Below are 57671 nucleotides of genomic sequence, written 5' to 3' on the forward strand. Positions count from 1 at the left end.
GCCCTCCAGCGCCGATGGTACTTGGACCGAAGGGTCCTGGGAGAGTAGGACGCCGCCAAGCACTGAAGACCACTGTTGATTAGTCAACAGTGGTTTTTTGTTTAAGCTAAACAGAAAAAGAACACATCCCATAACATATAAAACGCTTACATTTCAGTGACATTTTTGTTACCGAAGCTTTCTTTGTTCCAAGTATAATAAGAAAGTGCAAATATTAAGCAGCTCTATAATACAATAGGACTATTAATAAATGCTAAATTTTAATTGGTTTGCGTCTTTAGATGCATGGTCAAAGGTAAGGAGGATTTACGAGATGAAGCGAATCCGGTCCTTGTGGATATTGGTCATGATTTGCCTTATAGGAATGATGCTGGCCGCTTGCGGAACGAAAGAGCCGGCTTTTGATGTTTTTGAGGGTGCCGTAATTGCAAAGAGCTTCCCCGTACCGAAGGAAGCCAATGCACCGGATAGTACAACTACAAATAGTGCCATGGATTATGTGCGCTACTCGCTGGCCGGCCTTAAAGAAAAGGAAGGCGTTCCGCAGGCATATCTTGAGGCGATTAAGGCTTGGGGATGGGAAGAGCAAACTGATGAAGGCGCCGATTCATCCCGTGTTTTTCAAAAGGATGGGATAACCGTTCATTTAACGGTTCATGACGATTATTTTATTGTGATGATTCCTAAGGAGCAGAAGACAGCTATCAAGGGACTAAAAACTAAATAGGTAATTTCAGCAGCAAATAACCTGTCTCCTGTAATAACGGAAAACAGGTTATTTTGCGCTTGCCTGAAGCAAGTAATAGGTGAGTGCACAGAAGCTGGTGCAATATTGAGTTATGTATGCTACTTGTTGTTATTGGGCGTAATAGGAGATATCCGTTGAACTAAACTTCAACATTCCTTCCTGCTCTGCACTATTGAACCGGAACAATGCGTATAACCGGGGCAGTAATAACCAAAGATGGCAGATAACCATAGACACAGTAAAAGCCGGAGGCGACCATACCACAAAAAGCGCGGCGATACAAAGACCGATCCAGAAATTATGCATCTGGACTTTGCGGAAGGTCCTGTAGCTGATGTATTGATCTGGCATGTAGCCTAACCAGGGCAGGCGCAGCGAGGATCTCCACCGCTTGGCGATAGGATGGCCGGAAATCAGCAGGACTGAACGGGATACTACATACTGGATCCAAAGAATCACCGGTGCGGCGAGCAGCATATATAAAGGGCTCCAGGGAGTTAAGAATAAGGTTTGCAGAACAATAAAAATCACCAATAGCATTATATAAGTGCGGGTAAGCCACTGGCTTAGATTTACTTTTTTGATTAGACGGTATTGGTAAAAGGTAGCTGCAGTTTTTGGATTGGATTCCATAAGAAAAGATTTTACCTCCTCATCAGTTCTCATGTTTCTAATATCGGCCGTTACCACCAATTTATTAAACACCGAGTGGCATTCACCGTTGCCTATAGTGTGGAATATATATATTTTAGGCTATGATGAATGTGAAAAATCTATGAAAGGGTTTAAAATAATAGAAGGTGTAGCATACTGTTCTTAAAAGAGTCAAGGTGGGATGATTATGGAACAGCAAACCGCACAGCCCTGCATTATTTGCGGACATATGAAAGAGGAAGGCATCGTGATTGTCTCGCATTTTATATGTGAGGATTGTGAGAGTGAAATCGTTCATACGGATGCCGAAGATGCTAAATACCGTTTCTTTATCGGTCAGATGAGGCAGATCGGCCTGCAGAAGAATGCTTAAGCACGCGGAAGCAGCAGCTAACGCAGACCAACGGCCTGGTGAGGCCGCAGATAGGTTCCGTTGTCAGGATCATTTAATCTAACGGCTTCTCTGTTATTGACGCAGGGAGGCTGTTTTGTTGCGGCCGGGAATAGGCGGTTACGCATATTTGCGTTAAAATAGAGGTAACCCCCGGGAAGGAATGAGTTATGGACAAATTACTGCCTGGCAGGGCACCTGTATATGAAATGCTTGAGCAATATAGACTGAAGGGTAATATCTCTTACCATGTGCCCGGCCATAAAAACGGACAAGCGTATAGCGGTGCGGAGTGGGCCGGTTTTCTGGGCGAGATTATGCGTTACGATGTAACGGAGATTACCGGGAGCGATGATCTGCATCATCCCGAAGGGGTTATCAAGGAGGCGCAGGAACTGGCTGCCGCTTGTTTTGGGGCTGATGAGAGTTATTTTTTGGTTGGCGGCAGCACTGTAGGCAATCTTGCGCTGATTCTTACGGTATGCCCGGAGCCGGGGATGACGATTATAGTGCAGCGCAACAGCCACAAATCAATCATTCATGGACTGATGCTGGCAGGAGCCCGTGCCGTCTTCCTGGAGCCGCAGCTTGATCCGCAGAGCGGCCTGGCGGTTGCTCCGGCAGCCAAGGCGGTACAGGCGGCCCTGGGCGCCTATCCGGAGGCGGCGGCCGTGTTGATCACCATGCCGAATTACTACGGCATGGGCAGCGACCTGGCGCCACTCGCGCAGGCCTGCCACGACAGCGGCGTGCCGCTGCTGGTGGATGAGGCGCACGGTGCGCATTACGGAATGCACCTCGCGTTTCCGGCGGGTGCACTCAGCTGCGGCGCGGACGGTGTAGTCCAGTCCACGCACAAGATGCTGCCTGCCCTGACCATGGGCGCTATGCTGCATGTGCAGGGGCCCTTGCTCGACCGCGCGTTGCTCCGCCAGCGGCTCGCCATGGTCCAGAGCTCCAGCCCATCGTATCCGCTGATGGCTTCGCTCGATCTGGCGCGCCGCCTCGTACACGTGCGGCGCGAGGAGGCCTTCACGGCGGGACTCGCCGCCGTGGACGTGCTACAGCGCGGCCTGGCGGAGCTGCCGCGCTTCGGGCTGCTGCAGCCGGCTGTGCCGCTGCAGCCTTCCGGCGGCGCAGGTGCAGCCGCCGCAGACACCGCGCCGCCGGACACAGCGGCGGCGTACGGCACCCAGGACCCCTTCAAGGCCGTCATTTATGACGCCGCCGGGGTCCTGGGGGGCTTCGAGCTGCAGCGCAGGCTCGAAGAGAGGGGGATCGTGCCGGAGATGAGCGACGCCCGGCACGTAGTTCTTGCCTTCTCGCTCGGCTCGCAGGCAGAGGAGGCAGCGCGGCTCGTGAACGCGCTGCAGGAGATTGCCGCGGAGGCTCCTCCCGTGGAAGTTCCTCCTGCAATCCGGACAGCGGATACAGCGGGCGCTCCATCCGCTGCGCAGCAGGGCCTGGCGGACGACGGACCGCAGGCCCTAAGTGAATTAGGCGGCGATAGCGGTATCGTAATTTCCACGTGGAACAATTTTAACAGCCTATCCTTCTCTGAGCCCGTCCGGTTCTCCATGAAGCCGGTGCGGTCATCGGAAACGCAAAGCGTCGCTCTTGAATATAGTGTAGGGAGGGCGGCTGCGGAGATGGTCATTCCCTATCCGCCGGGCATCCCGCTTCTCTATCCGGGCGAGATCATTACCGGAGCCATACTGCAAAGATTGACAGGACTCCGCGAGGGCGGAGCCAAATTTCAGGCCTGTACCGATCCGGCCTTACAGCATATCCTTGTATACCATACCGAGAAGGGCGGAGAAGTATAAGTGACAAGCACAGGTTTCTTCATTACATTGGAAGGGGGCGATGGTGCCGGCAAAACAACCGTAATCACCAGAATCCGCGGCTACCTTCAGGATCAGAATATTCCCTGTATAATTACCCGCGAGCCGGGAGGCATTGAGATTGCCGAGAGAATCCGCTCCATTATATTGGATCCGGCCCATACGGCGATGGATGCCCGGACAGAGGCGCTGCTGTATGCAGCGGCGCGCAGCCAGCATCTGGCCGAAGTTGTCGAGCCTGCGCTGCAGCGGGGCGAGATTGTGCTGTGCGACCGTTTTGTCGACAGCAGCCTGGTGTATCAGGGCAACGCGCGCGGTCTTGGAGTAGAAGCGGTACGGAGTATTAATCATTTCGCGACAGGCGGGCTGGCACCCGATCTTACCCTCTATCTGGATGTCGATCCTGAGGTGGGATTAGCGCGGATCGCCGCCAATCAGGAGCGGGAGGTCAACCGGCTTGATATGGAGAATTTGGCGTTTCACCAGAAGGTCCGCGATGGCTATCTTGCCATTGCCGCCGGAGAGCCGCAGCGGGTGAGCGTAATTGATGCGAATCGTCCGGTGGAGGAAGTGGAACAGGATGTGCTCCGGATGCTCAGAAAGCATATTTTAAAGGATTTTGAAGACAACTTGTCAAATAAATAAAGGGAAGCAAGTTTTGCCGCAGTAAATTCAAAAAGTAATTCTAACAAAACTGGGTTTACGCTTTCGAAGCAAGTTTTGCCGCAGTAAATTCAAAAAGTAATCCTAACAAAACTTTGAGGAGGATGCGAAATGAATTTAATTATCGCCATTATTCAGGATAAAGACAGCAACCGTCTGTCCAGTGAGCTGGTCAAAGCCAATTTCCGCGCCACCAAGCTGGCCAGTACGGGCGGGTTCCTGCGTGCAGGGAATACAACATTTCTGATCGGTGTGGATGACAGCCAGGTCGAAGCTGTGCTTGGCGTAATCCGCAACAGTTGCAAGGTGCGTGAACAGCTGGTCACTCCGGTGACGCCGATGAGCGGAACTACTGATTCCTATTTGCCGCTGCCGGTAGAAGTCCAAGTCGGCGGAGCTACAGTATTCGTACTGCCGGTAGACCGGTTTGAGCACTATTAAGCAAAGAATAACGCATTAGCGATATAAGGGCGGTAGATACCTTTGAAGATCAATCCGGGCTACAGGCCTCTAAAAAGCGAGCTAGGGAACTCCGAAGGCCCGGGAAGACCGGTGCAGCCCAAAAACTTCTCCGATGTCTTCCAGCAGCAGGGCGAACAGAAAACAATAGATGAGCTGAACCGCCAGATCAAGGATATCCAGATGCAGGGCGACCGGCTGGCCAAGTCAATGACCGTGCGGGAGCTTGCTATTTACCGGAACATGATTAAGCGTTTCCTGGAAGAAACGGCACGGCGCGGTGTAACCCTGAAGGAGACGAAGGGGTGGGACCGCCGGGGCCGGGGTAAACGTTACAAGCTGCTGCAGGAGATTGATGCGGCTCTGCTGGGGCTGGCCGACGATCTGCTGGAGAGCGAGCAGGGACGAATTGATCTGCTTGGCCGCGTAGGTGAAATCCGCGGGCTGCTGATCAACTTTTCTTTTTAAAATTGGAGGAATTTATGCCTTTTCATGATATATTGGGCCAGGAAGCGGCCAAACGGCTGCTGCAAACGGCATTGCGCAAGGATGCGGTAAGCCATGCCTATCTGTTCACAGGCCCTGCTGGCAGCGGACAACTGAAGACGGCGCTGATGTTCGCCCAGGCAATCTTTTGTACGGGTTCCGGAGACGACGCCTGCGGAGAATGCCTGGAATGCCGCAAGGTTCAGCACGGCAATCATCCCGATTTGACCGTGCTGAAGCCCGATGGGGCAAGCATCAAGATCGATCAGATCCGTGAGCTGCAGCGGCTGTTCTCTTACCGTTCAGAAGGGATTCACCCGAAGGTTTACATCATTGAGCATGCGGATACAATGACAGTGCAGGCGGCCAACAGTCTGCTGAAATTTCTGGAGGAGCCTCCTGCTCCGGCAGTCGGCATTTTGATCTCGGACAATGACACGGCCCTGCTCCCGACCATCCGGTCGAGAACCCAGCGTATCCCTTTCGGGCCGTTGAAGCCGGAGCTGATGCTGCAGGCATTGTCCGAGGAGGGCGTAGCAGCCCCGCTGGCCAAAACTGCGGTATCATTAAGTTCCGGATTAGATGGCTGCAGGGAACTTTTGGCACAGAATTGGTTTGCAGAAATGAGAAATCTAGTGTTACAATTAGCAAAGGAGTCTCTGGGCAAAAACAGCTCCACCCTGGCAACCGCAGGGCAAAAGCTGTTTAAATCCGGATTGGGCGATCATATATCCGTCCTGTTCGACATGTTCCATCTCTGGTTTAGAGATATGCTCAACTTCCTGTACCGAAGACACGAAAGCATCGTTTTCATAGATCAGTTAGATTTTATATCCAGACATGCGCGCGAGCGCAGCGACGAGCAATGGGTGGCCTACATGGAATATGCGGCGGAGAGCAAGAGAAAGCTCCGTTCCAATGCCAATGCCCAGCTTTGTCTGGAGCAGTTCTTAATCCGATTGGAAAGTTAGGGCTTATTCATTATATATCCTCCGGATCAACGCTCTTGCCTGGAAGTAAGGTTTACGGATGAGGAAGGACAAGCACGGATCATCAGGGAGCGGACTTTGCTTAGGTTCCTTTACCGGCAAACAAGGGGGTTTATTTTTGTACAGCGTAGTAGGCGTCCGCTTCAAAAAAGCGGGTAAAATATACTATTTTGATCCGCTCGATTTTCCGATTGAACAGGATCAATGCGTTATTGTCGAGACGGCACGAGGGGTAGAATACGGTAAGGTTGTCATTGGCAAAAAGGAGGTTCAGGAAGCAGATGTGGTCCTTCCCCTCAAGAAGGTGATGCGTATCGCCGGCGATGCCGACGCGCGCGTGGTCGAAGAGAACAAAGGGGCAGCCAAGGAAGCTTTTACAACCTGTTTAAATAAAATCCGCGACCATGGACTCAAGATGAAGCTCGTGGATGTCGAATTTACGTTTGACCGCAACAAAATTATTTTTTATTTCACCGCCGAAGGACGTGTCGATTTCCGCGAACTGGTGAAGGATCTGGCGAGTATATTCCGCACCCGGATTGAACTCCGGCAGATCGGTGTGCGCGATGAAGCCAAGATGCTGGGCGGACTTGGACCATGCGGACGGGTGCTGTGCTGCTCCTCCTGGCTTGGCGATTTCGATCCGGTTTCGATCAAGATGGCCAAGGACCAGAATTTGTCGCTCAACCCGACGAAGATTTCGGGATTATGCGGAAGGCTCATGTGTTGCCTGAAGTTTGAGCATGATAATTATGAAAGCATCAAAGAAGAAATGCCGGCGGTGGGCAAGTTCGTCGTTACCTCTTTAGGCGAAGGCAAAGTGGTAGGCCTGAACACCGGGAGCCGGACGGTTCATGTGCAATTGTTTGAAGTGGGCAAAGTTAAGGAGCTTCCAATGGATGATGTTGTCGTCAAGTAAACCATAAGGTTACTTTCGGGGTGGAAACTTGGAAAAGATAAATATATTTGCACACATGCAGGAGATGGAAGCGCAAATGGAGAACATGCGCCTAAGTCTTGATCAATGGAAACAGACGGTTAAGGAATTGATGGAAGACAATCAACGGCTGATGCTGGAGAATGAACAGCTGCGCAAGATCCTGAAACGGGAAGCGCCGCTGGATCCTGCGGCAGAGCAGGCGGGCGAAGCAGAGGTACTGCTTGCCGCAGGTGAGGGGCCCGGAGAGGTCGTCGGGGAAGGGTATGATAACTTGGCCCGGCTGTATCATGAAGGTTTTCATATCTGCAATGTCTATTTTGGTCATTTGCGCACAGAAGGCGATTGTTTGTTCTGTCTTTCCTTTCTTAATAAATAAGGTATTCAGCCGTAGGTTTAGCGCCTACGGTTTTTTTTGAATTTGTAAAGGAGATAACATCAATGAGAAGTTCCGACCAACCGGCAGTACAGCTGCTTCCTGCAGAGCGGGTGGACGACCTGCTTACCCATGACTTGCATATTATCCAAAGTGATGAAGTATTCAGCTTTTCCATGGATGCCGTATTATTAGCCCGTTTCGCCGGGATTCCTCCCAGAGGAAAGGTACTCGACCTATGCACAGGAAACGGCGTAATCCCGCTGCTGCTCACTACACGCACCCAGGCTTTGATAGAGGGAATTGAATTACAGCCGCGTCTGGCTGACATGGCCCGCCGCAGTGTGGCGATGAACCGGCTGGAGGAGAGAGTGACCATCCATGAGGGCGATTTGCGTGAGCTGCATTTGACCGCCGGCTATGGGGTATACGATGCTATTACGGTCAATCCGCCCTACATGCCCCTGAACGGCAGCGACCTGAAAATGAATGAACATCAGGCAATGGCCCGTCACGAGTTGGGCTGCACCCTGGAGGAAGTTATTCAAGCTGCGGTCCGGCTGGTTCGCACGGGCGGCAAAGTGAGTATGGTGCATAAGCCGCAGCGGCTCGCCGATATTATCAGCCTGATGCGCAAGTACAGGCTGGAGCCCAAGCTGATCCGCTTCGTCCATCCACGGGCCCACCTGGAGGCTAACATGGTGCTCATCGAGGCAGCACGCGACGGCAAACCGGAGGTGCGTTTGCTGCCACCGCTCATTGTATATAATGAAGATAACCAATATTGTCCTGAAATTATGACTATATACTATGGAAATCAAGAGGGAAAATCATGACCATTACAAATCAAAGCAGCTTTCAGGGAAAGCCGGACGGCAAAGGGAAGCTTTATCTGGTGGCGACTCCGATCGGTAATCTGGAGGATATGACCTACCGCGCAGTGCGCACACTGAAGGAATGCGATATTATTGCGGCAGAGGATACGAGACAGACCCGCAAACTGCTAAGCCATTTTGAGATTACGCCTTCACAGCTGTACAGCTACCACGAGCATAACAAGGCCGCCAGCGGCCCTGAACTTATCCGCTTTATAGTAGAAGGAAAAAATTTGGCCCTCGTCAGCGATGCCGGCCTTCCGGCAATTTCCGACCCTGGGGCAGAGCTGGTTCAACTGGCGATCGAACAGGGGATTGCCGTAATACCGGTTCCCGGAGCCAATGCCGCACTTTCGGCACTGATTGCCTCCGGCCTGCCGACAACGAGCTTTACCTTTGCCGGGTTTCTGCCGCGTGAGCGGAAGGACATCCGTAATGTTCTCGCCGGACTCCGGCAGGTGCAGGGGAGTCTCTTATTGTATGAATCGCCGCACCGGGTGGAGAAGACACTAGTCCATCTGCAGGAAGCGTTCGGCAACCGTAGAGTGGTGCTGGCCCGGGAGCTGACCAAGCGGTATGAGGAATTTGTGCGCGGCACGATTGAGGAATGCGGCGTCTGGCTTAAGGAACATCCTCCTCTGGGTGAGTATGTTATCGTTGTAGAAGGCGAAAGCAGAGCGGAGGCCGAGCTGGCCGGAGCGGCATGGTGGCAGGAAATGAGTATTGCCGATCATGTAAATCATTATGAAGCGGAAGGCATAAGCCGAAAAGAGGCGATGAAAAAGGCAGCCGCTGACCGGAATGTGCCAAAACGCGACATATATAATTCGTTGCTCTAGCAAAACTATTGTAATTTTACTGGAATCAAGGTAAAAAAATACCTCCCGGGATCAGCGGGAGGCCAAGGAGATATGAAAAGGTTAGAATTAACAATTTGATTAGTTCTTATTATAACCTATTTATTCTAGTTTGTCACAGGGGTAGGGATAGCAGAAATACATTCGTGGCAAACAATTTTACCTTTGAAGTAAGTCACATTCTCAGCATTGCCGCAGAAAATACAGGCGGGCTCGTATTTCTTGAGCATGATCCGTTCGCCGTCCACATAAATTTCAAGGGCGTCTTTCTCACCGATGCCCAATGTACGGCGCAATTCGATCGGGATGACAACCCGTCCCAGTTCGTCAACTTTTCTTACAATTCCTGTTGATTTCATCATAGCAATCGAAGCTCCTCTCAATTATACAAAGCGTCATGATTCGACATAGTTCACTGTTTTATGATAATTATAATACCAACCATTCCCAAAACAGTCAACCTTTTTTGAACCTAATTTTAAGGTGTTTTTAAAAAAAACTTTTAACCTGCCTAGATTTACCGGAAAGTGCATAGAGAGTACACTAGAAAAGGGTGTCGATTATAAAATATGAAATTCATCAATATTCGACAAATAACGACACTATTCTTTATTCAAACCTCCATTTCACTAAATTGGTTTAAATGATTAACAAAGGAGTTGATTGGAGTGAAGCAGCTGCTGACGGAAGAAAAGGTTTTCAAAGACCCTGTTCATAACTATATTCATGTACAGGATAGCATCATCTGGCGATTAATTAACACTAAGGAATTTCAGCGTTTACGAAGAATTCGGCAGCTTGGAACTTCATATTTTACCTTCCATGGTGCAGAGCATAGCCGGTTCTCACACTCCCTCGGTGTTTATGAAATTACACGCCGCATTATTTCACAGTTCGAACGGGGCAGTTATAGGGATTGGCTGCCGGAGGAAAGTCTGCTCACGCTCTGTGCGGCGCTGCTGCACGATTTGGGGCACGGCCCGTTCTCCCACTCCATTGAAGAGGCTTTTGAGATGGACCATGAAGATTGGACCTGCCGGATTATTATGGAGGATACCGAAATTAATACGATTCTGCGTGAAGTAGCTGCAGATTTCCCCGACAAGGTGGCGTCGGTCATTGCCAAGACCTATGAGCATGAAATTGTCGTCAATCTGGTATCCGGACCGCTCGATGCCGATCGGATGGACTATTTACTGCGCGATGCTTACTACACCGGAGTCAATTACGGCACCATTGATATTGACCGCATTCTGCGGATGCTCCGGCCCTACAACGGCAGAGTTGTGGTAAAAGAATCCGGCATGCATGCGATTGAGGATTATTTGATGTCGCGGTATCAGATGTATTGGCAGGTGTATTTTCACCCCGTCACCCGCAGTTCGGAAATTATTTTACGGCAAATCTTCCGCAGAGCTAAAGAGCTGTATCAAAGCGGCTATACTTTCGGCTTCATGCTCGAGCCTCTGCGGGAATTGTTTCAGGGCGACATCACCGTCAAACACTATCTTCAGCTTGATGAGGCGCTGGTGCAGACGGCCTTTATGCAGTGGACACAGGAGCCGGATGAGGTTCTGCGTGACTTGTGCGGGCGGTTTATTCATCGTAAGCTGTATAAATATGTAGAAATGGAGAATCTCGATTCGGAGATGATCGCGGCTATCCGCAGCAGCTTCAGGGAAGCAGGCCTGAATGCCGATTATGACCTGGAAGTAGATTTTCCGACAGATCTCCCTTATGATGTGTTCCGTCCCGGAGATGCCTTTGACAGCAAGCAGATTTTGCTGCTTGACCGGCAGGATAAGCTGAGAGAAATTTCAGAAGTGTCGGATATTGTCCGTTCCATCAGCGGAATCCACCGGGGACGGTACCATCTATATTTTCCGCAGGACAAGCTGCAGAAGGTTATTGCCCGTCTGCCGGCACATCTCTCGGCCATCTTTGCCAAGTGATACAAAAAAAACTGGAGTTTTGTATAGAAATTATGATCAAGGAGTGAATTTTGCATGATACAGCTGTTCGATACCCATACCCATCTGGATGCCCCACAATTCGACGAGGACCGGGAGCAGGTGATTGCCCGTGCGCGGGAAGCCGGCGTCAGCAAAATGATCAATATCGGATTTAACCGGGATACCATTCCGACAACCATGAAGCTCGCTGAAACCTATGATTATATTTATGCAGCGGTCGGATGGCATCCCCAGGATGCGATCGATATGAGGGAAGGGGATCTGGAGTGGATTGCTTCGCTGTGCAGTCACCCCAAAGTCGTCGCAATTGGCGAAATCGGGCTGGATTACTACTGGGATACTTCTCCCAAAGACGTGCAGCATGAAGTCTTCCGTAAGCAGATCGGACTGGCCCGTGAGCTCAAAATGCCGATCTGTATTCATAACCGTGATGCCCATGAGGATGTGGTGCGGATTTTACGCGAGGAGAAGGCCAATGAGGTTGGAGGGGTCATGCACTCATTTTCCGGAAGCTGGGAAACCGCCAAAATGTGCCTGGATTTAGGCTTCCATTTGTCGTTCGGCGGACCGGTAACTTTTAAGAACGCACGGGTACCCAAAGAGGTGCTGGCCAACACGCCGCTTGACCGTTTGCTGATCGAAACGGATTCCCCGTATTTGACACCCCATCCATTCCGTGGGAAGCGAAATGAGAGTGCCCATGTGCGCTTAGTTGCCGAGGCTGCGGCGGAAATAAAAGGGATTGATTTACAGGAATTAGCTCAAATTACGTATGCGAACGCTATGGAACGATTTGGGATTGTCTGAAATCGGAAGGAAAAGAGGCGAAAAAAAGAGTATAGCCGACCTATTAAACTTTTTTAACTTAAAAATGGCCGATTATTACAAATTTTTAATCTTTTTTTTGCGAAAACGTGGTTGAACCTTGCTTTACAAGATGCATCAAATCAGGATATCATCTTTTCAGTGCAGTGAGCTGTTGTTATTTGTGACAGCCGCCGATTCATGAATCGTCTCGCTGAGTCTCCGCTATTTCGGAGAACGGGGGAACCAATAAATGCCCTGCCGCATGTCCGTACATAGAGTACACCCAGAAATGCCGCAGACTTTATTTGATTTCTTCACGTGGTCTTTGGGGTGAATTTAGAGGCATCCGCCGTGAGCGGGTGACCCGAGATAGGGCGTCTCTCTTATGCCCGAACCCGACAGCTAACCCCGTAAGCGTAAGTAAGAGAGGAAACCTCGTGCATACCATCCCGCGTATTCAGACTTCCGGAGAAGCCACGAAAGAGTCCTCTAGTGAACTCTTTGCTGGCTTTTTTATTGTTGAATAATGCGGCGATGACCGGAATACTGTTATACAACAGCTATCTGGTCCACTATGCCGAGCAGGCGATCCATGAAACAGGAAAACGCTTTAAGAAGTGTGGGCGTATCCTGTTGCAATCTCAAACTTAGTTTTCGTCATTCAGATGCGGATTTCAGTCATCATGAGTATACAGCTTGAACGACGGGGACTATGTAAGGAGGATGGAGAGAATGGGCGTAATCCAACCAGAGGTAACCCATGATTCGCAATCATCCAGCAGGTCTATCGCATTACGGTGGAAGCAAGTGAATCCTCGCGTACTTTCGCTTGCAGGCGCGGCATTACTTGTGATCGCGCTGTTCATTCTGCTGTACGCACACGGTCAGAGCATTAAGGCCATAACTTTGGTAATAGACGGCCAGGAACAGGCGCTGGAGACGCGGGAAACGCTGCTCAGCGAAGTGCTGGCAAAGGAACAAATTTCAGTGCAGCCGCATGATGATTTATCTATAGGCCTTAGCGATGAAATACAGGACGGCGACCGTGTCGTAATTACCCGTGCGCAGAAAATCAGTCTTACTGCGGATGGAGCAACAAAGACGCTATATACCACCGAGGATTCGCTCGGTGACGCCATTGCCAAACTGGGCTATACTCTTGATGGCGATGACAAGATATTCCCTTCGCTTGAAACCGCAGTTTCTTCCGGCATGGAAGCCAAGATTGTCCGCATCACCAAGCAGAAGGTGCAGCGGACAGTAGACTTGCCTTTCCGGGTCATCAAAACCGCAGACCCTTCCCTGTACGTGGGCGACGTCAGAGTGGCGCAAGCAGGCAAGCCGGGTGTCATGATTCAGCACATCGAGAAGATCTATCAAGACGGTGAGCTGGTATCCATGAGTATGATCGGCAAAGAGGTACAGACCATTACCAAGGACAAAGTCATTGCCGTTGGTACAAAGGCTGTTCCCAAACCTGTCGTAGCGACCACTAAAACATCTACCGCATCCAAAACTACCACAAAAGCAAAAACTACAAAAACGGCTGCAGCCAGCAGCAATGTCGCACATAAGGCCGGCATCGATTTTGAATACAAGAAAGTGCTCAAAAATGTAAGTATGACCGCTTATTCATCGGAGGAGCCGGGGATCGGCACACGTACCGCTTCAGGCACACGGGTAACAGAAGGCCGAACCATTGCCGTTGATCCGAACGTCATTCCGATTGGCTGGTGGGTGTACATTGAAGGATTGGGATTCCGCCGCGCTGAGGATACCGGCGGTGCCATCAAAGGCAATAAGGTCGATGTGTATTATGATTCACTGAGCCATGCCCGTAATTTCGGACGCAAATCGCGAACCGTTTACGTGATCGGGCCTGTCAAGCCGGAGCTTGACTAAGCAGGCCAATGTCTTTTGCAATCTGATGGTTTATAAGCTATAGTGAGGGTAGCCAAGAGGGAACGGATGCTGCTCATCAGTTATACATTCTTTAGCCAAAAAGAAGAGGAGCGAATCCTCTTCTTTTTGTGTTTAGGCGCTGCGGAAGGAGTAAGACAGAAATGATCAAGGAAATGATTGTGGTGGAGGGTAAAAGCGACACAGCCGCCGTCAAACGCGCGGTGGATGCCGATACGATAGAGACAGGCGGCTCTGCGGTGGACCGCAGGGTGATCGCCAAGATTGCGCTCGCGATGGAACGCAGAGGGGTGATTATTCTCACCGACCCTGACCATGCGGGAGAGCGTATCCGCAAAATCGTCTCCTCCAAGGTCCCGGGCTGCAAGCATGCCTTCATTCCGGAGAAAGACGCGACGCGGAAGGGCGATATCGGGGTAGAGAATGCTTCGCCCGAAGCGATCCGGCATGCGCTGGCCAGGGTGCATACGGCCTTTGAAGGAGCGCCGGTACAGATCGGCCTGGACGAGCTGATGGCGGCAGGGATGCTGGTGCACCCGCGGGCCGCCGAGCGGCGGATGCTGCTCGGGAACCTGCTGGGCATCGGCTATTGCAACGGAAAACAATTGTACAAGCGGCTGGCGATGTTCGGCATATCGCCGGAAGAGTTTACAGCCGCTGTGACGCAAATTGACCAGGGGGGCATTTCGATATGAGCGGCAATGACTATATTTCTTCACCGTCGAGGACCAAAGACATCATTTCGCGGTACGGCTTTTCATTCAAGAAGAGCCTGGGCCAAAATTTTCTCATCGATCAGAACATTCTGGATAAAATCGTCTCCGCAGCCCAGCTTGACCGCAGTTCAGGAGCACTGGAGATCGGGCCGGGGATCGGAGCGCTGACCCAGCGGCTGGCCGAAGAGGCGGGAGCGGTGACTGCGGTGGAAATTGACCGGAGACTGATACCAATTCTTAAGGATCTGCTGTCCGGTTATCCACATGTGAATATCCGCAACGACGATGTGTTGAAGGTGGATCTGCAGCAGTTATTCACAGAGGATTTTGCTTCGGTGGAGAAGGTCAGCGTAGTCGCCAATCTGCCGTACTATGTGACGACGCCGATTCTGATGAAGCTGCTCGAAGAGAAGCTGCCGCTGAATAATATCGTGGTCATGATCCAGCGTGAAGTCGCCGAGCGTATGGCAGCCGCTCCGGGGGGGAAAGAGTACGGCAGCCTGAGCATTGCCGTGCAGTACTATAGCGAGCCTGAGCTGGTCTGCATTGTGCCGAAGACGGTATTTATCCCGCAGCCGAATGTGGAGTCTGCGGTAATCCGATTGAAGGTGCGGGAGCGGCCTCCCGTGGAAGTAGCTGATGAGAAGCACTTCTTTGAAGTGGTTCAAGCGGCCTTCACCCAGCGGCGCAAAACGATCGCCAATAATCTGAAGTCGCGCTTCTTCCCGGGCGAAGGGCGGGAGCGGCTGGAAGCTCTGCTGACCGAGGCCGGCATTGACGGCGGTCGCCGCGGCGAGACGCTGAGCATTGAGGAGTATGCCAGACTAAGCGCTGTGCTGCTCGCGGCCGGAATCAGGTAAAATCCGTCTCCCGTATGAACCAACCGTGACCTTTGCCCATACGATGGGGATAGAGGTGGTGTTGGAATGAATTTAGGTGATTTGGTCATTCGCAAATCCTATGGCGGAGATGTCACTTTCCGGATTGAAAATATGCTGCGGCACGGAGCGGTCATCAAGGGCACGGAATTCCGATTGCTTGCGGATGCCCCCCTGGAGGACCTGATTCAGGTGCCGCCGACCCGTGTGACCGAGCGCGGGGAGCAGGCGCGGATCAAGGCCAATGAATCGCTGTCGCGTCTGCGGAAAGACCGTCAGGAGATCAGCCAGCGCAGCGGAGAGAGCGTCTTGGGCACATGGCCGCAGTCCGCCAAGGAAGCGGCTTACTTTGAAGTTCCGGGCAAGGTGCTGCATCTCGACGGCGATTCGCTTTATTTGAACAAGAGTCTAAGCCTGTATGAGCAGCTGCGGATTCCGGCGGAAGGGCATCACGTGCATGAATCAAAAATGGCCGAAACGCTGTACCGGCTACTGCCGCGGGTACGTCCTGACATTGTGGTGATTACAGGCCATGACGGGGTGTTAAAGCAGCCGCATACCTATGATCTGTATAATATTTCAAGCTACAAAAATTCACAAAATTTTGTAGCAGCTATACAGGTTGCGCGTGAATATGAGCGTAATTTTGATACGTTGACCATTGTGGCGGGGGCTTGCCAGTCCCATTTTGAAGCTTTGCTGAGCGCAGGAGCCAACTTCGCCAGCTCGCCGGGACGGATTCTGATCCATGCGCTCGATCCTGTGTATATCGCGGCCAAGGCGGCCTTTACCTCCATCCGTGACACCGTCAATTTAGGCGATGTGCTGAATCATACGATCAGCGGCAGCCAGGGCATGGGCGGAATTGAGACACGCGGCAGCTTCCGCATCGGGATGCCCCGGCTGCAGAACTTGTCCACATTAAAGGTGACGCCATCTGTATTGTAGTTATTCGGGAAAAAGGAAACAGAAGGAAACGCCGTCTTAGAGACGGCGTTTTTTATAATGCAGACCTTTGATGCGGATAACAAGCGGTTCATAGCAAGCCCACCAAACCTTCAAAAAAAATTCGTTGACAATACATATTTACATCAACTATAATTAATTATTTAATTTGACAATGGATACTAAAAGTTGTATAATGGACAAGGAAAGAGGTGGTCGTCAGGCAATGGCTAATAATGCGCTATTGGAAATCAAACGCAGTCTCGAAGCTCACGTCGGTCAAAAGATCACTTTACGTGCTAACGGTGGCCGTCGCAAAACTGTGGAACGCACCGGTGTCCTGGAAGAAACGTACCCTTCTGTATTTATTGTCAAACTGGATCAGGAGCAGCAATCGTTTAAGCGTGTCTCCTACAGCTATGCCGACATACTTACCGAATCAGTGGAGATCACGGTTTGTGAAGAGGATGGGCAGATGCGGATCATGTATATTAAAGCTTAAGTTTCAGACAGCCCTCTGCTCAGGGGGCTGTTATTTTTTTATGCAGCCATGCGTACTGTCATCAATTATGAATGGGCTTTGGCCTCCGGCAGCATACTAACGGGGCAACACCTCATTCATCATTTGTCCATAGGGAGGTAATCCGTAATGAGCCGCAGAAGACGAAGCGTGATGTCCGATGAACTAAAGACAGAACTCGCTAAGGAGCTGGGATTCTACGATACCGTGGAGCGCGAAGGGTGGGGCGGTATCCGGGCCAAGGATGCCGGTAATATGGTGAAACGGGCCATTCAGCTGGCCGAGCAGGCCGCCGCTGCACGTAATAACATTTAGGGCGCGGCACTGGTAAGCGAAGAACGGAGGCTGTCCTTTAGGGCGGTGTCCGTTTTTCCGTTCATCCGTATAGACTTCAACTGCGGTTTCTCATATAATATGTTAAGTTGTTTGTACGGGAAAAGTGAAGGTGGGTGAACGCCTTGAAAATGTATGAAAAAGCACCGGCCAAAATTAATCTGATGCTGGACGTGCTTCATAAACGGCCTGACGGATTTCATGAGGTGGAGATGATTATGACGATGGTCGATCTTGCCGACCGTCTGGAACTGTCTGAGCTGAAGCGTGATTCCATTATCATCTCAAGCCAGGCCGGCTATATTCCTCTGGATGAGAAGAACCTGGCTTTCCAGGCGGCAAGGCTGATTAAAGAACGTTATAACGTAAAAAACGGTGTACATATTCATCTCGACAAAAGAATTCCGGTCGCCGCCGGACTCGCCGGCGGCAGCAGCGATGCCGCGGCGACGCTCCGCGGCCTCAACCGGCTCTGGCGCCTCGGCATTCCGGCGCAGGAGCTGCAGGAGCTGGGGGCCGAGCTCGGTTCAGACGTTCCGTTCTGTGTAACAGGCGGTACCGCACTGGCCACAGGCCGGGGAGAGCGGCTGACGCCCATTCAAAGTCCGCCGCAGTATTGGGTGATTCTGGCCAAGCCGCCGATCAATGTCTCGACGGCGGAGGTGTACGGGCGTGTGCGCGCCGCGAGCATAACCAATCATCCTTCCGCGCTCCGGATGCGGCAAGCGATTGAAGCGGGGGACTTTGCGGAGATTTGCGGGAATCTCGGCAACGTGCTTGAGGATGTGACCCTGAAGCTACACCCAGAGGTACAGCAGATCAAAGAAGCAATGGTTAAGCTTGGCGCTGACGGTGTATTGATGTCAGGCAGCGGACCGACTGTATTCGGTCTGGTGCAGAAGGAATCCAAAGTGGCGCGGATCTTCAACGGCCTGCGCGGATTCTGCAAGGAAGTCTATGCCGTCCGCTCTCTGGGCTAACGCAAACAGGCCAAAGTTTAGGGGCAGACGCTTGTATAAATCCGTACAAAAGTGATATTATTTGATAATAATATTCGGTTTTGGCGAGGAGCGTCCCGTGAGAAAATTAAAGAGAAGCCAACGATTGGTGGATATGACCCAATTTTTACTTGATAAACCGCATGACTTACTGCCGCTGTCTACCTTTGCCGACCGGTACGGAGCGGCGAAATCGTCGATCAGCGAGGATCTGGCGATCATTAAAGAGGTATTTGAAGGTGAAGGTATGGGCGAGCTGCAGACGCTGGCCGGCGCCGCCGGAGGGGTAAGGTATATTCCGCGCATACCGAAGGAGCTGGCACTGGATTTCGTGCGCAGCCTGTGCAGCCAGCTGGAGAGCAGTGACCGGATTCTGCCGGGCGGCTACCTCTACATGTCTGATTTGCTGGGGCTGCCTTCCCTGATGGGCCAGGCCGGCAAGATTATTGCTTCGGCTTTCTACGGTGTCGATATCGATGTCGTAATGACCGTAGAAACGAAGGGGATTCCGCTGGCGTATGCTACGGCCGAACAGCTCGGGCTCCCGGTCGTTCTGGTGCGGCGGGACCATCAGGTAACGGAAGGCTCGGCGGTAAGCATCAACTATGTATCTGGTTCCCATAAAAGCATACATACGATGACCCTGTCGCGCAGAGCGCTGCGCGAGAAGTCCCGGGTGCTCATTGTTGATGATTTCATGAAGGCCGGTGGAACCGTGCAAGGGATGGTGGACTTGCTTGGCGAGTTCAATGCTGAGGTTGCTGGTGTCGCGGTGCTGGTGGAGTCGGGAGCGGTCGAGAATGAAGAGCGGCTCCTGCATGATTATGTCTCTCTCGTTAAGTTGACCGAAGTCGATTCCAAAGGCCGGCGGATCTCCGCCCATCCCGGAAATTTCTTTTCTTCTTAAGCCGGAGTAGACAAATAATCCGTTATAGCATTTTGTCGAATTCGTGAGGAAATATAAGGATACTACCCGAAACTTGTCGAAATCGATGGTTATGGAAAAATAATCTTCTTTATCAGGCATTTTTTGGAATCAAAAAGAAGGAATTCGCCTTGCTGTGTGGAATTATACACCAAGTCTCTGATGGAAAAAGGTGGTGAACACACACATGCAAATTACGGATGTCAGACTCCGCCGCGTCAACTCTGAGGGGAGAATGAAGGCAATCGCATCCATTACAATCGACAACGAGTTTGTTGTTCATGACATTCGCGTCATCGACGGTAATAACGGAATGTTCGTTGCGATGCCAAGCAAACGTACTCCGGACGGCGAATTCCGCGATATCGCTCACCCGATCTCTTCGGGTACCCGCGAGAAGATTCAGTCGGCGGTACTGGCTGAATATGAACGCGCCGCTACCGAAGAAGAAGAGGTTATTGAAGAAGGAGCCTAAGCTATTTGCAGCGGCTCACTCGGAAGAAGCGGTCCGTACGGGATTGCTGAAGGCCAAGCTGTACTTTATTGGGGTTCGAAGAAAAGGGAACCATGCTTGAATGGTTCTCTTTTCTTTTTGCCCGGAATGAGATATATTCAGTAGTGAGCTCAAGAAGTAGGAGGTTGGCATTCTTGAAGAGAATGGCTGTTGTTCTTGCCGCAGGTCAAGGCAAGCGCATGAAATCTAAATTATATAAGGTACTGCATCCTGTCTGCGGGAAACCGATGGTAGGGCATGTACTGGATACAATTAAAGCGACGGGTTGCGAGCGGACAGTTGTTATTGTCGGACACGGGGCCGAGAAGGTCATGGCATATATCGGGCAGGATGCCGAGTATGCGCTGCAGGAAACGCAGTTGGGTACGGGTCATGCCGTGCAGCAGGCCAAGGCACTGATCGGCGGCGAGCAAGGAACCACTGTTGTGGCATACGGGGATACCCCGCTTATTGCTTCTGCGACACTGCAAGGGCTAATGGAGCTGCATGAAGAGCGAGGCGCAGCTGTCACGGTGCTCACGGCGGTTATGGAGGATCCTTCCGGACTGGGACGCATTATCCGTAACGCCGAAGGAGAATTGGTCAAGATTGTCGAGCAGAAGGACTGCACGCCGGATGAGGCAGCAATCCGGGAGATCAATACCGGGATTTATTGCTTTGACAACGCCAAGTTATTTGCTGCTCTGGAGGAAGTCACTCCGAATAATATGCAGGGTGAATATTATCTCACCGATGTGATCGGTATTCTGAGGGGACAGGGCGATCTTGTGCTGGCCTACCAGACTGACGATGCTTCGGAAGCGATTGGCGTAAATGATCGGCTGGCCTTGTCGGAGGCGGAAGCTTATATGCGTGCCCGGATTAACAAAGGTCATATGTTGAACGGTGTAACCATCATTGATCCTGCCTCGACTTATATCGGAGCCGATGTTGTAATTGGAGCCGATACTGTACTTCATCCGGGAACGATCCTGAAGGGTAAGACGGTGATCGGAGAAGACTGCGTAATCGGACCTGCCAGTGAAATCGAAGACGGCGTGGTGATGGACGGAGCCTGCGTCAAGCAATCCATACTGAGCCAAGCACAAGTCGGCGCACGGACAACCGTTGGGCCTTTTGCCTATTTGCGCCCGGGTACTGTTCTCGGTGAAGAGGTCAAGGTTGGCGACTTCGTGGAAATCAAGAATGCGGTAATCGGCGACGGTTCGAAGGTACCGCATCTTAGCTATGTCGGCGATGCCAAGATCGGCAAGAATGTAAATTTCGGCTGTGGTGCAATTACCGCCAATTATGACGGTTATAATAAAGATATAACGACCATTGAAGATAATGCCTTTATCGGCAGCAACGCCAATCTGATTGCTCCGGTCACAGTAGGCAAGGGTGCTTACGTGGTAGCGGGATCGACGATCACCCGCTCGGTTGCGGAGAATGATCTGGCGGTTGCCCGGGTAAGACAGGAGAACAAGCCGGGATATGCGGAGAAGATCCGTGCCCGTGCCAAAGCCAAGAAAGACCAGTCGAGTCCATCGTAAAAGTCCAGGAACTTTAGCGCCGGAGGTCGACAGATCCCTTCTCCGGCGCTTTATTGGAAGCTAAATTCCGTCACGGAGGGTTTAAATTTTATGACTTATTGCGATTCAAAATTGAAGATTTTTACTTGCAACTCCAATCCAAAGCTGGCCAGCCAGATTGCCGATTATATCGGTATTCCGATGGGCGAATCCCATACCACCAGCTTCAGTGACGGCGAGATTCAGGTTAAGCTTTCGGAAAGTGTACGGGGATGTCATGTGTATATCGTTCAATCGACCTGCGGGCCGGTCAACGATAACCTGATGGAGCTGCTGGTTATGGTCGATGCGCTCAAGCGGGCTTCGGCCAAGAGCATCAATGTCGTCATTCCTTACTACGGGTATGCGCGCCAGGACCGTAAGGCCCGTTCCCGTGATCCGATTACGGCCAAGCTGGTCGCCAATCTGATTGAAAAAGCAGGTGCCCACCGTGTCATTACCATGGACCTCCATGCGATGCAGATTCAAGGCTTTTTCGATATTCCGGTCGATCATTTGCTCGGAGTACCGATTCTCGCCCAATATTTCCGTTCCAAGCAAATTGAGAATCCCGTGGTGGTCTCTCCCGACCATGGCGGTGTAGTGCGGGCCAGAAAGCTGGCGGATTTCCTCAACGCCCCGCTGGCGATTATCGATAAGCGGCGTCCGGAGCCCAATGTCAGCGAGGTTATGAATATCATCGGTAACATTGAAGGCAAGACGGCCATCCTGATTGATGATATCATCGATACGGCAGGCACGATCGTGCTGGGTGCGAATGCGCTGATGGAAGGCGGCGTGAAGGAAGTATACGCCTGCTGTACCCATCCGGTATTGTCCGGACCGGCCCATGAGCGCCTCGAGAATTCACCGCTGAAGGAAGTTATCGTGACGGATACCATTCCGATCCGCAGCGACAATCCAACCTCCAAATTGAAGGTGTTGTCCGTAGCTCCGCTGATGGGCGAAGCGATTATCCGCGTTCATGAAGAGCTGTCGATCAGCAAGCTGTTTGAAATCGAATAATTCGCGATGATTACGATGAACTCATAGCGCCATTCTCCACTTGGCTGGAGACCATAAAAAGGGTTACACCTCCGGTTGACGGAAGATGTAACCCTTGTCGGCGTGTTACTCCCGGATGTAAGGCTTGCTTCAGTAGCCCGGCCGGGAAATAAAGGTGAACCTGTTGCGGTTATACAAGGTGCCCTGCAGCTCAACAAAGCTCTCGTCTGCGGCGGTCACTACACCGATGGCGATGTGCCTGTTGCCGAGGTACACCTCGACAGGCACAGCATATTCGATATGATACTGGAAGTGGCGTTTTTGCGTTAAGTTCTCGCCCGGTTGCAGCATGGTTTTATCACCTGTCCTGAAGGTTGGATGGTCAAAGCGTTGTTTATAAAATAAACCTCACAAAACTTATTGTATCAAAAACCGGTTTCTTCTGCTGAAGAGGCCTGCAGAAAGGATCAGGCATCGACATGAAATGGATTGTAGGACTGGGGAATCCCGGAACACAGTATGCCAAGACCCGGCATAACGTCGGGTTTATGGCTCTGGATGAGCTGGCCGCAAGACACGGGATTGCCTTCAGCCAGAATAAATGCAAGTCGGTCATCGGCGAAGGGAACATCGGCGGCGTAAAGACAGTGCTGATCAAACCGATGACCTTCATGAACCTTTCCGGTGAAGCGGTTCGCGCCTATATGGAATATTATAAAGTAAGCCTGGAGGATCTGATTGTCGTATATGATGATTTGGATACCGAGATCGGCAAGATCCGCCTGCGGTATCAGGGAAGCGCCGGCGGACATAACGGAATTAAGTCCATTATCCAGCACACAGGCACCCAAACGTTTAACCGGGTGCGGATGGGCATCTCCCGCCCGGAGCCGGGATTTGCCGTTGTCGATTATGTGCTGTCCGCTTTTCCCAAGAAGGAAGGCGAGCAACTAAAGAGCATGATCGGCAATACATGCGATGCGCTGGAGTTTAGCCTGGATCATACGTTTGAGCAGACCATGGCCAAGTTTAACGGATAATATGAAGCAGAACTGCAGCACCTGTCTAAAAGGCTAAAGAGAAGGGCCGCAGGGCATACTGAAGGTTATATACTACCTTCAGGAGGCATATAGATGGCAATACACTATGTATGCCGGCATTGCCGGACCTATCTCGGAAGCATTGATAGAAGCAAGTTTACGGAGATGCAGCTGGGGCTGCAATACCTGACCCCCGCGGAGCGCAGAGATATCATAGCCTATGATGCAGACGGTGAGATTACGGTCAGGGTAACCTGCGATTACTGCAAGGAAGCCTTGGACAACAACCCGGAGCTCAGCCTGCTGGCCAGCCCGCTTCAGTAAAGGCAGAAGCGGCCGGCTTCTATTGCCATCCGCAAGCCTTGGCTTTTTTGCCGAGGCTTGTTTTCCATATCTAATCATAACAGGCACAGGCGAAGGAAGACCGCACCCTTGGAACCTGTTTAGTAAGAGAGGTGTTCTTTGTTGTTACAAGGTCTTATAGAGGCATTTTCTAAAGATACCGATTTTCAGTCCATTGTCCGTGGCATCGGCGCAGGCATGAAGGAGCAGCTGATATCCGGCTTATCCGGCTCAGCCAGACAAATTATGCTGGCTGCGCTGCATGAGGAAACAGAGCGTCCGCTGCTCGTAGTCACCCACAATATGTTCTCCGCCCAGAAAATCGCCGAGGATTTGCAGGAAGCGCTTTCCGCAGATCGGGTGCTGCTCTACCCGGCCAATGAACTGGTCGCCGCGGAGGCGGCCGTCTCCAGTCCGGAGACACTGGCGCAGCGGATTGAATTGTTGACCAAATGCGCCCAGGGCTTCCGGGGCGTTGTTGTCGTGCCTTATTCGGGCGTGCGGCGGCTGCTCCCTTCGCCCCAGGTGATGGCCGAAGCCCAGCTGACGGTGGCCCAGGATGGCACCCTCATTCTGGATGAATTTTTGAAAGACATGATTAAGATGGGCTACGAGCGCGTAGAACGGGTGGAGAACCGCGGTGAGCTTAGCGTACGCGGCGGTATCATTGACTTTTACCCGATGACTTCAGCCCTGGCTTACCGGGTGGAGCTGTTTGACGAAGAGGTCGATTCGATCCGGACCTTCGATCCGGCTGATCAGCGCTCTATCGACAAGGTACGCAGTGTGAAGATCAGTCCGGCCAAGGAGATTATTGCCGACAATTCGCGTCTGGACAACGCTTCAACGGAAGCGGCCGCCATGCTGGAGCGTCAGCTGGAGAAAATGACCGACCGTCAGGCGAAGCTGCGCCTGCGTGAGGAAATGGGCCGGGAGCTGGAAATGCTGCGGCAGAATACTTATTTTCCGGAAATCTATAAATATATCAGCCTGCTGTACCCCGAGCGGACGCATCTGTATGATTACATGGCGCAGGATACGCTGCTGATTCTGGACGAACCCGCCCGGCTGCTGGAGACGGCGAAGCAGCTTGAACGCGATGAGTCGGAGTGGAATCTGCATCTGCTGCAGAACGGCAAAACACTGCCCGATCTGGATCTTTCCGTCGATAATGATGCGATTATGTATCAGCGGCCGTTTCAGAGCCTGTTCATGTCGATTTTCCTGCGTCAGGTGCCGCATATCCAGCCCCAGAACATTCTGGGCTTCATCAGCCGGGGAATGCAGGATTTCCACGGCCAGATGAATGTGCTCAAAGCCGAAATGGAGCGCTGGCATAAATCAGGTGTGCAGGTTATTATGCTGGCAGGGTCTGAGGAGCGGACCGAGCGCATCCGCCGTGTCCTGTACGATTACGGCATTGAGGAGCCGACGATTCTGCAGGGCAATCTGGGCTCTGGCTTTGAACTGCCTTCCATCCATCTGGCTGTAATTACCGAGGGCGAAATGTTCTCCCAGAAGCAGCGGAAGGCCCGCAAGGTATCCTCCAAAGGGATGGACAATGCCGAACGGATCAAGAGCTATACAGAGCTGAAAATCGGCGATTATGTGGTGCATCAGAATCACGGGATCGGCAAATATATGGGGATCGGCACGCTGGAAGTAAGCGGTATTCACCGTGATTACATGCATATTATGTATGCCGGAGGCGATAAGCTGTCCGTGCCGATTGACCAGATCGACCTGATTCAGAAGTATGTCGGATCGGAAGATAAAGAGCCGAAGGTTTATAAGCTGGGCGGCAATGAATGGTCACGCGTGACGAGCAAAGTCCGCCACTCCGTACAGGATATTGCCGATGATCTGATTAAGCTGTACGCGGAGCGTCAGAGCGCTCTTGGCTATGCCTTTGAGAAGGATACACAGGAGCAGCGCGAGTTCGAAGAGATGTTCCCTTACGAGGAGACCCGAGACCAGCTGCGGGCGATTGAGGAAATCAAAAAGGACATGGAGCAGAACCGGCCGATGGACCGGCTACTGTGCGGCGACGTCGGTTACGGCAAGACAGAGGTTGCTGTCCGCGCTGCCTTTAAGGCTGCAATCGAGGGCAAGCAGGTAGCGATACTGGTGCCGACGACAATTCTGGCACAGCAGCATTATGAGACCTTCCGCGAGCGCTTCGCCAATTATCCGCTGAATATCCAGGTGCTCAGCCGCTTCCGCAGCCGCAAAGAGCAGAATGAGACGATTAAAGGCGTGCGTCAGGGCACGATCGACGTGGTTATCGGCACGCACCGGCTGCTCTCGCAGGATATGGTCTTTAAGGATCTCGGCCTGCTGATCGTTGACGAAGAGCAGCGGTTCGGTGTCACGCACAAAGAAAAGCTGAAAAAGCTCAAGACCAATGTCGATGTGCTTACGCTGACCGCGACGCCGATTCCCCGGACGCTTCATATGTCGATGCTGGGCGTGCGCGATCTGTCGGTTATTGAGACGCCGCCGGAGAACCGTTTTCCGGTACAGACCTATGTGGTCGAGTACAGCCAGACGCTGGTCCGGGAGGCCGTTGAACGCGAGCTGGCCCGGGGCGGACAGGTGTACTATCTGTATAACCGCGTGCAGGGCATTCAGGAAATGGCCGCTCAGATTTCCATGCTTGTTCCGGAAGCGCGAGTGGGCATCGGACACGGCCAAATGTCGGAATCGGAGCTGGAGAAGACCATTCTCGACTTCCTGGACGGAGAATACGATGTGCTGGTCAGTACCAGCATCATCGAGACCGGGGTGGATATTCCAAACGTCAATACGCTGATCGTCCATGATGCAGACAAAATGGGCCTGTCCCAGCTGTACCAGCTGCGCGGGCGTGTGGGCCGGTCGAACCGGATCGCTTATGCCTATTTCACTTACCAGCGGGACAAGGTGCTGACAGAGGTGGCCGAGAAGCGCCTGCAGTCGATTAAGGAATTCACCGAGCTCGGCTCCGGCTTCAAGATTGCGATGCGCGACTTGTCGATCCGCGGGGCCGGCAATCTGCTGGGAGCTGAACAGCATGGCTTTATCGCCTCCGTCGGCTTCGATCTCTACTCGCAGATGCTTGCGGAGGAAATCCGCAAACGGAAGGTAACCGTGCTCGGGGAAGAGGACTCCTCTCTCAAACAGGGCAACACCGTTATCGATCTGTCGATTGACGCGTATCTTCCGTCCGAGTATATTTACGACAGCATTCAGAAAATTGAAATCTATAAGAAGGTTGCCGCCGTCTCAACCTTTGAGGATGCCGCGGAGCTGGAGGATGAGCTGCTTGACCGGTTCGGCGAGCTGCCGGAAGCCGTGGTCAATCTGCTGTCTGTTGCCCGGCTCAAGGTGTACGGCAAGTTGTATGGCCTCGAGTCGATCATCCGTAAGGGTGATGAGGTTGCACTCAATTTGTATGAGGACAGCATAGGCGCTTTTGACACTGCAAAGCTTGCCAAGGTTGGCAATAGCTTCGAAAGACGTGTACAATTTGATAAAGAGGCCAAGGCCAGTATTCGGATCAAGGCCAAGGACCTCAGCGACAGGGATCTGCTTGAGCTGCTGGAGAAATTTCTGGAGGCGGCCAAACAGTCTTTAAAATTGAAGGGAGAACTTCATAATGCCATCAAATAAACAAAAACCGTGGAAGGTGCTGCTAGTAACGCTTGCGGCCGCCGTTTCCTTTTCCATGCTTGCCGCTTGCGGCAACGGTAACAATAACAATAACGCCGAGGACAACACTGCGGCTGTAGCCACGTATAAAGAAGGAACGATCACCGAGAAGGAATTTGATCAGGATACCCGGGTGATGAAATTCCTCTCGCCTCAGCAAGCTGCCTACCTGGAGATCGATGCCTTCAAAGAATCGATTCTGAAGCAGGAGGTTGCCTTTGAATATCTGGCGAACCAGGCAACGGATGAAGCCAAGAAGCAGGCCGAAGAAGAAGCCGACAAACAGGTGGCGGCCCTGAAGGATGGGCTTGGTGACACCTACGAAGACAGCCTGAAGCAGGCCAATGTAACCGAGGCGGAGATTAAAGCCTACATGCTGCGGGTGCTCACGGTGTATCAGGATATGCTGCTCAAACTTACCGACGATGAAGTGAAGACGGAATTTGAAGCGACCAAGGGTGATTACACCGTAGCCACACTGCGGCATGTGCTAATTGCACTGACCGACTCCGAAGGCAAGGAGCGTACCGAAGAGGATGCGCTGAAACGTGCCAACGAAGCCAAAGCGAAGCTGGACGGCGGCGCCGATTTCGCTGAGGTTGTTAAAGAATACTCCGACGACACCTCTTCTGTAGAAGCGGGAGGGCAATACAAGGATAAAGAGCTGGGCACGTTTGTGGAAGGGTTTAAGGAGGCTGCACAGACGCAGCCACTCAATACAGTTGGCGATCCGGTGCAGTCCGTCTACGGATACCACATTATCGAGGTGGAAGCCCGTAAGGAAGCGACCTACGATACACTGACTGAGGAGCAGCTGCAGTCCGTTAAGAGCACAGCGGCCTCGAACAACCTGGAATTGTTCCTGGAGAACGATCTGGACAGTCTGGAGATCACGATCAACCTGCCGAAGAGCTCGGCGGCGGCTGATGAGTCCGGGGCAACTGCAGCGCCATCCGCATCTGCAGAACCATCGGCAGAAGCATCGCCGGCGGCAACCGAAGCGGCCGAGTAACTTAAACATTAGGACAAGCCATTCCCGAAAGACCGGGGATGGCTTGTTCGGTTTAGGCCAGCCATTTAGACAGCGGCTTATGGAAGAGATGCTGGGGACTATGTATAAGGAACTGGGAAGAGATGAATACTATGGGCAGAAATTACGATAAAGCACTGGGATTATCCTTTCCCATAATGGACAGTAGTTGGACCATACTTCTTAAGAAAGCGGGGCAACATGTGAAATGAAAGCTACTGGAATTGTTCGCCGTATTGATGACCTCGGCCGTGTGGTAATCCCGAAAGAGATCAGACGCACGCTGCGTATCCGTGAAGGCGATCCGCTTGAAATATTTGTCGATCGCGACGGTGAAGTCATATTGAAGAAATACTCCCCCATCGGGGAACTGGGCGATTTCGCCAAGGAGTATGCGGAGTCGCTGTATGAAGGAACCGGGCATATTACCATGATTACCGACCGCGACAGCTTCATAGCACTGGCCGGGGGCTCAAAGAAGGATTATCTGGACAAGCCGGTGGGTGCGCTGCTGGAAAAGGTTATGGAGAACCGCAAAACTGTCCTGGAAACGAACAGCGGTACTTACGATATCGGCAAGGAGCATTCGGAAGCGGTATCAAGTTATGTAGCAGCGCCAATTATCTCCAGCGGCGATCCGATCGGATGCGTGGTGCTGGTCAACAAGGATGAATCCGTAAAGATGTCGCAGCTGGAAATCAAAATGTCTGAAACGGCTGCAGCGTTCCTCGGCAAACAAATGGAGCAATAACATCGCGCTCTATGGAATCCCGTTTTCCTTTGGTATGATGTTCAAAGGGGAAAACGGGATTTTGTCGTTTCCCGCGCATTCTTGCGCTATAATATAGAAATTGATTCCATTATGGCAGTTATCGCTGTAGAAGCAGGTATCTTATGAATTCAAATCATCCAGGCTCCAAATTGCTGCAGGGCGCTTTTATTCTTAGTGCGGCGGCCATTATTTCCAAGCTGATCGGCACCCTCCAGAAGATTCCGCTGCAGAACTTAGGTGGCGATGCGGTATTCGGTATTTACAATACAGTCAATCCGCTGTATACGATGCTCCTGACGGCAGCAATGCTGGGGCTTCCTTCCGCCCTCTCCAAGTTTGTGGCCGAAGCGGCTGCGGGCGGCGATCCGAAGGAAGGCCGCCGGCTGCTGCGCCTCACGGCTGCCCTGACGGCTGCCAGCGGCATCGCGGCGGGGCTGCTCACCTTTGCCGGTGCGCCGCTGATTGCACTGCTGATCGGCAACTCCCATGTAATACCGGCGCTTCGCTGCAGTGCCTTGGGACTCGCCGTAGTCCCGGCTATGGCGGCCCTGCGCGGATATTTTCAGGGACTGCATAACATGGTGCCTACAGCGGTCTCACAGGTTGTCGAACAATCGGTGCGCGTAGTAGTCATGGTTGCGCTACTCTTATACATGACCCGGAACGGGGCAAGTGCGGCGAACATTGCCGCCGGTGCACTCGTAGGCTCAGCCGGCGGCGGGTTGGCCGGACTGGCCGTGATGCTGCTCTACATGCGGCGGCACCGTCGTCATGAAGGGGCGGAAGAACTGACCGCAGCCTCTGTAGAGGGAGCGGCTTCCCTCCGGCAGCAGGAGAAGGCGCCAGGGCCAATATCTGCGCCGCACGCTAAAGAACGGCGCGCTACGGTCCGCCGCCTGCTGGCCTATGGGCTGCCGGTGATGCTGAGCGCCCTAGCTGTACCGCTGATCGGCCTTGTAGACGTGTTCACCGTGCCCCGCCTGCTGTCCGCCAGCCACGGGGAAGCGGCGGCGATGAGCCAGTTCGGCATCTATAACCGCGGATTACCGCTGGTGCAGATCGTCACAATGCTGGCGACCTCGCTCTCGGTGGTCTTTATCCCGGCGCTGGCGGAGGCCAAGTACCGCGGCGACCTGGGGCTGATCCGGCTGCGCTGCAGCCTGTCGCTGCGCTGGTTCTGGCTGCTCGGCTTGGCCGCCTCCGTAGGCCTGGCCGTGCTGGCAGCGCCAGTCAACCAGGCGCTGTACGGCGACACCGCCGGCAGCAGCACGATGATCTGGCTGGCCTTCACCGCCGCCGGCGGCACGGTCAGCATCATCTCGGCGGCGCTGCTGCAGGGCCTCGGCGCCGTGCGTGCGCCGGCGCTGCACCTCTTGGCCGCCGCGCTGCTGAAGGCGGCCCTGAACCTGCTGCTCGTGCCGCAGCAGGGCATTACCGGCGCGGCCGCCGCCAGCGTGGCCGCGCACGGGTTCGCAGCAGCGCTGAACGTGCTGCTGCTGCACCGCCAGGGCCATCTGCGGCTGCGCCTCGCAGATGCCCTGCTGAAGCCCGCGCTGCTGCTCGCGGGCCTTGCGGTGGCCGCCGGCGCCGTCAGCTACGGCACCGATGCTGCGGCCACGGCCGCGGGGCTTGGCGGCGGGCGCGCCGCTGCCCTGGCCCAGAGCCTGCTCGGCGTGCTGGCGGGCTGCCTCGCCTTTGGGGCCGGCGCGCTCGCCCTGCGGCTGCTCGGCGAGGAAGAGCTGCGCCAGCTGCCGGGCTTCGGCCCTAAGCTGGCGGACAAGCTGAAGAAGCTCCGCCTTCTGCGCTAAGGTATTGCTTCAAATAGCTCCGCCTTCTGCACTGAAATTTGCTTCAGATAGCCCGCTGTGCTGAGCACATCCTCGAATTTAGCGCTCGGTTACCGGGCCTTGCCTTAACAAAGAGAGAACATACCTAAGGAGTGAACAGATATGACTGCCACACTGACCGTAGTCGGACTCGGGTCCGGCAACCCGGACCGGCTGACCCTGGGCATCGTCAAGAGGCTGCAGTCGGCTTCCGCCGTTTATGTGCGGACTGCGGACCACCCGGCGATGTCCGCGCTGCAGGAGCTGGGGATTGCTTCGCAGTCCTTCGACAAGCTGTATGAGTCCTTGTCGTCCTTCCCTGAAGTATATGAAGCGATCACTGAACGATTGCTGGAAGCGACACGTACCGCTTCCGAGGGCACTGAGATCGTCTATGCGGTTCCCGGACATCCCATGGTGGCGGAATCCGCAGTATCCAAGCTGCGCGAACGCTGCCCGGAGGCCGGCATTGCGCTGACGATTCTCGGCGGTGAAAGCTTCCTGGACGAAGCCTTCGTGCGGCTTGGCTTCGATCCCATCGAAGGCTTTCAGCTGCTTGACGCTTCGGGTATCCGCAGCCATCAGCTCCAGCCGGAGCTGCACACGCTGATCGGACAGGTATACGATGGCTTTACCGCTTCGGAAACCAAGCTGTGCCTGATGGAAATGTACCCGCCGGAGTATGAAGTGGTTGTCGGACACGCACTAGGCGTGGAGGGGGAAGAACGCATCCTGCGTGTGCCGCTGTATGAGCTCGACCGTCTGGACGGGTACGGCAACCTTTCGCTCGTATACATACCGGCCAGCCGCGAGGAAGCCTCCCGCCGCCGCACCTTTGCCCGTCTGCATGAGATTGTCGGAATCCTGCGCAGCCCGGAAGGCTGTCCGTGGGACCGTGAGCAGACCCATGAATCATTGCGCAAGAACCTGATCGAAGAAACCTATGAGGTGCTGGAGACGATTGATGAGGATGATCCGGACCACATGAGGGAGGAGCTTGGCGATCTGCTGCTGCAGATTATGCTCCATGCACAAATGGAGGAGGAGCTGGGCACCTTTAATGTCTACGATGTCATTGAAGGCCTGAACGATAAGCTGATCTTCCGCCATCCCCATGTCTTCGGCGACATGAGTGCCGGCAATGCCAAGGAAGCCTTGCAGAACTGGGAAGGAATGAAGGCGGAGGAGAAGCGGCGCAAGGGACTGCAGCCGGAGGCCGAATCGGCGCTCAGCGGCGTTCCCCGCGATCTTCCGGCACTGATGAAGGCGTACAAGCTGCAGAAGAAAGCGTCGAAGGTCGGCTTCGATTGGGACAATGCTGTCGATGTTCTGGCCAAGATCCGTGAGGAGGCCGATGAGCTGCAGGAAGCGATCGAGTCCGGGGCTCCGGCCGATGAGCAGGCGCTGGAGCTGGGCGATCTGCTGTTTGCGGCGGCGAATCTGTCCCGCTTTATCGGAGCCGATCCGGAAGAAGCGTTGACCCGTACCAACCGCAAATTCGTCTCCCGCTTCCACTATATTGAGGAGCGGCTGCGCAGCAGGGGGTCACGTCCGGAGAACAGCAGCCTGGAGGAGATGGAGCTTCTCTGGCAGGAAGCCAAGGCGCAGGAGCGCGGCGAATAGAATTTACTGAGATATTGGCCCGGCATCACCAAGAAGTGCCGTATAGAGCCCGAAGGAAGCGGCAATGCTGGAAATGGGGCTTAATTCTCTGTTTGATCCGGCATGAGAGGTTTATAATGTTATAGTACCCGGGCCTGCCGTCTCCTTAAATTTTTTAAATTTCGACGGCATGCGGCAGGATTTCCGGACAGCATCAAGAATATGATAAAGACGAAATGACGAGCCTGGTGGGATTTTGACAGGCAGCTCGCATTTCATTTATTTTTTCGTACTCTAGGAGGAACCTTAAACTATGAACAAAACAGATCTGGTAAACAACATTTCCGAAAAAAGCGGATTGGCCAAAAAAGACGTTGAAACGGTACTGAACGGATTTCTGGGCGAAGTAACGGATGCCCTGTCCAAAGGCGACAAAGTGCAGCTGATCGGCTTCGGTACATTCGAAACCCGCAAACGCTCCGGCCGCACCGGACGCAACCCGCAATCGGGCACACCTATCGAAATTCCTGAATCGACTGTTCCGGCATTCAAAGCCGGCAACAAGCTCAAAGAAGCCGTTAACTAATGCGCCTGGACAAGTTCCTGAAAGTTTCCCGCTTGATTAAGCGCCGCACGGTGGCCAAGGATGTGTCCGAGCAAGGCCGGGTGCTGATCAACGGAAAGGAATCCAAACCGAGCAGCACGGTGAAGATCGGCGACGAGATAACCGTACAGTTTGGCCAGAAGCTGGTTACGGTCAAAGTGGAAAAGCTGGTGGAAACGACCCGTAAGGACGAAGCTGCCGGAATGTATACACTGCTCCGCGAAGAGCCTGTTGCCAAGAGCAACGGCCTTGACTGGTGAGCGTTGACCGAATCATTAGCAGTTTGGGAAGCACCCCGGCGCATAAAGCGGCCGGGGTGCTTTTGCTTTATTCCGCAGGAAAGTTTCCCGGGGTATTTTGTGCCTGCCCTTGTTCTATAATCTCTCCTTCAGCCATAGGCTAGAACCAAGAAGGAGGGGTACATGCCATGATCGAGCCAGTCAAAACGAACAAGCAGCATGATTTGCACATGCGCAGCCGCAAACAGCTGGAGCTGACGGGAGTACAGAATGTGGAAAGCTTCGACAGCGAGGAATTTTTGCTTCGTACCGAGCTTGGGCATCTTACGATTCGGGGCAATCATTTACATATCAAGAACCTGAGCCTGGAAAACGGACTGTTATCGCTGGAGGGCAACGTTCACTCGCTGATTTATCTGGATCCCGGAGCGCAGTCTAAAAACAAGGGAATTCTCGGCAAGCTGTTTAAATGAACCCGTCTGTACAGTGGATGACGCTGCTCTACATGATGCTGGCCGGAACAGCCATGGGGTTTACCTATGACAGCTACCGGGTGCTGTCGCTGAGACTCCATTTTCCCCGCTGGCTGAGCGGCGCACTCGATTTCCTGTATTGGGTGTGGGCGGCGCTACTTACCTTTCGCATGCTTTATGCCGGAAATCAGGGACAATTGAGGTTTTATGTCTTTGTCGGGCTCTTTCTAGGAGTATGGTTCTATTTTTTACTGTTCAGTGTTACAGTCCGGCGATTTGTGGTAATGTTAATTCAGTCGGTTCAATATATGCTCAGGCTGCTGTGGAAAGTGACCGGAGTGCTGATCGGCATGCCGCTGCTGTGGCTTTGGCGCCTGCTGGGAGGCGTGCTGCGACTATTGTGGCGTATACTGCTCTTCGTTCTGAAGCTGCTGCTGCGACTGACAAAGCCGATTTGGTGGTTTCCCGCAAAGTGGTTCTCGCCGTACTGGGCCAAGCTTGCGCATAGCGCCTGGGTATCCAAAGTAAAGGCCGGGATGAGCCGCCTCAGAAAACGCTGAACTTGTTGACTTGGAGGTAAGCCGCATGAACAGATTTGCTGCGGATGAGAAGGGAAAGAGCGGCAAGGCTGCTGCAGGGGCTAAACGGAGACGCCTGATCTGGCTGACGGTTGTAGCTGTGTTTTTCGGCTGGGCCGGATACATCTTCTTCTCCCAGAGCGCAGCGATTGCCGAGAAGAAGGAGCAGCTTACCCAAAAGCAAGCCGCCCAGGAGGGCGCCAATGCTTCTCTCAACCAGCTGAAATACGAGGTTTCCCGTCTTAATGACGAGGAATACATCGGTCAGCTGGCACGTAAATGGTACAATATGTATCCTCAGGGCGAATCACCGATCCGTACAGAGCAATCAGGGCAATAAAGCTGGCCAAAAGAGGCTTTCGCTGTGTTGCCTTGCTTTGTTCTTTACTGTATAATCAAATCACCGCAGACCGGATTCTTTATATTCGTCTGTATATTTTTAAGGGAGGATCATTTTATTCTATGGCAATTGAAGTGGGCACCAAGTTAGAAGGCAAGGTGACAGGCATCACGCATTTCGGAGCATTTGTGGATCTGTCAGGAGGTGTCACAGGTCTCGTTCACATTTCGGAAATCGCCGATAATTACGTCAAAGATGTTAACGATCATTTGAAGATTGGTGATGTAGTAACCGTCAAGGTGATCAATGTTGACAAGGACGGCAAGATCGGACTTTCCATCAAGCAGGCCGTGGATAAGCCTGCATCAGAAGCACGTCCCCCAAGAGCTCCAAGACCTGACCGCCCAAGCGGCGGCGGAGAACGTTTTGGCAGTGGTGGCGGAGGCGGAGGATTTAATCGTGAACGGGGTGGGCGTCCATTCAAGCCTGCAGCCGGTAAACCTTCATTCGAGGATAAAATGTCACGCTTCCTGAAAGACAGCGAGGAACGGATGTCTTCGCTGAAGAAGAACACGGAAGGCAAACGCGGCGGCCGTGGCGCTAAGCGCGTATAATCGGATCCTGCGCATCGTTGTTTAAATGAGATGACTTTATTGAGAATAAACCGCAAGGGCTTTTAAGCTCTTAGCGGTTTTTTTGTCGCCATGGATAAAATTACCGACAGTATCCCTGCCAATCCCACATATCTCCGGGGCAATCGCTGACGAATCTGCAGCGGTGTCCGCAGCCATTTCCCGGAGAGAGGAAACTCACACTTGCATCAACCTGCTGTCTCGCAAGGGCTTGCACCGCTTTTGCCGGCCGGTGTCGGCGAAGCTCTTTTTGTCGGAAATTTCTTGGGACCAGCCCTGCGTTTCTGACAAACTTTCCTGAGAACCCCGCTATATAATGTGAACCATAAATCCGAAACGGGTGGTGGCGAGGAATGAATAAGAGTGGTGTAATCAATTTGCCGGAGTGGACCAAAGCAGGAAACAAGGAGGAGCGTTCCAAAGAAACTTGGGGTGCCCGGCTGAAGGCCTGGAGCATGAACCTGCCGGCTGTACAATTCCTGGCCGTAAAGAAATGGACACTGCTGCTCAGCCTGATGGGTCTTTTGCTGGGGCGTGCCATGATATTGGACGAGCTTACGCCTTTTGCCGCAGCCTTTTTCGCCGTTATTGTCATGCTGCGCAAAGATTCCATGCTGCCGGTGGCCGCTTCGCTGATTGTGGGCAGCCTCTTTACTCCATTCCCGGGGGCCATAATGATATTCGCCCAGCTGGCCATGTTCCTTTTGATCTACAAAGGTCTTGAAAGCTTTCAGAAAATAGATCTCTCCTATGCACCGCTGATGGTATTTGTCTCCTCCTTTATGGTCGGCCTGTTCCAGGTGGTCATCGGACCTTCTCTGGACTGGTACCCGCTTCTGATGGCCACGCTCGATGCCCTGCTCGGATTTGTGCTAACGCTCGTTTTTCTGCAGGCGTTACCTTTGCTGACCTTCAAACAGAAGAGCAGGTCGTTGCGGAGTGAGGAAATTCTTTGCCTGATCATTCTGCTGGCCTCGGTGATGACCGGACTCGTAGGCTGGACTGTTGGCGGTCTCTCCTTGGAGCATATTCTGTCGCGCTATCTTATTATGCTCTTTGCCCTCGCCGGAGGCGCACCTCTTGGTGCGGCAGTAGGTGTTGTGACGGGCCTTATCCTCAGTCTGGCCGACATTTCCGCCATCTATCAGATGAGTCTGCTGGCGTTCTCCGGCATGCTGGCCGGTATGATGCAGTCCGGACGCAAGGGGGCGGTATCTATTGGAATGCTGCTTGGTTCTTCGATCCTGTCCGTGTATTTTCTCGGGCCGGGCGATGTTCTTATTTCTACATGGGAGACCTCACTTGCAATGCTGTTGTTTCTCCTCACACCCAAGAGCATGATTTCTGCCATCGCCAAATACGTGCCGGGAACACCGGATCACAGCCGCTCCCAAAATGAATATGCGCGGAGAGTTAGAGATATTACCGCCGAAAGAGTGACCCAGTTCTCCCAGGTGTTTCAGCAGCTCTCCAGCAGCTTCGGCCAGATTCCCCGTGCGGGGGATGCCGGCAAAAGCGACCGGGAGATGCAGGATTTTATGAACACAGTTACGGAGGGTGCCTGCGCAGGGTGCATCCGGCGGAACCAATGCTGGGATAACAAGTTCTATCAGACCTACAGGTATATGACGGATATGATGAGCACGGTCGAGGAATGCCCGGATATCACCGCTGCCCAGCTTCCGCCGGAATGGAGCCGCATCTGCGGAAGGACGGGCGAGGTGCTTGAGGCGATGAAAGGGCAGTATGAGCTGTATCAGCATGATATGCGCTGGAAAAAGCAGATCTACGACAGCCGGCAGTTCGTCGCCGAACAGCTGTCGGGCGTCTCACAGGTCATGGACGATTTGGCGAAGGAGATCAAACGCGAGGGTCAGGCGATGTACCGCCAGGAGAACCAGATCCGCCAGGCACTGGAGAAATTGGGTTTATCCATTCACAGCATCGAGATTCTCAGCCTTGATCCCGGACGGGTGGAAATTGAGGTCGTGCATGCTTATACGCGCGGGTTCGATGAGTGCCGAAAAATGATTGCCCCGCTGCTCTCCGATATTCTGGAGGAGAATATTGCCGTGGTCAGCGAGACAGCCGTTCATCCCCGCGAGGGCTTGTCCATGGTTACTTTCGGCTCAGCCAAGGCCTATGAAGTCAGCACCGGTGCGGCGGGTGCAGCCAAGGGCGGTGTCATGCTCTCCGGCGACAGCTTCAGCTCGGTAGAGCTGGGCAACGGCACCTTTGCCGTATCGGTGAGCGACGGTATGGGCAACGGGGAGCGGGCCCGGATGGAGAGCAGCGCCGCCTTGTCCATGCTGGAGAAGCTGCTGCAATCGGGAATGGACGAGAAGCTGGCGGTGAAATCGGTCAACTCCATCCTGCTTCTGCGCTCGCCGGACGAGTTCTATGCCACGGTGGATATGGCGCTGATCGACCAGTATTCGGCGCAGACCACCTTTATGAAGATTGCCTCCGCCCCCAGCTTCGTCCGCCGCGGCAGCGAGGTGATTCCGGTGACCTCCAGCAATCTGCCGATTGGCATCATTAAAGATATCGATGTCGATCTGATCAGCATGCAGCTGCGTCCGGGCGATGTGCTGATTATGATGACCGACGGTATTTATGATGCGCCCGGTTATGCCGTTAATAAAGAAATATGGATGAAACGGCTGATCCAGGAACTGGAGCAGGATGACCCTCAGGCTATGGCGGACGAGCTGCTGGAGAAGGTCATCCGCTATCAGGGCCATGAGATTCATGATGACATGACCATCGTCGTCAGCCGCATTGACCATTATCATCCGGAGTGGTCCAGCCTGCATATGCCCGGAATCGGGCGGATGGAGCGCCCGCGCACCGTCAGCTAATCTATCATTTCTGTCAGCGCGTTTCTTTCGCGGCGGTTACGCTCTTCAGAGAATTATGCGTTATAATAGAAGTATTATTGTGCAGCACTCTGATTTTTCTTGTATTTACTATTAATATTAGCGAGCCTGATTCTTAGGCGAGCCATGCATTTGCTGCTTTTCTCTGTTTCAAGCGCAGATAAGCTTTAAGACATGGTATTGGTGAATTAGAAGACGCAGAGAAATTTTGGAACCGGAGAAGCGTTAGCGTTCGCCTTTGTCCCCGAATTTAAACCGCCTGATCTAATCCATTAAATTCGGGGACAACAGCGATCGGAGGTCCAAAATTCTCTCGAGTCTCTTTAAATTCACTCGAATGTTTTATATCTTATATAAGTTTGAAATCTCTCTCCCCTGGATATGCTAGAACTAGATAACACGAAGGGGAGTGCACGGGAATGAAGCAGATATTGCTCATTACGGACGGCTGTTCCAATGTGGGGGAAAGTCCGGTGCTGGCAGCGGGATATGCCTTTCGGGAGGGCATCACCGTCAATGTCATCGGAGTGGTGGATGAAGGGACAATCGGCGAGCTGGGCAGCCGGGAGATTGGCGATATCGCCAAGGCCGGCGGCGGACTCAGCCGGATTGTCGGGACAGCCCAGCTGGCCCGGACCGTACAGATGCTGACCCGTCAAACCGTGGTTCAGACGATTCAGCAGGCGGTTAATAAAGAGGTACACAAAATTCTCGGCAACAGCTCTCTGGCGCAGCTGCCTCCGCAGCAGCGTTCAGAAATGGTTCAGGTCGTCGATGAGCTGTCGGAGACTTCGCCGCTGCGTATAGCGCTGCTGATCGATGCCAGCGCAAGCATGAAGCCGAAGCTGGCAGCCGTCGAGGATGCGGTCCGCGATCTGGCGCTCAGCCTGGAGGCCCGCGCCGGGCGCAGCGAAATCGCCGTGTTTCATTTTCCCGGTAGGAGCGGCGGAGAAGATGCACAGCTGGATTTGGATTTCACGGATCATATCGCTCAGGTCCGTTCGCTCTTTTCCAGGCTGAAGATGCGCGGAGCGACACCGACGGGTCCGGCTATATTTAAGGTTATTGAAGCGTTCCAGGGCTCTATTGCGCTGGATGAACCCCGTGCGCTGCTGACCGGCAAGAAGCATGGCGATCAAGAAGGGATGATTGGTGGGTATGTCGTTTAATCCGCCCTACCCCGCCGGCACAGTGATCAAGGGCAAGTGGCGGGGCAACCGCTATATTGTCCAGCGGATGCTGGGCAAGGGGGCGAATGGAACCGTATATCTGGTGCAGAGAGAGGGCCGCCGGGAGCAGTATGCGCTGAAGATTGGCAACGATACGCTTGAGCTGCAGTCGGAAATCAACATGCTGACCTCGCTTCAGTCCTGCAAAATGCGCAGTGAACACCGCTCCCGCCGTGGAGCGGGCCTATCCTCGTATATGCTGGAATCTGACGATTTTGGCGATACCGGGAATATCCCGTTTTATGTCATGCGCTATGTAGAGGGCCGGCCTTTGCATCATTTCCTGGCTAAACGGGGCGCCTCATGGCTAGGGTTAATAGGAATGAAGCTGCTGGAGGAGCTGAATAAGCTACACCGGTGCGGCTTTGTATTCGGCGATCTCAAGCCGGAGAATGTAATGGTGTCCGATTACGGCGATGCCGAACTGATCGATTACGGCGGTGCCAGCCCGATCGGACGCAGCGTGAAGCAGTTTACGGAGTGGCATGACCGCGGATTCTGGAATGCCGGCAGCCGAGTAGGGGATGAGAGCTATGATTTGTTCTCCTTCGCTGTTCTTTGTCTGCGTCTATTAAACGAATCGGGTCTCAAAGCGGCGGCAGGACAGCTGCCCCAGACGAGAAATGCGGATGAACTGCTGAAACTGGCCAGAAGTCTGCCGGATAAGAAGCTGGGCTCGTGGCTCTGTATCGCACTGAAAGGCGGATTCTCCGGATCGGCGCAAGCGGCCGAAATCTGGAAACAGCAGATTTACAGCAGAAGACAGCAGCGCTTGGAGACGATAGCGACACCGGCCTGGCTCAAGGGGGCGTTCGCTTTATCTTTATTTGTGCTTGTCTTTACATTATACTGGGTATTTTTTAACTAACCGGTGTACATAATTGAAGGGGCGAAAGGAAGCCGTAAATGGATGTAATAAATGAACTCGCAGAATCCGTAATGGAGGCCGCGGCTGAGCATGAGCTGTGGTCGCCCCATGATACGATTATAGTCGCAGTTTCCGGAGGGCCGGATTCTGTGGCTCTTTTGCGTATTCTGCATCATATTTCCTTAACCCGGACGCCGCTTATGCTGGTATGCGCGCACGTTAATCATGGCTTTCGCGCCGAGTCGGCAGCTGAGGCGGAGCTCGTCCGGAATCTGGCTGCCGAGCTCGGCTTACCCTTTGAGCTGGCCAGCTTCGATATTCCGGCACTTGCCGCCAGCAGCGGGCTTGGTCCGGAAGGAACGGCGCGGGAGAAGCGCTATGAGTTTCTGATTGCCACAGCCCGCCGTTACGGCGCACGTTCCGTTGCGCTTGCCCATCATGCCGATGACCAGGCGGAGACGGTATTAATGCGGCTCTTGCGCGGCAGCGGCCTTACCGGACTGGCCGGAATGCGCTGGAAGCGCAGCGAAAAAAAAGTGGAACTGATTCGCCCCTTCCTGCGTATTAACAAAACGGCCCTCGTGGGCCTATGCTTGTCTAACGGCTTCCCGTTTGCGGAAGACAGCAGTAATCTGGAAACCAAGTACAGGCGCAACAGTGTGCGGCTGGAGATTCTCCCCATCCTGGAGAACTACAATCCGCAGATCAGACAATCGCTTCTGCAGCTATCCGAAATTGCTGAAGCGGAAGACGAGTACATGGAGGCGACGGCAGCAAAATGCTTCGGGGAAATCGTGAGGCCCGGGCATGGACAATATACCTTTGAGCGTGCGGCTTTTACCGCCCTACCGTCGGCTTTACAACGGCGGTTGATTAAATTAATATTAAATTATCTGTCAGCGGACGCGTCCTTTCTGGATTTTGCCAAGATTGAAACCGTTCGCCGCGCAGTATTGCAGGATTATCCCACCGGTTGGACGCTTCATTTGGGCGGTGGCCTAATCGGCAACCGGCAATACGATACCATTGTGTTCTCGTCCAAGCCTCCCGGCCGGAAGTTAAGTTATACATATCGGTTGTCTTTGCTTGATCCGCAGCTTGTGCTGCCGGAAATAGGAAAGGTAATGACGATGACAGTTCTGGAGAGGGACCATTTTCACTTGCTGGGGGAAGAGGCTGGAATACAGCTGGCCTGGTTTGACCGGGATCAGCTGGCCATGCCGCTAACGGTCCGTTCCCGATTACCTGGAGATACCATGCGGGTGATGGGATTAAACGGAAGCAAAAAGGTTAAAGATATTTACATTGATGACAAGATCCCGGCTTCCGAACGCTCCGCAATTCCCCTCGTTTGCGATGGCTTGGGCAACATTGTCTGGATTCCGGGCGTTAGGCGCTCGACACATGCCGCAGTAGGGCGGCAGACGGCCTCCGTTATTCTTTTGTCCCTGACGGAACTCGGCAAGGATGAGGAAGCGTAATGGCCGAAGCAAGGCTTTCATAGTATAACTTAGGAGGTTTCGCAAGTTGCAAAACGACATTCAGGAAATTCTAATCAGCGAAGAGGAAATTCAACAAAGAATCAGGGAGCTTGGTGCCAAGCTGAGCGAGGAATATGCAGGACGCACGCCTTTAGTGATTTGTGTGCTCAAAGGCGCGTTTATCTTTATGGCAGATCTGGTTAAAGTGATTACAGTACCTGTTGAAATGGACTTCATGGCTGTTTCCAGTTACGGGGCATCCACCAAGTCTTCCGGCGTAGTCAAAATTATCAAGGATCTGGATGCATCCGTTGAAGGACGAGATGTTCTGATTGTTGAGGACATTATCGACAGCGGACTGACACTCAGCTACCTGATCGAATTGCTGCAGGGCCGGAATGCCGCCTCCATTCAAGTGGTCACTTTGTTTGACAAACCGTCGGGACGTACGGTCAATCTGGAAGCGGCCTATACCGGGTTTGTTATTCCTGACGCTTTTGTGGTCGGCTATGGACTCGACTATGCCGAGCAGTATCGGAACCTCCCTTACGTCGGTGTGCTGAAGCCTGAAATTTACACCAAATAATCGAATTACCAGCCTTTGATTCAAGGATCCATCACCGGACCTGTGTACATTTGAGGACCCCGGGCAGGCTATGGTACAATAACTTGAGTGTTGTGAGAGGAGGTAGGGGATGAATCGGTTCATCCGTAATTCTGGTTTTTATTTGATTTTATTTTTAGTCGTGGTGGGCATTGTCCAGTTTGTCAGCAATGGAAATGAATCCGCCGATTTCCCTAGATACGATGAATTTAGGCAGGAACTAAAAGATAACAATGTGAAGAGCATGACCGTTCAGTTTGACGCCAATGCTTTCCTGGTTACCGGGGAGTACAGACAGCAGCCGGCTGACGCGGATTCGATCAAATACTCCACATATGTTCCTCCTACAGATAATGCCATCAACGAGCTCATTGGCGCCAGTGAAGCCAACGGCATTGAATTTAACCAGAAGAAGATGGAAGGCGACAGCATCTGGCTGACGTTCCTCTCTTCCATTATCCCGCTGGTCATCATGTTTATTCTGTTCTTCTTCCTGTTCAATCAGGCGCAGGGCGGCGGCGGCAAAGTGATGAACTTTGGCAAGAGCAAAGCCCGGCTATATAATGAAGAGAAGAAGAAGATCAGCTTCGAGGATGTTGCCGGAGCTGATGAAGAGAAGCAAGAGCTTGTCGAAGTCGTGGAATTCCTGAAAGATCCGCGCAAATTCGCGGCTGTGGGAGCCCGCATTCCTAAAGGCGTGCTGCTCGTCGGCCCTCCGGGTACCGGTAAGACATTGCTGGCCCGTGCTGTAGCCGGTGAAGCCGGTGTTCCGTTCTTCAGTATTTCCGGTTCGGACTTCGTGGAAATGTTCGTCGGTGTCGGTGCCTCCCGTGTACGCGACCTGTTCGAGAACGCCAAGAAGAACGCCCCTTGTATCATTTTCATCGACGAAATCGACGCAGTCGGCCGCCAGCGCGGTGCCGGACTCGGCGGCGGTCATGATGAACGCGAACAGACCCTCAATCAATTGCTCGTCGAAATGGACGGCTTTGGCGGTAATGAAGGTATTATCATTATTGCGGCAACTAACCGTGCAGATATTCTTGACCCGGCATTGCTGCGTCCGGGACGTTTCGACCGTCAGATTACGGTAGACCGCCCTGACGTGAAGGGCCGTGAAGCTGTACTGAAGGTACACTCCCGCAACAAGCCGCTGACGAAGGACGTCAAGCTCGATGTCATCGCTAAACGCACTACAGGCTTTACCGGGGCGGACCTGGAGAACCTGCTTAACGAAGCGGCTTTGCTGGCCGCCCGCCGGAACCGTAAGGATATTACCATGCGCGAAGTCGATGAAGCGATTGACCGCGTCATTGTCGGAACCGAGAAGCGCAGCCGCATTATCAGCGACCGCGAGAAGCGTATTGTAGCTTATCATGAAGCAGGGCATACCGTTGTCGGCTATTTCCTGGAACATGCCGATATGGTTCACAAAGTAACCATCATCCCGCGCGGACGCGCCGGCGGATATGTCATTATGCTTCCGAAGGAAGACCGGATGCTCGTTACCAAGCAGGAACTGCTCGATAAGGTAACCGGACTCCTCGGCGGACGTGTAGCCGAAGAAATGTTCATCGGCGAAGTCGGCACCGGAGCTTACAGTGACTTCCAGCAGGCAACGCGCATCGTTCGCAGCATGATTATGGAATACGGGATGAGTGATAAGCTGGGGCCAATGCAGTTCGGCACTTCCCAAGGCCAGGTATTCCTGGGCCGGGATATCGGACATGAGCAGAACTACAGTGATTCTATCGCTTATGAAATTGATCAGGAAATGCAGCGCTTCATCCGCGAGTGCTATGAACGCTGCCGTGAGCTCCTGACCAAGTATTCCAAGGAAATGCATCTGATTGCCAATACGCTGCTGGAGAAGGAAACCCTGGAGCTGGATCAGATCAAGGAACTGATCGAGAATGGTTACCTGGCCGAAGACGGCAAACCGGTAGAAGCACCGGATACTGCAGCGGAAGCCGGCGAACCGGTGATCGACTCGCTCGGCGATGTTCGCGTCAGAATTCAGGGCAAACCGGAAGATGTGTCTTCCGCACCTGATCAGGCTAAGGATATTCCGAATAATCCAAGCACGGGTAATGATGAAGATCCAAACACAGGCAATAAAGGCGGAGGCGGCAACCTCGTCTAATGGTTTGGCGAGAGCGTAGAGAAGACCGGAGAATCTTTGATTCTCCGGTTTTTTGTGCTTCTTCACAAGAAGGATATCCTTCCGGGCAGCGGGTTTGACCTTCTCCGTTACATTGACAGGGGGTGGAACGTTGTGTACATTAGTGATTAAATATTAATAATTATTACCGTTGCCCAAGCAAGAATCATCAGCAGCAGGCCTTGTGAGAAATAAGGGGGAGAATTAGACCGTGGAAGCTTTGGCGCTTGAGCGCAAGCAGGAACAGAACCGCGAATTACGTGTGCGCCTCGAACAGCTCAAAAAAGAACGCAATGCAATTATTTTGGCTCATTATTATCAGCGTGATGAAATTCAGGAAGTGGCGGATTATCGCGGCGACTCGTTTTTGCTGGCACAGAAGGCCGCCGAGACCGATGCGGAAGTGATCGTATTCTGCGGTGTGCATTTTATGGGGGAGAGTGCCAAGATTCTTGCTCCGGGCAAGACTGTGCTCATTCCCGATGAACGTGCCGGCTGTCCGATGGCCGATATGGTCAATGTCGACGGTCTCCGCAAGCTGAAGGCACAACATCCGAACGCCAAAGTCGTAACTTATATCAACTCATCGGCTGAAATCAAAGCAGAAACGGATATTTGCTGTACCTCGGCCAATGCCGTGAAGGTCATTGAATCGCTGGATGCAGAGGAGATTATCTGGGTTCCCGATAAGAACCTCGGCCAATATGTACAGGCTAAGACCGGCAAGAAGCTGATTATTTGGGAAGGCTACTGTAATACGCATGACATGCTTACCGTTAAAGATGTTATTGAGATGAAAGCTAAATATCCGGAAGCTGAGTTTGTGGTGCATCCGGAATGCCGCCCTGAGGTAGTGGCTTTGGGCGATTTCGTCGGCAGTACAACAGCCATTATTGATCACTGCCGGAAATCGGACCGCCGGCAATTTATCGTAGGCACTGAAGACGGAACGGGGTATCAGCTTCGTCTGGACAGCCCGGACAAGGAGTTCCACTTCGCGACGAAATTCCTGGTATGCCCCAATATGAAAGTCAATAATCTGAAGAAGCTGGTTAAATGCCTGGAGACAATGAAGCCGCAGATTTATGTACCGCCCGCTGTCGCCGACAAAGCCAGAACATCCCTAGAGCGCATGCTACAAGTCCGGTAGCATGCGCTACTCTTTCGTTGAAACAGGTGAAAGCGGTCATGATTCCACAGTATTTGGTAGATTTCGATCTCGGCGAGCTTCCAGCGGTCCAGGCGGATTGCATTGTTATCGGTTCAGGCATCGCCGGGTTATACACGGCAATTCAAGCCAGCGATGAACGGAAAGTAGTTCTGATTACCAAGAAATCACTTTTGGAGAGTAATACCCGCTATGCGCAAGGCGGCATCGCTGCCGTGTTCGCTGAGGATGATTCTCCGGAGTTTCACCTCCGGGATACACTGATGGCCGGAGCCGGCCTTAACTCATACGCAGCAGTAGAGGTGCTGGTCAATGAAGGCCCGGATGGGGTCAGAGATCTGATCCGGCTCGGCACGTTGTTTGATAAGGAAAACGGGGAGATTGCATTGACACAGGAGGCGGCGCACAGCCACCGCCGTATTCTTCATGCCAATGGCGATGCCACCGGCTATGAAATCGTCCGTGCACTAGCCGAGCAGGTGGCGGCACATAGCAACATCGAGGTATGGGATGATCATTATGTGATTGATCTGATTGTAGATAAGGGAGAATGCTGCGGTGCTTTAGTTCAGCGTCCCGATGGCGAGCGGGTCTTCCTCCGGGCTGGGGCAACCATTCTATGCTCGGGGGGAGCCGGACAGCTGTACCGCTATACGACCAACCCGGAAGTAGCAACGGGTGACGGTGTGGCGATCGCCTATCGTGCGGGTGCCCATATCCGCGATATGGAGTTTATCCAGTTCCATCCGACTGCGCTCAGTTATCCGGGTGCCCCGCGTTTTCTGATTTCCGAGGCTGTACGCGGCGAAGGGGCGGTGCTGCGCAATATTGAAGGCGAACGGTTCATGCACCGGTATCATGAGCTGTTGGAGCTGGCGCCGCGGGATATTGTGGCCCGGGCGATTGTCAGTGAGATGGAGCTGACGAAATCGACATTTGTTTATCTTGATATTACCCATGAATCTGCAGATATAGTGAAGCATCGTTTTCCGACCATTTATGAGACATGCATGAGCTATGGACTGGATATTACGACAGATTGGATTCCCGTGGCTCCGGCTGCGCATTATATGATGGGAGGCATCAAAACCGATCTTAACGGCGAGAGCAGCATTCCGCGGCTGTTCGCCTGCGGGGAGGTCTCTTCCACCGGAGTTCAGGGTGCCAACCGTCTGGCCAGCAACTCGCTGTCGGAAGCCATTGTCTTCGGACGGCGGGCAGTTGAACGGATCCGCCAGCTTCCGCCGCTCGATGCGGGGCCTGTATCAGCCGGCGTTAACCTTGGGCGAAAGGAAGCGCCGACCCAAGCCATTGTGGAACGCAGACTCAAGCTGCAGAAGGTGATGGTGCGTTATGTCGGCCTGCGGCGGAATGAGGAAATGCTGCAGAAAGCGCTGGAGGAGTTGAAGCGGCAGCTTCCGATTTTTGGAGCGAATCTCACCAAACGCGAAGAATATGAATTCGCCAATATGCTTACCTGCAGCCTGCTCGTTGCCGAAGCGGCGATTGCGCGGGAGGAGAGCCGCGGCGGGCATTACCGGGAGGATTACCCTGAGCGCAATGACGAAGCGTGGCGGAAGCATCTGCTCCAAATTCGTGAGCTAGGAATAGTGGAGGAATCAATCGATGATGTTTAATGGCTATAATGAAGAGTTAGTGCAGACAATCAAAGGCTGGCTGCAGGAGGATGTGGGATCGGGGGATATTACTACCCGTACCACGATTCCGCAGGGCCATGAGTCCAAAGGAATTATCCATGCGAAGGAAGACGGAGTCATATGCGGAATTCCAGTGGCCGAGCTGGTATTTGAAATCGTTGACCCTTCGCTGGTGTTCACCCCGCTTGTGCAGGAAGGGGAGCAGATTACCAAAGGAACCGTTATCGCCGAGGTGGAGGGCAGCACCCATGCCATTTTAACGGGCGAACGGTTGGCGCTTAATCTGATGCAGCGTCTGTCAGGGGTGGCTACGCGTACTTCGGCTTTCGTCCGGGAGCTTAATGGACTGCCGACACGTCTGGTGGATACCCGCAAAACGACCCCGGGACACCGGATGCTGGAGAAATACGCTGTACGTATCGGCGGCGGGGCCAATCACCGTTTTGGCCTGTATGATGCGGTAATGATCAAGGACAACCATATCAAAGGGGCCGGAGGCATTCGTCAGGCAGTGGGTCGGGCCAGAGCGAATATTCCGCACACGATGACCATTGAAGTGGAGACGGAAAGCCTGGAACAGGTGGAAGAGGCACTGTCTGCCGGTGCCGATATCATCATGCTGGATAATATGTCCCCGGCACTCATGAAAGAGGCCGTCAGCCGGATTAAGGCCAAATCGCCGCATGTCAAGACCGAGGCCTCCGGCAATGTCTCTCTGGAAACGGTGCGCGTCATCGCCGAGTCCGGAGTGGATGTCATCTCCGTCGGACGTTTGACCTACTCCTTCGCCAGCCTGGATATCAGTCTGGATCTGAATGCCAGGAAGGAGGAACAAAGCATATGATGCTTGCTGTCGATATCGGCAATACCAACATCGTCCTCGGAGTGTACCGGCAGCGCGAGCTGCTGCACCACTTCCGGCTGAGCACGGCACGCCAATCCACGGTTGATGAATACGGTGTTCTGATTCATAACATGCTTGGAATGTCGAACATTTCGTTTAAAGATGTAGAGGGGATCATCATCTCCTCCGTAGTTCCGCCGCTCGTGCAGGTCATCGTGGAGATGTGCACCAAATATATCGGCAAGGAGCCGCTCCTGGTAGGTCCCGGCATTAAGACCGGACTGAATCTGCGGTATGAGAATCCCCGTGAGGTAGGCGCTGACCGGATTGTCAACGCGGTGGCGGCCATTGAACAGTACCGCTGTCCGCTGGTTGTCGTTGACTTTGGTACGGCGACGACCTTTGACTGCATTGATGCCGGAGCCAATTATTTGGGAGGCGCTATTGTGCCGGGCCTAGGTATTTCCACTGAGGCGCTGTTTCAGCGGGCTTCCAAGCTGCCGCGGATCGAGCTGGAGAAACCGAAGAAGGTCATTGGACGCAACACCGTCCATGCCATGCAGGCCGGGATTATCTACGGCTATGCCGGCCAAGTTGAAGGTATTGTAAGACGGATCAAGCAGGAGATGAACGCGCCTTCGCTGAAGGTGATCGCCACCGGCGGTCTGGCGCCGCTGATTGCCGGTGAGACGGACTGCATCGATGAAATCAATCCGATGCTTACCTTGGAAGGATTGCGTATTATTTACGACCGCAACAAATAAACTATACAGCCTTAAGGCACAGACAGGAGGAGCGAGCAGCCCTATGGAAACCAAAAAAGACCGGCTGGTCCGGGGAACGGCGCTGGAGGGCAGAGTGAGAGCCTTTGCCGTCCGTACAACGGAGCTGGTGGATGAACTGCGGAGAAGACATGACACGTATCCAGTGGCAACGGCTGCTCTGGGCCGCACTGTAACGGCAGCCGCCATGATGGGCGCAATGCTCAAGGGCGAGGAAGAATTGGCGATTGCCGTCAAAGGCAACGGGCCGGTCGGACGGATTAACGCCGAAGCGAACGCATCCGGAGAAGTGCGCGGATATGTGCAGAATCCGCATGTGCATCTGCCCAGCAACAGTCTGGGCAAGCTTGATGTCGCCGGCGCTGTGGGGACAGAGGGCTTCATCGATGTCATCAAAGACCTCGGGCTGAAGGAGCCTTACCGGGGCAGTATTCCGATTGTTTCCGGCGAGCTGGGAGAGGACTTTACTTATTATTTTGCGGTATCCGAACAAACACCGGCTGCAGTGGGACTGGGTGTGCTGGTTGAGCCTGATAACTCGGTAAGGGTAGCCGGAGGGTTCATTATTCAACTGCTTCCGGGCCTTACCGATTCCGAAATTACCGAAATTGAACATGCGCTTGGCACTTTGCCTTCTGTAACCGCATTGCTGGACCAAGGTCTGGAGCCGGAGGACATGCTGCGCCAGCTGTTGCCAGATGCAGTAATGATGGATGAGCTGGAGATTGCTTTTTCCTGCTCCTGTTCCCGCGAGAAAGTGGAGCAGACGCTGGTCAGCCTGGGGCAGCAGGAAATGGAGCGCCTGATCGAAGAGGACGAGCAGACCGAGGTAGTATGCCATTATTGCAACGAAACGTATATTTTTAACCGGGATGAATTACAGGTAATTCTGAACCAAGCGAAATCGTAGGCGGATGATGATGACTAGACAGGAGCGCGCACTGCGCAATGCCGTTATTCTACTGGCTGCGGCGGCTCTGGTGCTTGGGGGGCTGCTGATCTGGAGTCTGCGTGCGGTGGCTACCTTCAAAGAGGATGCGGCGGAAGGAGAATCCCCTGAGGTTGCCGCTGCCGATGGACAGCCCGTTACAGACGAGGAATGGACGCGCGAGCTGAAAAAAAAGCATGGCGATGAAGTCCTGCTGGGCATCCTTAATCATATTGTGGTCGGTAAAGAAGCTGCTGCGTTAGGCATTCAGGTCACAGAGGAAGATATTGACCGGGAGCTGGAGCGCAGCATGGCCGGATATGCTTCGGAGGAGCAGTATTATGCCCAGATGCTGTCAGAGCTGGGCCTGTCCCGTCAGGAGGTACGAGAAGAAGTAGGTTACCACCTGACCCTGCAGGCCGTGGCTACGGCAGGCATTCATATCAGCGATGCGGAAATTGATGCTTATTTGGACGAGAATGCCGAACGTTTCATGCCTGCGAAGCAGGTCCAGCTGTCTATCATAAGAACAGAAAATTATGAGCAGGCTGACGAAGTGATGGACCGGCTGGAGCAGGGTGAAGATTTCGCCGCCTTGGCCAGAGAGGTGTCTATTGATGAGGAAAGCCGGGAGCATGGCGGAAGAATCGGCACCGTCGAGGAAAATGACCCATTCTGGCCGGAGGACTTACTGAAGACTGCGGTTGAATTGGACGCAGGAGACATTGCCGGCCCCCTTCAAACCGGCGATGATTACACGGTTCTTCGGGTAGAGAATATCATCGTTCCCGAACCGCCGGAGCCTGCAGAAATCCGTGAAGAAGTCCGCAAGGAACTGGCACTTGCCCAGGCTGCTCCGCTGGAGCAGGTGGAAAGCGATTTACGCAGGAAATATGATACAGCGATATATATTGACAACAGCATGCAAGATTGATAATATGAATTTATATGAAAAACCTACTGTTTTAGTCGGATATAATAATGGCGGCTCACCGAGAGTCTGTCATACAGTATGCTATTAATCATTTATCATTTCAGGGAGGTTTTTGCTCATGGCTAAAGTCGTCAACAGTGTAACAGATTTGATCGGTGGCACACCGCTCGTTCGTCTCAACCGGATTGTTCCGGAAGGTTCGGCTGAAATTTTCGTGAAGCTGGAATACCAGAACCCGGGCTCCAGCGTAAAGGACCGTATCGCCCTCAGCATTGTGGAAGAGGCGGAGAAGGAAGGTCTGCTGAAGACGGGCGGAACGATTGTGGAAGCGACCAGCGGCAACACCGGTATCGGTCTGGCACTTGTGGCTGCAGCCAAGGGCTACAAAGCCATCATCGTTATGCCTGAAACCATGAGCCTTGAGCGCCGTAACCTGCTGCGTGCCTACGGCGCAGAGCTGGTTCTGACTCCGGGATCGGAAGGCATGAACGGTGCGGTTAAGAAGGCTGAGCAAATCCTCAGCGAGAACCCTGAATACTTCCTGGCCGATCAATTCAAGAATAAGGCCAACCTGAAAATCCACCGTGAAACTACAGGTCCGGAAATTGTGGAAGCTATTGAGTCCATCGGCGGACAGCTGGATGCATTTGTAGCCGGTATCGGCACAGGCGGTACTATTTCCGGTGCCGGTGAAGTATTGAAGGAGAAATATCCTGACATTAAGGTATACGCGGTAGAACCTGCGGCTTCGCCAATTCTGGCTGGAGGCAAGCCGGGTCCGCACAAAATCCAGGGCATTGGCGCCAACTTCGTTCCGGAAATCCTGAACCAGAACATCTATGATGAAATTATTCACGTGGAGAACGACGAAGCGTTCGAAACCGCGCGCCGTGTAGCCAAGGAAGAAGGCGTATTGTCCGGTATTTCCTCCGGTGCGGCTATCTTCGCAGCGCTGAAAGTAGCCAAAGAGCTTGGCGCAGGCAAACGTGTGGTTGCCGTGATTCCAAGTAACGGCGAACGTTACCTCAGCACACCGCTGTACAATTTTGAAGCTTAATTGTCGGGATAAGAACCGGCATTGACCCGAGCCCCCGGCCCTTAATTCTAAGGACCGGGGGCTCTTTTACTGATTATGGGGTAGGGCTGTAAATAGAGGCTTTCCAAGTCGGCATAAAGTAAAGTATACTGACAGGCAATACGGTGGATGGAGCATTCGGTTATTCAGCCGCCGGGAGTCTGAAGCAAGCGAATTTGGGAGGACGGCCTTGAACGTGGAAATCATAACGGGACAGCAGGAGTGGTACAACTGGGCGGAGGAAGAATGGGACCTTCTCCCCTTCGTAGTGAAGACAAGCCAGGCAGGCGGACTGCCTGCCTCCTGGGCTGAGGCCTGGAAATCCGCCTCTCCTTATTCCCTTCTGCTGGAGAGCGGCAAGGGCGGGAGATACACCTATTTGGGTCTTAACCCGGTGTCTGTCTTAAAAGGAAAGGCGGAGCATGCGAAGATTATCAACATTGGAGACCACCATGCGGACCCTGGTGCAGTCTCGGGTTCTGATTCCGTACAGCAGGGAAGCCCGCTGGAGACGCTGCGCAACTGGATGGAAGGCTTTCGCGCGCCGCGGCTGCAGCGGGAAGGACTGCCGCCGTTTACCGGGGGCTGTGCTGGCTTCCTGGCCTATGACGCCGTCCGGACGCTTGAGCAGCTGCCGGCAATAGCCGCAGACCATCCCGGCTTTCCGGATTACCTCTTTATGAGGTTTGATGAGCTATGGATTTATGATCACCTGGAGGACGATCTATATTGCGCAGTGCATGTGCACCTGCCGCTCGAGCAGAAGAAGAAAGAGCCTGCGGCAGTAGGGCTGGAGAAGGTTTACTACGAGACAGCGGCAAGAGCGGAGGAAATGCTGGCCTTGTGGAACAGTATCATCTCCGCCCCTCCTGATGATGAGCAGGAGACGGAAACGGCGGCGATCCTCACAGCGGCTGCCGAATCAAGCGGCGAGTGGCCGGGCATGTTCTCGGCGTTTACGCCGGAGAAGTTCCAGCAGGCAGTGCGGGACGTCCAGGAATATATCCGGCAAGGCGATGTGTTCCAGGTTAACCTGTCACTGCGCCAGGAGGCGCCGCTGCGCTCGGCGCCCGAAGAGGTATACGAGTGGTTGCGGCGGCTCAACCCCTCGCCGTACATGGGCCTCCTGCGCTCGCCCGGCTTCGCGCTGGCCAGCGGCTCGCCGGAGCTGCTGGTCAAGCTGCACGGGCAGCGCATCAGCGCACGCCCTATCGCCGGCACCCGGCGCCGGGGCCATACTCCCGCGGAGGATGCCGCCATGGAGGCGGAGCTGCGCGGGAGCGAGAAAGAGACGGCCGAGCATATCATGCTCGTCGATCTGGAGCGCAACGACATCGGCCGTGTCGCCGCCTATGGAACGGTCAGCGTGCCCGAGCTGCTGACCGTCGAGCGATACTCGCATGTCATGCATCTCGTATCGCAGGTGGAGGGCATCATCGCCCCGGGGAAGGATGTCTACGATGTCATGGCCGCCTTGTTCCCCGGCGGCACCATTACAGGAGCGCCCAAGGTACGGACGATGGAAATTATTGAAGAGCTGGAGCCGGTGCGGCGCGGGCCCTATACAGGCTCGCTTGGCTGGATTGACTATGGCGGCGATATGGAATTAAATATTATTATACGAACGCTGGCTGTGCAGGACGGAATGGGGTATATTCAGACGGGAGCGGGCATCGTGATCGATTCCGATCCGTACCGAGAGTACCGTGAATGCCATAATAAAGCCAAAGCGGTGGTGAAGGCGGTGCTCTGCAGTGAACTGCAGCATTCGCATAAGCGACGGCATGGCGAGGGAGGAGCAAGCATATGATCCTGGTCATCGATAATTATGATTCCTTTACGTACAACCTGGTGCAATACCTGGGGGAGCTGGGGGAGGAAGTGAAGGTATTCCGCAACGATGAGATCACCATTGCTGAGATTGAAGCGCTGGCTCCCGATCATATTCTGATCTCGCCCGGGCCATGTACCCCGAATGAGGCGGGCATCAGCCTGGAGCTGCTGCAGCATTTTAAAGGCGTCATTCCAATCTTTGGCGTATGCCTGGGTCATCAGGCGATCGGACAGGCTTTTGGCGGCAAAGTGATCCGCGCGGAGCGGCTGATGCATGGCAAGACATCGCCGATCCATCATCATGGTACATCCGTATTTGCAGGTCTCGAATCGCCGTTTACCGCCACCCGGTATCATTCGTTAATTGTGGAGCGGGAGACACTGCCCGACTGTCTGGAGATTACTGCGGAGACGGCAGAAGGCGAGATTATGGGCTTGCGTCACAAGGAATATCCGATTGAGGGCGTCCAGTTCCATCCGGAGTCGATTATTACTGATTACGGCCATCAGATGCTGCGTAATTTTCTGAAACGGAGAGCCGGAGAACCGGCATGAAGTATATCGGTTTGAACCATCAAGTCATTGAGGCCAGCAATGCCGTGGTTTCCGTTCTGGATCACGGCTTTTTGTACGGCATGGGCCTGTTTGAGACCTTCCGTACTTATGGGGGAGAGCCCTTTTTGCTGGACCGCCATCTGGCCCGGCTGGAAGACGGCTGCCGGCAGCTGGGGATTCCCTTTGAACAGGCGGAAGCTCCGCTGAGAGAATGGATTATTAGGGTTATGGAGCAGAATGAATTGAGGGAAGCCTATATCCGTTACACTGTGACAGCAGGTGAGGATATTTTGGGCCTGCCGGCAGGTGACTATGCGAAGCCGAATCATCTGCTTTATATTAAAGCGCTGCCCCCCTTATCCGGTGAGTTATATACTCTGGGTAAAGGATTACAGCTGCTGAAGCTGCCGCGAAATACACCGGAGGGTCCGGTGCGGCTGAAATCGCTCCATTATATGAACAATATCTTGGCGAAGCGCGAGCTTGCTGCCTACCCTTCGGCCCGCCGCGGAGCGGAAGGGCTTATGCTGAACGGAGAGGGCTATGTGGCCGAGGGAATTGTCAGCAATGTTTTTTTTGTTGCCGGGGATTTATTATGCACACCTGCTATCGCTACGGGCATTCTTCCGGGCATTACCCGGGAAATGGTGCTGGAGCTGGCTTTAGAGGCCGGGCTACAGACAGCTGAGGGACTATACCGCTGGGAGAACCTTCTGGCTGCCGATGAGATATTCATCACCAACTCGGTACAGGAGCTCGTGCCGATAACCAGCCTGTGGCAGGAGGACCGGGAAACAGCTGTCCGCGGCGGACGGTGCGGAAGCCTGACCGCAAGATTGCTTGAACTATATCGTGAGAGGACGGAGAAGGCGAGATGAGACCGGTACTATACAAACGCAGCTACCGCTGCGGTGAGACAGACCTCGTTCTGGGTGAACGTACTTTGATCATGGGCATTCTGAATGTCACGCCCGATTCCTTTTCCGATGGCGGAATGTGGAATGAGCGGGAGCGGGCTGTCGAGCACGCGCTGCAGATGGCAGCTGAAGGCGCCGATATCATCGATATCGGCGGAGAATCGACCCGTCCCGGCCATGAGCCGGTAAGCGTAGAGGAAGAACTGGAGCGTGTGCTGCCGGTAATCGAGAGCATTCACCGGGCGGCTCCGCATTTGCCGCTGTCCATTGATACTTATAAGGCTGAGGTGGCCCGGCAGACGCTTCAGGCCGGAGCGCATATCATTAATGATATTTGGGGCGGCAAAGCCGATCCGGAGATGGCCGCTGTAGCCGCGGCTGCGGAGTGTCCGTTTATTGTGATGCACAACCGGCATGACCGCAATTATGCCGATCTTGCTTCCGATATGACCGCCGATCTGCTGGAGAGCATTAACCTGGCGTTGACGGCTGGCGTTAGCCACGAGAACATCATCCTCGATCCCGGCATTGGCTTTGCCAAGGACTATACAGAGAATTTACAGGCCATGATGCTGCTGGACAAGCTGGCCGGACTGGGTTATCCGGTACTGCTCGCCACCTCGCGCAAGAAATTCATCCGCACCGCACTTGACCTTCCGGCTGACGACGTCGTGGAGGGAACAGCAGCTACCGTTGCCTTCGGCATCGCCCAGGGCTGTCAGATCGTGCGGGTGCATGATGTGGCAACGATTAAACGCACCGTGCAAATGTGCGATGCCATGCTGTATGCAAGCGCTCCGCTGTTGTACGGATAATTCCTTCTGAGAATCAAGACAGACCAATGAAAAGGCGGTTGACCCTGAATGGATAAAATGACGCTGCACCGCATGGAATACTACGGATATCACGGCGTGTTTGAAGAAGAGCGCAAGCTGGGACAGCGCTTCTACGTGGATCTGGAACTGGAGCTGGATTTGTCGTCTGCAGGAATAAACGACGATCTGGAACAGACGGTAAATTACGCCGAAGTGCATGGTTTGGTTAAAAACATCGTAGAAAAGACATCGTTTAAGCTGATTGAAGCTTTGGCTGAACATATTGCATCTGCGGTACTGGACACTTATACTATTATCAATGCTGCAACCGTCAAACTGACCAAGCCGCATCCGCCGTTCGACGTCCACTTTCAAGGAGTAACCGTGGAATTGCGCAGAACGAGAAAGTGAGACAGAGTCATGAACACACATTCCACCTCTGAAGCATCAGAGGCTTATATTGCTTTAGGGGCTAATTTGGGAAACCGTGAAGAAACTCTTAAAGAGGCCTTGCACCGGCTGGATCAACGGGAAGGCATTGACATCCTTCGTTGTTCCAATATTTATGAAACAGAGCCTGTCGGTTACCTCGATCAGCCGCAGTTTCTGAACATGGCAGCAGCATTGAGGACTACCCTTGAACCGGAGGCGCTGCTGCAAGTGATGCTTGAGATCGAGGCACAGCTTGGCCGGGTCCGGGATATCCGCTATGGTCCGCGCACCGTGGATCTCGATTTGCTCTGGTATGAGGGATACAGCAGTGATAACCCGGAGCTGACCTTGCCGCATCCTCGGATGAGAGAGCGGGCGTTTGTGCTGTTTCCGCTCCAAGAGGTGGTATCGCCAGAACTGGAGATTTCCGGATTCCGTGAATGGGTTGCGGCTGCCGTGGAAGACGTAGACGGAAAGGAAGGAATCCGCTTGTGGACACCAAACGAATAGGGCTGAGGGTCCGGGCCTTTCGTAAGCTGAAGGGCTACACACAACAGGAATTAGCGGATTATGTCGGAATCTCCCTGGCCGTGCTTGGGGCGGTAGAGAGGGGAAACCGACACTTAGAAGGTAAAATTTTAAATAAAATTGCAGATGTTCTGGAGATTTCGGCCGCTGAACTGACCGATATTTCTGAATAGCTTCTTCGAGGTCAAATTTAGTGAAAGATTGGAGTGGCAGCATGCTGAAGATCGGCGATATTGAAATGAAGAATCAGGTTGTGCTCGCGCCGATGGCCGGCGTATGCAATCCTGCGTTCCGCCTGATCGCCAAAGAGTTCGGTACGGGACTGGTCTGCGCGGAAATGGTCAGCGACAAGGCGATTCTGCACGGCAATACCCGTACGCGGGAGATGCTGTTTGTAGATGAGCGGGAGAAGCCGCTTAGCCTGCAGATTTTCGGAGGCAACCGGG

General features: G+C 53.4%; 61 protein-coding genes and 1 riboswitch (1 of these 62 running past the window's edge). Of the genes, 58 read left to right on the forward strand and 3 right to left on the reverse strand.

Annotation, left to right across the window (positions count from 1 at the left end; genetic code table 11):
- Positions 1-313 precede the first annotated feature (313 nt).
- The gene (locus F1381_RS26820; RefSeq protein ID WP_151737880.1) at positions 314-727 is read left to right on the forward strand and encodes a hypothetical protein; all 414 of its coding nucleotides are present in this window, start codon (positions 314-316) and stop codon (positions 725-727) included.
- 129 nt (positions 728-856) lie between these two features.
- Here the strand turns inward: F1381_RS26820 and F1381_RS26825 are convergent, their stop codons facing one another.
- Complete coding sequence (locus tag F1381_RS26825) at positions 857-1381, reverse strand: hypothetical protein (RefSeq protein WP_151737881.1); 525 nt, start codon at positions 1379-1381, stop codon at positions 857-859.
- Positions 1382-1589: 208 nt separating this feature from the next.
- On the opposite strand from F1381_RS26825, the gene F1381_RS26830 reads away from it, so the two are divergent.
- The 10 genes from F1381_RS26830 (at position 1590) to rsmI (ending at position 9261) form a co-directional block, all read left to right on the forward strand.
- On the forward strand, positions 1590-1775 hold the full coding sequence (locus F1381_RS26830; RefSeq protein WP_151737882.1) for a sigma factor G inhibitor Gin: 186 nt from the start codon (positions 1590-1592) through the stop codon (positions 1773-1775).
- A gap of 188 nt (positions 1776-1963) precedes the next feature.
- The gene (locus F1381_RS26835) at positions 1964-3619 is read left to right on the forward strand and encodes an aminotransferase class I/II-fold pyridoxal phosphate-dependent enzyme (protein ID WP_151737883.1); all 1656 of its coding nucleotides are present in this window, start codon (positions 1964-1966) and stop codon (positions 3617-3619) included.
- Positions 3620-4282 (forward strand): dTMP kinase, encoded by a 663-nt coding sequence (gene tmk / locus F1381_RS26840; protein ID WP_151737884.1) that lies wholly within the window; start codon positions 3620-3622, stop codon positions 4280-4282.
- A 129-nt stretch (positions 4283-4411) separates the two neighbouring features.
- Entirely contained in the window at positions 4412-4741 is a 330-nt protein-coding gene (locus tag F1381_RS26845; RefSeq protein ID WP_151737885.1) for a cyclic-di-AMP receptor, read from the forward strand.
- A gap of 42 nt (positions 4742-4783) precedes the next feature.
- Positions 4784-5227, forward strand: a complete 444-nt coding sequence (locus F1381_RS26850) for a YaaR family protein (protein ID WP_151737886.1) — start codon at positions 4784-4786, stop codon at positions 5225-5227.
- A 14-nt stretch (positions 5228-5241) separates the two neighbouring features.
- Positions 5242-6216, forward strand: a complete 975-nt coding sequence (holB, locus tag F1381_RS26855; RefSeq protein WP_151737887.1) for a DNA polymerase III subunit delta' — start codon at positions 5242-5244, stop codon at positions 6214-6216.
- A 136-nt stretch (positions 6217-6352) separates the two neighbouring features.
- Positions 6353-7153, forward strand: coding sequence for a PSP1 domain-containing protein (locus F1381_RS26860; protein ID WP_151737888.1), 801 nt, complete (start codon positions 6353-6355; stop codon positions 7151-7153).
- A gap of 28 nt (positions 7154-7181) precedes the next feature.
- On the forward strand, positions 7182-7550 hold the full coding sequence (locus tag F1381_RS26865) for an initiation-control protein YabA (protein WP_151737889.1): 369 nt from the start codon (positions 7182-7184) through the stop codon (positions 7548-7550).
- A gap of 62 nt (positions 7551-7612) precedes the next feature.
- Positions 7613-8383, forward strand: coding sequence for a tRNA1(Val) (adenine(37)-N6)-methyltransferase (locus tag F1381_RS26870; RefSeq protein ID WP_151737890.1), 771 nt, complete (start codon positions 7613-7615; stop codon positions 8381-8383).
- The gene (gene rsmI, locus F1381_RS26875) at positions 8380-9261 is read left to right on the forward strand and encodes a 16S rRNA (cytidine(1402)-2'-O)-methyltransferase (protein ID WP_151737891.1); all 882 of its coding nucleotides are present in this window, start codon (positions 8380-8382) and stop codon (positions 9259-9261) included. Before F1381_RS26870 ends, rsmI begins: the two co-directional genes overlap by 4 nt.
- A gap of 125 nt (positions 9262-9386) precedes the next feature.
- Here the strand turns inward: rsmI and F1381_RS26880 are convergent, their stop codons facing one another.
- A complete protein-coding gene (locus F1381_RS26880; RefSeq protein ID WP_019914502.1) occupies positions 9387-9641 on the reverse strand; it encodes an AbrB/MazE/SpoVT family DNA-binding domain-containing protein in 255 nt (84 codons plus the stop codon).
- Positions 9642-9947: 306 nt separating this feature from the next.
- On the opposite strand from F1381_RS26880, the gene F1381_RS26885 reads away from it, so the two are divergent.
- From F1381_RS26885 to F1381_RS26945, 13 genes are all read left to right on the forward strand, one after another.
- Positions 9948-11231, forward strand: coding sequence for an HD domain-containing protein (locus F1381_RS26885; protein ID WP_151737892.1), 1284 nt, complete (start codon positions 9948-9950; stop codon positions 11229-11231).
- A gap of 57 nt (positions 11232-11288) precedes the next feature.
- Entirely contained in the window at positions 11289-12059 is a 771-nt protein-coding gene (locus F1381_RS26890; protein ID WP_187355588.1) for a TatD family hydrolase, read from the forward strand.
- A gap of 199 nt (positions 12060-12258) precedes the next feature.
- Positions 12259-12491, forward strand: a riboswitch (cyclic di-AMP (ydaO/yuaA leader).
- Between the two features lie 300 nt (positions 12492-12791).
- Complete coding sequence (locus F1381_RS26895; protein ID WP_151737894.1) at positions 12792-13961, forward strand: resuscitation-promoting factor; 1170 nt, start codon at positions 12792-12794, stop codon at positions 13959-13961.
- Between the two features lie 161 nt (positions 13962-14122).
- Positions 14123-14674: a ribonuclease M5 gene (rnmV, locus tag F1381_RS26900; protein WP_151737895.1), complete on the forward strand. Its 552-nt coding sequence runs from the start codon at positions 14123-14125 to the stop codon at positions 14672-14674.
- Positions 14671-15555: a 16S rRNA (adenine(1518)-N(6)/adenine(1519)-N(6))-dimethyltransferase RsmA gene (rsmA, locus tag F1381_RS26905; protein ID WP_151737896.1), complete on the forward strand. Its 885-nt coding sequence runs from the start codon at positions 14671-14673 to the stop codon at positions 15553-15555. Before rnmV ends, rsmA begins: the two co-directional genes overlap by 4 nt.
- 66 nt (positions 15556-15621) lie before the next feature.
- A complete protein-coding gene (gene yabG, locus F1381_RS26910) occupies positions 15622-16521 on the forward strand; it encodes a sporulation peptidase YabG (RefSeq protein ID WP_151737897.1) in 900 nt (299 codons plus the stop codon).
- Positions 16522-16744: 223 nt separating this feature from the next.
- Entirely contained in the window at positions 16745-17020 is a 276-nt protein-coding gene (gene veg, locus F1381_RS26915; RefSeq protein WP_151737898.1) for a biofilm formation stimulator Veg, read from the forward strand.
- A 147-nt stretch (positions 17021-17167) separates the two neighbouring features.
- A complete protein-coding gene (locus F1381_RS26920; RefSeq protein WP_151737899.1) occupies positions 17168-17353 on the forward strand; it encodes a small, acid-soluble spore protein, alpha/beta type in 186 nt (61 codons plus the stop codon).
- 143 nt (positions 17354-17496) lie between these two features.
- A complete protein-coding gene (ispE, locus tag F1381_RS26925) occupies positions 17497-18351 on the forward strand; it encodes a 4-(cytidine 5'-diphospho)-2-C-methyl-D-erythritol kinase (protein WP_151737900.1) in 855 nt (284 codons plus the stop codon).
- A 97-nt stretch (positions 18352-18448) separates the two neighbouring features.
- Entirely contained in the window at positions 18449-19276 is an 828-nt protein-coding gene (gene purR / locus F1381_RS26930) for a pur operon repressor (protein WP_151737901.1), read from the forward strand.
- A gap of 205 nt (positions 19277-19481) precedes the next feature.
- Entirely contained in the window at positions 19482-19769 is a 288-nt protein-coding gene (gene spoVG / locus F1381_RS26935; RefSeq protein ID WP_036696395.1) for a septation regulator SpoVG, read from the forward strand.
- Positions 19770-19942: 173 nt separating this feature from the next.
- Positions 19943-21343, forward strand: coding sequence for a bifunctional UDP-N-acetylglucosamine diphosphorylase/glucosamine-1-phosphate N-acetyltransferase GlmU (glmU, locus tag F1381_RS26940; RefSeq protein ID WP_151737902.1), 1401 nt, complete (start codon positions 19943-19945; stop codon positions 21341-21343).
- A gap of 90 nt (positions 21344-21433) precedes the next feature.
- A complete protein-coding gene (locus F1381_RS26945) occupies positions 21434-22387 on the forward strand; it encodes a ribose-phosphate diphosphokinase (protein ID WP_150275643.1) in 954 nt (317 codons plus the stop codon).
- 129 nt (positions 22388-22516) lie between these two features.
- On the opposite strand, the gene F1381_RS26950 is transcribed toward F1381_RS26945, so the two are convergent.
- The gene (locus tag F1381_RS26950; protein ID WP_151737903.1) at positions 22517-22717 is read right to left on the reverse strand and encodes a hypothetical protein; all 201 of its coding nucleotides are present in this window, start codon (positions 22715-22717) and stop codon (positions 22517-22519) included.
- A gap of 128 nt (positions 22718-22845) precedes the next feature.
- Between F1381_RS26950 and pth the strand changes: the two genes are divergently transcribed.
- The 34 genes from pth to dusB form a co-directional block, all read left to right on the forward strand.
- Complete coding sequence (pth, locus tag F1381_RS26955) at positions 22846-23406, forward strand: aminoacyl-tRNA hydrolase (RefSeq protein WP_151737904.1); 561 nt, start codon at positions 22846-22848, stop codon at positions 23404-23406.
- Between the two features lie 93 nt (positions 23407-23499).
- Positions 23500-23730, forward strand: coding sequence for an anti-sigma-F factor Fin (gene fin / locus F1381_RS26960; RefSeq protein WP_151737905.1), 231 nt, complete (start codon positions 23500-23502; stop codon positions 23728-23730).
- A gap of 141 nt (positions 23731-23871) precedes the next feature.
- On the forward strand, positions 23872-27399 hold the full coding sequence (gene mfd / locus F1381_RS26965; RefSeq protein ID WP_151737934.1) for a transcription-repair coupling factor: 3528 nt from the start codon (positions 23872-23874) through the stop codon (positions 27397-27399).
- Complete coding sequence (locus F1381_RS26970) at positions 27386-28450, forward strand: peptidylprolyl isomerase (protein ID WP_151737906.1); 1065 nt, start codon at positions 27386-27388, stop codon at positions 28448-28450. Before mfd ends, F1381_RS26970 begins: the two co-directional genes overlap by 14 nt.
- 226 nt (positions 28451-28676) lie before the next feature.
- A complete protein-coding gene (spoVT, locus tag F1381_RS26975) occupies positions 28677-29219 on the forward strand; it encodes a stage V sporulation protein T (RefSeq protein WP_151737907.1) in 543 nt (180 codons plus the stop codon).
- Between the two features lie 143 nt (positions 29220-29362).
- Positions 29363-31048 carry a putative polysaccharide biosynthesis protein gene (locus tag F1381_RS26980; RefSeq protein ID WP_151737908.1) on the forward strand — a complete coding sequence of 562 codons (1686 nt, stop codon included), beginning with the start codon at positions 29363-29365 and terminating at the stop codon, positions 31046-31048.
- A gap of 141 nt (positions 31049-31189) precedes the next feature.
- Positions 31190-32689 (forward strand): bifunctional methyltransferase/pyrophosphohydrolase YabN, encoded by a 1500-nt coding sequence (yabN, locus tag F1381_RS26985; RefSeq protein WP_151737909.1) that lies wholly within the window; start codon positions 31190-31192, stop codon positions 32687-32689.
- Positions 32690-32981: 292 nt separating this feature from the next.
- Positions 32982-33254, forward strand: a complete 273-nt coding sequence (locus F1381_RS26990; RefSeq protein ID WP_150275634.1) for an HU family DNA-binding protein — start codon at positions 32982-32984, stop codon at positions 33252-33254.
- Positions 33254-33532 (forward strand): RNA-binding S4 domain-containing protein, encoded by a 279-nt coding sequence (locus F1381_RS26995; protein ID WP_150275633.1) that lies wholly within the window; start codon positions 33254-33256, stop codon positions 33530-33532. The genes F1381_RS26990 and F1381_RS26995 overlap by 1 nt, the downstream gene beginning before the upstream one ends.
- Positions 33533-33699: 167 nt before the next feature.
- Positions 33700-33984, forward strand: coding sequence for a sporulation protein YabP (gene yabP / locus F1381_RS27000; protein WP_151737910.1), 285 nt, complete (start codon positions 33700-33702; stop codon positions 33982-33984).
- On the forward strand, positions 33981-34544 hold the full coding sequence (gene yabQ, locus F1381_RS27005) for a spore cortex biosynthesis protein YabQ (RefSeq protein ID WP_151737911.1): 564 nt from the start codon (positions 33981-33983) through the stop codon (positions 34542-34544). Before yabP ends, yabQ begins: the two co-directional genes overlap by 4 nt.
- A 25-nt stretch (positions 34545-34569) precedes the next feature.
- The gene (locus F1381_RS27010; protein ID WP_151737912.1) at positions 34570-34902 is read left to right on the forward strand and encodes an FtsB family cell division protein; all 333 of its coding nucleotides are present in this window, start codon (positions 34570-34572) and stop codon (positions 34900-34902) included.
- A gap of 122 nt (positions 34903-35024) precedes the next feature.
- Positions 35025-35516, forward strand: coding sequence for a S1 domain-containing RNA-binding protein (locus F1381_RS27015; RefSeq protein ID WP_151737913.1), 492 nt, complete (start codon positions 35025-35027; stop codon positions 35514-35516).
- A 371-nt stretch (positions 35517-35887) separates the two neighbouring features.
- A complete protein-coding gene (gene spoIIE, locus F1381_RS27020; protein ID WP_151737914.1) occupies positions 35888-38395 on the forward strand; it encodes a stage II sporulation protein E in 2508 nt (835 codons plus the stop codon).
- 437 nt (positions 38396-38832) lie between these two features.
- A complete protein-coding gene (locus F1381_RS27025; RefSeq protein ID WP_151737915.1) occupies positions 38833-39582 on the forward strand; it encodes a vWA domain-containing protein in 750 nt (249 codons plus the stop codon).
- Positions 39572-40510, forward strand: coding sequence for a serine/threonine protein kinase (locus tag F1381_RS27030; RefSeq protein ID WP_187355590.1), 939 nt, complete (start codon positions 39572-39574; stop codon positions 40508-40510). The genes F1381_RS27025 and F1381_RS27030 overlap by 11 nt, the downstream gene beginning before the upstream one ends.
- Before the next feature lie 38 nt (positions 40511-40548).
- On the forward strand, positions 40549-41991 hold the full coding sequence (gene tilS, locus F1381_RS27035) for a tRNA lysidine(34) synthetase TilS (protein WP_151737917.1): 1443 nt from the start codon (positions 40549-40551) through the stop codon (positions 41989-41991).
- Positions 41992-42037: 46 nt separating this feature from the next.
- On the forward strand, positions 42038-42577 hold the full coding sequence (gene hpt / locus F1381_RS27040; protein ID WP_150275623.1) for a hypoxanthine phosphoribosyltransferase: 540 nt from the start codon (positions 42038-42040) through the stop codon (positions 42575-42577).
- 109 nt (positions 42578-42686) lie between these two features.
- The gene (gene ftsH / locus F1381_RS27045) at positions 42687-44738 is read left to right on the forward strand and encodes an ATP-dependent zinc metalloprotease FtsH (RefSeq protein ID WP_151737918.1); all 2052 of its coding nucleotides are present in this window, start codon (positions 42687-42689) and stop codon (positions 44736-44738) included.
- A 229-nt stretch (positions 44739-44967) separates the two neighbouring features.
- Positions 44968-45906: a quinolinate synthase NadA gene (nadA, locus tag F1381_RS27050; RefSeq protein ID WP_151737919.1), complete on the forward strand. Its 939-nt coding sequence runs from the start codon at positions 44968-44970 to the stop codon at positions 45904-45906.
- 38 nt (positions 45907-45944) lie between these two features.
- Positions 45945-47561 carry an L-aspartate oxidase gene (locus F1381_RS27055; protein WP_151737920.1) on the forward strand — a complete coding sequence of 539 codons (1617 nt, stop codon included), beginning with the start codon at positions 45945-45947 and terminating at the stop codon, positions 47559-47561.
- A complete protein-coding gene (gene nadC, locus F1381_RS27060) occupies positions 47551-48426 on the forward strand; it encodes a carboxylating nicotinate-nucleotide diphosphorylase (RefSeq protein ID WP_151737921.1) in 876 nt (291 codons plus the stop codon). The genes F1381_RS27055 and nadC overlap by 11 nt, the downstream gene beginning before the upstream one ends.
- On the forward strand, positions 48423-49190 hold the full coding sequence (locus F1381_RS27065; protein WP_151737922.1) for a type III pantothenate kinase: 768 nt from the start codon (positions 48423-48425) through the stop codon (positions 49188-49190). The genes nadC and F1381_RS27065 overlap by 4 nt, the downstream gene beginning before the upstream one ends.
- Before the next feature lie 43 nt (positions 49191-49233).
- Positions 49234-50118: an Hsp33 family molecular chaperone HslO gene (gene hslO / locus F1381_RS27070; protein WP_151737923.1), complete on the forward strand. Its 885-nt coding sequence runs from the start codon at positions 49234-49236 to the stop codon at positions 50116-50118.
- Positions 50119-50128: 10 nt separating this feature from the next.
- A complete protein-coding gene (locus tag F1381_RS27075; RefSeq protein WP_187355587.1) occupies positions 50129-51070 on the forward strand; it encodes a peptidyl-prolyl cis-trans isomerase in 942 nt (313 codons plus the stop codon).
- A 118-nt stretch (positions 51071-51188) separates the two neighbouring features.
- Positions 51189-52127, forward strand: coding sequence for a cysteine synthase A (gene cysK / locus F1381_RS27080; RefSeq protein WP_151737925.1), 939 nt, complete (start codon positions 51189-51191; stop codon positions 52125-52127).
- Between the two features lie 214 nt (positions 52128-52341).
- Positions 52342-53955: an anthranilate synthase component I family protein gene (locus F1381_RS27085; protein ID WP_151737935.1), complete on the forward strand. Its 1614-nt coding sequence runs from the start codon at positions 52342-52344 to the stop codon at positions 53953-53955.
- Positions 53952-54533, forward strand: a complete 582-nt coding sequence (pabA, locus tag F1381_RS27090) for an aminodeoxychorismate/anthranilate synthase component II (protein WP_151737926.1) — start codon at positions 53952-53954, stop codon at positions 54531-54533. The genes F1381_RS27085 and pabA overlap by 4 nt, the downstream gene beginning before the upstream one ends.
- Complete coding sequence (locus tag F1381_RS27095) at positions 54530-55411, forward strand: aminotransferase class IV (protein WP_151737927.1); 882 nt, start codon at positions 54530-54532, stop codon at positions 55409-55411. The genes pabA and F1381_RS27095 overlap by 4 nt, the downstream gene beginning before the upstream one ends.
- Positions 55408-56265, forward strand: coding sequence for a dihydropteroate synthase (gene folP, locus F1381_RS27100; protein ID WP_151737928.1), 858 nt, complete (start codon positions 55408-55410; stop codon positions 56263-56265). The genes F1381_RS27095 and folP overlap by 4 nt, the downstream gene beginning before the upstream one ends.
- A 48-nt stretch (positions 56266-56313) precedes the next feature.
- Complete coding sequence (gene folB, locus F1381_RS27105) at positions 56314-56676, forward strand: dihydroneopterin aldolase (RefSeq protein ID WP_151737929.1); 363 nt, start codon at positions 56314-56316, stop codon at positions 56674-56676.
- A 9-nt stretch (positions 56677-56685) separates the two neighbouring features.
- A complete protein-coding gene (gene folK, locus F1381_RS27110) occupies positions 56686-57207 on the forward strand; it encodes a 2-amino-4-hydroxy-6-hydroxymethyldihydropteridine diphosphokinase (RefSeq protein ID WP_151737930.1) in 522 nt (173 codons plus the stop codon).
- The gene (locus tag F1381_RS27115) at positions 57189-57398 is read left to right on the forward strand and encodes a helix-turn-helix domain-containing protein (RefSeq protein WP_151737931.1); all 210 of its coding nucleotides are present in this window, start codon (positions 57189-57191) and stop codon (positions 57396-57398) included. Before folK ends, F1381_RS27115 begins: the two co-directional genes overlap by 19 nt.
- Before the next feature lie 41 nt (positions 57399-57439).
- On the forward strand, positions 57440-57671 hold the beginning of the coding sequence (gene dusB, locus F1381_RS27120) for a tRNA dihydrouridine synthase DusB (protein ID WP_151737936.1). 782 nt of this gene lie beyond the right edge of the window; the window shows 232 of its 1014 coding nt (coding positions 1-232); the start codon lies at positions 57440-57442; its stop codon lies beyond the right edge, outside the window.

Source organism: Paenibacillus tengchongensis (genome assembly GCF_008973665.1).
Lineage (GTDB): Bacteria > Bacillota > Bacilli > Paenibacillales > Paenibacillaceae > Paenibacillus_AQ > Paenibacillus_AQ tengchongensis.

What these genes read in the sequence shown, in the direction of transcription:
- F1381_RS26820 (WP_151737880.1), top strand. Translation starts at nt 314, where the DNA reads ATGAAGCGAATCCGGTCCTTGTGGATATTGGTCATGATTTGCCTTATA.
- F1381_RS26825 (WP_151737881.1), bottom strand. Translation starts at nt 1,381, where the DNA reads ATGGAATCCAATCCAAAAACTGCAGCTACCTTTTACCAATACCGTCTA.
- F1381_RS26830 (WP_151737882.1), top strand. Translation starts at nt 1,590, where the DNA reads ATGGAACAGCAAACCGCACAGCCCTGCATTATTTGCGGACATATGAAA.
- F1381_RS26835 (WP_151737883.1), top strand. Translation starts at nt 1,964, where the DNA reads ATGGACAAATTACTGCCTGGCAGGGCACCTGTATATGAAATGCTTGAG.
- F1381_RS26845 (WP_151737885.1), top strand. Translation starts at nt 4,412, where the DNA reads ATGAATTTAATTATCGCCATTATTCAGGATAAAGACAGCAACCGTCTG.
- holB (WP_151737887.1), top strand. Translation starts at nt 5,242, where the DNA reads ATGCCTTTTCATGATATATTGGGCCAGGAAGCGGCCAAACGGCTGCTG.
- F1381_RS26870 (WP_151737890.1), top strand. Translation starts at nt 7,613, where the DNA reads ATGAGAAGTTCCGACCAACCGGCAGTACAGCTGCTTCCTGCAGAGCGG.
- rsmI (WP_151737891.1), top strand. Translation starts at nt 8,380, where the DNA reads ATGACCATTACAAATCAAAGCAGCTTTCAGGGAAAGCCGGACGGCAAA.
- F1381_RS26880 (WP_019914502.1), bottom strand. Translation starts at nt 9,641, where the DNA reads ATGATGAAATCAACAGGAATTGTAAGAAAAGTTGACGAACTGGGACGG.
- F1381_RS26895 (WP_151737894.1), top strand. Translation starts at nt 12,792, where the DNA reads ATGGGCGTAATCCAACCAGAGGTAACCCATGATTCGCAATCATCCAGC.
- rnmV (WP_151737895.1), top strand. Translation starts at nt 14,123, where the DNA reads ATGATCAAGGAAATGATTGTGGTGGAGGGTAAAAGCGACACAGCCGCC.
- rsmA (WP_151737896.1), top strand. Translation starts at nt 14,671, where the DNA reads ATGAGCGGCAATGACTATATTTCTTCACCGTCGAGGACCAAAGACATC.
- yabG (WP_151737897.1), top strand. Translation starts at nt 15,622, where the DNA reads ATGAATTTAGGTGATTTGGTCATTCGCAAATCCTATGGCGGAGATGTC.
- veg (WP_151737898.1), top strand. Translation starts at nt 16,745, where the DNA reads ATGGCTAATAATGCGCTATTGGAAATCAAACGCAGTCTCGAAGCTCAC.
- F1381_RS26920 (WP_151737899.1), top strand. Translation starts at nt 17,168, where the DNA reads ATGAGCCGCAGAAGACGAAGCGTGATGTCCGATGAACTAAAGACAGAA.
- spoVG (WP_036696395.1), top strand. Translation starts at nt 19,482, where the DNA reads ATGCAAATTACGGATGTCAGACTCCGCCGCGTCAACTCTGAGGGGAGA.
- F1381_RS26945 (WP_150275643.1), top strand. Translation starts at nt 21,434, where the DNA reads ATGACTTATTGCGATTCAAAATTGAAGATTTTTACTTGCAACTCCAAT.
- F1381_RS26950 (WP_151737903.1), bottom strand. Translation starts at nt 22,717, where the DNA reads ATGCTGCAACCGGGCGAGAACTTAACGCAAAAACGCCACTTCCAGTAT.
- pth (WP_151737904.1), top strand. Translation starts at nt 22,846, where the DNA reads ATGAAATGGATTGTAGGACTGGGGAATCCCGGAACACAGTATGCCAAG.
- fin (WP_151737905.1), top strand. Translation starts at nt 23,500, where the DNA reads ATGGCAATACACTATGTATGCCGGCATTGCCGGACCTATCTCGGAAGC.
- F1381_RS26970 (WP_151737906.1), top strand. Translation starts at nt 27,386, where the DNA reads ATGCCATCAAATAAACAAAAACCGTGGAAGGTGCTGCTAGTAACGCTT.
- spoVT (WP_151737907.1), top strand. Translation starts at nt 28,677, where the DNA reads ATGAAAGCTACTGGAATTGTTCGCCGTATTGATGACCTCGGCCGTGTG.
- F1381_RS26980 (WP_151737908.1), top strand. Translation starts at nt 29,363, where the DNA reads ATGAATTCAAATCATCCAGGCTCCAAATTGCTGCAGGGCGCTTTTATT.
- yabN (WP_151737909.1), top strand. Translation starts at nt 31,190, where the DNA reads ATGACTGCCACACTGACCGTAGTCGGACTCGGGTCCGGCAACCCGGAC.
- F1381_RS26990 (WP_150275634.1), top strand. Translation starts at nt 32,982, where the DNA reads ATGAACAAAACAGATCTGGTAAACAACATTTCCGAAAAAAGCGGATTG.
- F1381_RS26995 (WP_150275633.1), top strand. Translation starts at nt 33,254, where the DNA reads ATGCGCCTGGACAAGTTCCTGAAAGTTTCCCGCTTGATTAAGCGCCGC.
- yabP (WP_151737910.1), top strand. Translation starts at nt 33,700, where the DNA reads ATGATCGAGCCAGTCAAAACGAACAAGCAGCATGATTTGCACATGCGC.
- yabQ (WP_151737911.1), top strand. Translation starts at nt 33,981, where the DNA reads ATGAACCCGTCTGTACAGTGGATGACGCTGCTCTACATGATGCTGGCC.
- F1381_RS27010 (WP_151737912.1), top strand. Translation starts at nt 34,570, where the DNA reads ATGAACAGATTTGCTGCGGATGAGAAGGGAAAGAGCGGCAAGGCTGCT.
- F1381_RS27015 (WP_151737913.1), top strand. Translation starts at nt 35,025, where the DNA reads ATGGCAATTGAAGTGGGCACCAAGTTAGAAGGCAAGGTGACAGGCATC.
- spoIIE (WP_151737914.1), top strand. Translation starts at nt 35,888, where the DNA reads ATGAATAAGAGTGGTGTAATCAATTTGCCGGAGTGGACCAAAGCAGGA.
- F1381_RS27025 (WP_151737915.1), top strand. Translation starts at nt 38,833, where the DNA reads ATGAAGCAGATATTGCTCATTACGGACGGCTGTTCCAATGTGGGGGAA.
- F1381_RS27030 (WP_187355590.1), top strand. Translation starts at nt 39,572, where the DNA reads ATGTCGTTTAATCCGCCCTACCCCGCCGGCACAGTGATCAAGGGCAAG.
- tilS (WP_151737917.1), top strand. Translation starts at nt 40,549, where the DNA reads ATGGATGTAATAAATGAACTCGCAGAATCCGTAATGGAGGCCGCGGCT.
- ftsH (WP_151737918.1), top strand. Translation starts at nt 42,687, where the DNA reads ATGAATCGGTTCATCCGTAATTCTGGTTTTTATTTGATTTTATTTTTA.
- F1381_RS27055 (WP_151737920.1), top strand. Translation starts at nt 45,945, where the DNA reads ATGATTCCACAGTATTTGGTAGATTTCGATCTCGGCGAGCTTCCAGCG.
- nadC (WP_151737921.1), top strand. Translation starts at nt 47,551, where the DNA reads ATGATGTTTAATGGCTATAATGAAGAGTTAGTGCAGACAATCAAAGGC.
- F1381_RS27065 (WP_151737922.1), top strand. Translation starts at nt 48,423, where the DNA reads ATGATGCTTGCTGTCGATATCGGCAATACCAACATCGTCCTCGGAGTG.
- hslO (WP_151737923.1), top strand. Translation starts at nt 49,234, where the DNA reads ATGGAAACCAAAAAAGACCGGCTGGTCCGGGGAACGGCGCTGGAGGGC.
- F1381_RS27075 (WP_187355587.1), top strand. Translation starts at nt 50,129, where the DNA reads ATGACTAGACAGGAGCGCGCACTGCGCAATGCCGTTATTCTACTGGCT.
- cysK (WP_151737925.1), top strand. Translation starts at nt 51,189, where the DNA reads ATGGCTAAAGTCGTCAACAGTGTAACAGATTTGATCGGTGGCACACCG.
- pabA (WP_151737926.1), top strand. Translation starts at nt 53,952, where the DNA reads ATGATCCTGGTCATCGATAATTATGATTCCTTTACGTACAACCTGGTG.
- F1381_RS27095 (WP_151737927.1), top strand. Translation starts at nt 54,530, where the DNA reads ATGAAGTATATCGGTTTGAACCATCAAGTCATTGAGGCCAGCAATGCC.
- folP (WP_151737928.1), top strand. Translation starts at nt 55,408, where the DNA reads ATGAGACCGGTACTATACAAACGCAGCTACCGCTGCGGTGAGACAGAC.
- folB (WP_151737929.1), top strand. Translation starts at nt 56,314, where the DNA reads ATGGATAAAATGACGCTGCACCGCATGGAATACTACGGATATCACGGC.
- folK (WP_151737930.1), top strand. Translation starts at nt 56,686, where the DNA reads ATGAACACACATTCCACCTCTGAAGCATCAGAGGCTTATATTGCTTTA.